Origin of the sequence: Pseudoalteromonas sp. T1lg22 (assembly GCF_002964645.1) — a bacterium.
GTDB lineage: Bacteria > Pseudomonadota > Gammaproteobacteria > Enterobacterales > Alteromonadaceae > Pseudoalteromonas.
In genome coordinates this window covers 173014-230684 of the sequence record NZ_PQBY01000027.1, presented here as the reverse complement: position 1 = coordinate 230684, position 57671 = coordinate 173014, and the positions used below count along the sequence as shown (strand labels likewise).

Here is a 57671-nt window from a genome sequence, read left to right as displayed (position 1 = left end):
CTGGAGCAGTACAAACACCTGCTTAGTGCAGGCCAGATAGCCTTGTTTGAAGCCTACCCAGATACCTTTAAGATGCCTGTGTACCCAACTCGCCGTAGTGCCTCGTATCCTCAGGCCTTCTACGATGCGACCAAGAAGTACGCCACTCAAGCCGAGTTGATTGAAGGTGGTAACGGTATTAAAAACACAGCCATTGGTATTCCATTTCCTATTCCAGCCAATGGTCTTGAAGCCATTTGGAACCACCTGCTGCGCTACCGTGGTCAGTCTATTTCGCGCTTCGGTGGTCAGGCGATGCCAACGGCTTCCGGTGCCTATAACCTGATTGGCTTTGACGAGCAGTTATTGATCAAGTACGCCGCCGACGATGCCACGCCTGAGCAGCTGGAAGAGTCAAATATCCTCTTCAAATTTAAGCAAAGCGTCACCGAGCCGGCTCGTCTTGCAGGTACCGCATTATTGGTTCATGAAACCATGGACCAAATCCTGACTCCGCGTCAGGCATGGACTTACAACACGGGTCAGCGCCGCGTACGTCGTGCACCAAACGTTGCTTATGATGCCCCGGGAACGGCGTCAGACAATCTGCGCACGACCGATGACTTCGATATGTTTAACGGCTCACCTAACCGTTACAACTGGGAGCTAAAGGGTAAGCAAGAATTATTGATCCCTTATAACAGCTACAAGCTGCACAGTGATTCATTGCAGTACGATGACATCCTCAAACCGGGTCATGTAAACCCTGAGCATCTGCGTTATGAGAAGCACCGTGTCTGGGTGGTTGAAGCAACCTTGAAAGAGGGCACGCGTCACACCTATAAGAAGCGTACCTTCTACATTGACGAAGACAGCTGGCAGATCTCTGTGGCCGACCTATACGACAACCGTGATCAACTATACCGTGTAGCTATGGCCTATGGCTTGAACTACTACGAAGTACCGGCGCAGTGGAGTACGCTTGAGGTTTATCATGACCTTAACTCTCGTCGTTACCTGGCCATTGGTCTGGATAACCAAGAAGCTATGTATGATTTCTCACAGTCATTCAATGACAATGAGTTTACATCTAACGCTCTTCGCCGCGAAGGTCGCCGTTAATCCTCGTACTTAGCCGGGCTCACCTAGTGGGCTCGGCTCCTTGATTCAATTTCTCTTTTTTGGGCGCATATTTATATGAAGTACTTGCTTAGTTGGGCAACGTTGCTTTTGTCGCTGCACGTTGTAGCTCAAACAACACCTCAGCCCGCTTACCAAGCCGAGCAGGCGACGCATACACTTTTCACCGATATTACCGCCACCGCTGAGCGTGTGATTGCCGTTGGCCAACATGGCACCATAGTGATTAGTGACGATGCTCAGCAGTGGCAAAGGCACAATCACCGGTAGACGTGTTACTGACCTCGGTGTTCTTTATTGATAACAACCAAGGCTGGGCATGCGGCCATGACGCTACCATCTTAAATACCCAAGATGGCGGGCAAAGCTGGCAAGTTCAGCAGTTTTTACCTGAGCTTGATAAGCCTTGTTTGGATATTACCTTTATGGATGCGCAACAGGGCATAGCCGTGGGTGCATACGGTATGTATTTCGTTACCCAGGACGGCGGCCAAAGTTGGCAAAAGCGCTTCCTCGATAGCTTGTTGTTTGCCGAAGACCGCGACTATTTAAATGAGCTTAAAGCCGAAGACCCAGAAGGCTATGAAAGCGAGACTGCTTCTATTTTGCCGCACTTTAACCGCATTGCGACAACCAGCAAGGGCTTGTATATAGTGGGTGAAATGGGCCTGATAGCGCACAGCAGCGACGGTGGCCAAACCTGGCAGCGTGAAGAAGAAATCTATCAAGGCTCGTTTTTTGATATTACCGAAATGGCCGATAAGCTTTATGTTGCAGGTTTACGTGGTAATGCTTTTAGTTATAGCGAAGAAGATGGTTGGCAACAGCTGATGGCGAATGAGCAGGCGACCATGAACAGCATGATGACGACTGCCGATAAGCAGCTGTATATTTTCGGCAACTCGGCGGTGATCTACCACCTGGATGATGCCAGCAGCACGCAATTGCAAAGTGAGCAACTCAGTGATGGTAAAGCCATCTTAAACGGGGTGCTGTTCAATGGACAATTGATACTGGCCACCGAAGCTGGGATCCAAAGCAAGGAGTTTAACTAGTCATGCAAATTATAGTGGAAGCATTAGAGCGTAGTTTATTCCGCCATCGCATGTGGGTGATAATGGCCTTTGTGTTGGCCACATTAGCCCTGGCTTTTCAGGCTACTCAGCTTAAACTCGACGCCTCATTTAATAAAAACATCCCTCTTAACCATGAATATATGAAGGTGTACACCAAGCATGAGAAGCAATTTGGTGGCGCCAACAGCATATTAATTTCCGTTTGTGATGCCGGTGGTGACATCTTTAATGAAGAGTTCTTTACTCAGTTAAAGTCGGTACATGATCAGCTTTACTTTATTCCCGGCGTTAACCGCCCCTTGGTTAATTCGATCTTCTCGCCCAGTGCCCGCTTTGTTGAGGTGGTCGAAGATGGTTTTAGTGGCGGCCCCATTATTCCTGCAAATTTTCGTCCCGATGAGCGTGGCTTAGCCCGGGTAAAAGAAAACATAGAAAAGGCCAAGGTAGTAGGGCGCATGATAGCGTCTGATTATTCCTGTGCCATGGTCAGTGCCCAGCTGATGGAGTTCGACCCACAAACCGGTGAGAAGCTCGATACCTTGGCGATTGCCGAGCAGCTTGAAAGCAAAATCCGTGATGACCTGAGTACGGACAACGTCAGCATTCATATTATCGGCTTTGCGAAAATGGCCGGTGATATCGCCGATGGTGCCAAGGGCGTATTGCTCTTCTTTGCCCTCGCCATAGTGATCACCTTTATTATGGTGTGGCTGTTCTGTAAAAGCTTTAAGCTGACCCTGTTGCCAATTGTCTGCTCCTTTATCGCTGTGGTCTGGCAGCTTGGTCTGCTCTCAACCCTGGGCTTTGGTCTGGATCCCATGTCGATTCTGGTGCCGTTTTTGGTTTTTGCCATAGGCGTGAGCCACGGCGTGCAAATGATCAATGATATCGCCAAAAAAGTACAACTGGGCAGCAGCGCTAAAAATGCTGCGGAGTCGAGCTTTAAGGCCTTGATGATCCCAGGTGGTATCGCCTTGCTATCGGACACAGTGGGCTTTTTAACCCTGCTTGCTATCGACATCGGCATTATTCGTGAGCTGGCCATTACCGCAAGTTTAGGGGTGGCGGTGATCATCTTTACCAACCTGGTATTGTTACCCGTGATTGCTTCTTACTTGAATGTGAGCAACCTGCACGTGCTTTCCGCGGATAACAGAAATAAAGATGCGCTGTTTAAGCTCCGTGAGTTACTGGTTTGCGCCACCGATAGAAAATATGCCGCCATTATCCTTATTTGTACGGCGCTGCTTTTTGCCTTCGGTTATTGGCAATCACAAAAGATGCATATCGGCGACTTGCATGCAGGCGCCCCAGCGTTGCACGAAGATGCCCGCTATAACCAGGATACCTTCTTGATCTCAGATAGATACGAGATCTCCTCGGATATCCTTAAGGTGATAGTTGAAGCCTATCCAGCGGCTTGTACCGAGCACGATGTGATGGAGCGTATTCGTCAATTCCAGTGGCGTATTGAAAACGTCCCTGGGGTGCAAAGCAGTGTGTCTCTTGCCAGTGTGGCGCAGGCGGTCAACGCCGGTTACAACGAAGGCAATTTAAAATGGCAAACCCTGCCGCGCAATACCGCATCTCTGGTGCAGGCGTCGTCGCGGGTGGAGACAAGCTCAGGCCTGCTTAATGGCGATTGCTCTGTGATGCCGGTGATCATCTTTATGAAAGATCATAAGGCGCAAAGCATAGATCAGGTAGTGGCGACGGTGAAGGAAGTGGGCGCCGAGTTTGGCACCGACAAACTGCAATTCCGTTTGGCCTCAGGTCCTATCGGCGTGATGGCGGCCACTAATGAGTCCGTATCCGAAGCGCAAACGCCCATGATGCTGTATGTCTATGGTGCTGTGATAGCCCTATGCTTGGTCAGCTTCCGCTCGGTGCGCGCGACCATAGCCGTGGTTCTGCCTCTGTATATAGTATCGACCCTGGCGCAGGCGCTGATGGTGGCATTGGAGATCGGCCTTACTGTGTCGACCTTGCCGGTTATCGCCCTGGGTGTGGGTATAGGTGTTGATTACGGTATTTATATCCTATCCTCCAAGATGATCCAGCTTAAGCAGGGTCTTAGTGTAAGTCAGGCGTATCGTAATGCCTTGGTTGAGCGGGGCAGTGCTGTGCTATTTACAGGGATTACCTTGGCAGTGGGTGTAAGTACCTGGATTTTCTCGGCGCTGAAGTTTCAGGTCGATATGGGCATCTTGTTAACCTTTATGTTCCTGGTAAACATGATAGGTGCCTTGCTTATAATTCCAGCAATCAGCGCCTTCCTTTGGTCTGACCAGAAAAAATAATGTGAATATGTGTTAACGGAAATGGCCGGTCTCGGCCATTTCTATCTATATTTTGTGAATAATGCGTCAAAGCGCTGAAATCATTGGTCTGATTTCATCGAAAAGGCTGTTTATTAGCTGTAAAAGGGTTAGAATTCACCCCGACTCCACGCTATTCAGTCACCCGTTCACAAGGCGGTATAGATTAAGGAACACACAATGACACAAAATGACGGTCACGCTAGCGTTATTCTGAATAACGTCAGCAAGCTTATTAAGAGCAAAGTTAATCCAGACAAGGTGTCACTGGTCGACAAATTCGCCCATGCGTTATACAGCAATATGTCGGCTGAGGACCTAGTACACAGAAATGACAGTGACCTCTACGGGGCAGCGCTTAGTCTTTGGAATTCCCTAGAGGGAAACAAGGGCGACGAAGCGGTGATCCGCGTAATTAACCCTGAAGTAGCAAAACACGGTTGGCAATCCTCTCACACCATCGTTGAAATTATAGCTAAGGACATGCCATTTTTGGTGGACTCGGTGCGCATGTCACTGAATCGTGCCAATATAGCTTCACACCTGTTGCTGCATACACCGTTAAAAATTCAGCGCGATAACGATGGCGCCATCATCAATCTTTCGAACCTAAAAGCCGAGCAAGAGTCGAACTCGACGAAAACAGTGTTCTTTATTGAGATTGACCGTCAAACCGATGAAGGCGAAATCAATGCCTTTAAAGCCGAGCTTGAGTCGGTTCTAAACGATGTCTCACTGGCAGTAGAAGACTGGCAGCCAATTCGCAGCAAGTTGCTTGAAGTGATCAAAGACTTGCCTAAGCGCCCGCACAATGTTGATGCGGTTGAGCTTAATGAAACCCTGGAGTTTCTAGAGTGGCTGGCCAGCGATAACTTTACCTTTATGGGTTACCGTCAATACCTGCTGACGCCGGTGAAGGGTGACCATCAGCTTAAGGGCGTGGAAGGCTCAAGCCTAGGTCTGATGAAGAACTCAGATGAAAACCATGTACGCTTACTGTCAGACATGCCAGAAACCGCTCGCAAAGAAGCGCGTAGCAATAACCTTTTGGTATTGACTAAAACCAACTCGGTTTCCCGTGTACACCGTCCGGCGCACACCGACTATATCGGCATTAAGCGTTTCGATAAAGACGGCAACGTGGTAGGCGAAGACCGTTTTATCGGTTTGTTCTCATCGAGCTTCTACAATAACAGCGCCGCCGATGTGCCGGTGTTGAAGTCGAAGATCCGCCGTGTATTGGATATGAGTGATTTCGCTGCGGGTACGCACGCCTATAAAGCGGTGTTAAACCTTCTTGAAACCTATCCTCGTGACGAACTGGTGCAAGCTCGCGAAAGCGAACTACTTGATGTAGCCATGGGCGTATTGCAAATCCAAGAACGTGATATGTGTCGCCTGTTCGTGCGCAAAGACACTTATGGTCGTTTCTTCTCGTGCATGGTGTATGTGCCACGTGAGCGTTATAACACAGCGCTGCGCCGCGAAACCCAGCAAATTCTTGCAGAAGCCTTTGGCTCGAACGACAAAGTGGCCTTTACCACTTATTTCTCAGAATCAAACCTTGCTCGTACTCACTACATAGTGCGCGTGCAAGACGACAACGTAGATTACGACGTGAAAGAAATCGAAAACAATTTAGTAGAAGCTGCCCGCACTTGGGAAGATAAACTGCAATCGGCATTACTTGGTAGTAATGGCGAAGCCCGTGGTAACGAACTTAACCGCAAATACGCTAATGCGTTTGCCAGCGCTTACAAAGACCAGGTACTGCCTAGCGCTGCCGTGGTTGATATCGAAAAGCTAGAGTTGCTTGATGACGACAACAAGCTGGAAATGCTTTTCTACCGTCCACAAGAAGAAGTTAGCTCAAACATAGTACGCCTATCTTTGTTCCACAAAGATGAGCCTATTCACCTGTCTGACGTTATGCCGATGTTGGAAAACTTCGGTCTGCGCGTTATCGGTGAAACTCCATATGCGGTGAAAACGTCTGATGGCCAGGTAAACTGGATCATGGACTTCTCTATGTTGCTGAGCAACAAAGAAGTAGCGGACTTCGACAAGGTTTCTGCACGTTTCCAAAAAGCGCTAACCGACGTTTGGAACAACCGCTTGGAAGACGACGGCTTTAACCGCCTGGTATTGGTTGGTGGCCTAGCGGGTCGTGAAGCATCAATCCTGCGCGCCTATGCTAAGTATATGCGTCAAATTGGTGTAACCTTCTCGCAAAGCTACATCGAAAGCACGTTTGCCAACTACCCGGACATCGCCACGCAAATCGTTAAACTATTTGCTAAGAAGTTCTCGGTTAAGGCTCCTGGCACAGATAAAGCGCTTGAGAAGCTGATTGCGCAAATTTACGAAGCCCTTGAAAACGTAGCTAACCTGGATGATGACCGTATCATTCGCTTGTACGTTGATATGATCAAGGCAACCTTGCGTACCAACTACTATCAAAAAGCTGAAGATGGTCTGTTTAAGTCTTACATCTCATTCAAGGTTAAGCCAAGCTTGATCCCGGATGTACCACTGCCACTTCCAGCGTTTGAAATCTTTGTTTATTCACCACGCGTTGAAGGTGTACACCTACGTGGTGGTAAGGTTGCTCGTGGTGGTCTACGTTGGTCAGACCGTCGTGAAGACTTCCGTACCGAAGTATTGGGTCTGGTTAAGGCGCAGCAGGTTAAGAACACGGTTATCGTACCTGTTGGTTCTAAAGGTGGTTTCGTTTGTAAGCAGCTACCGAGTGAGCGCGAAGCCTTCTTTACCGAAGGTCAAGAGTGCTACAAGATCTTTATCCGCGGTCTACTTGATATTACAGACAACATAGTTCATGGCGAAATTGTTGCCCCTGTCGATGTGACTCGTCATGACGAAGACGACCCGTACCTGGTTGTTGCTGCCGATAAAGGCACCGCGACCTTCTCTGATATCGCTAACGGTATCGCGCAAGAATATGGCTTCTGGCTAGGCGATGCCTTTGCCTCGGGTGGCTCTGTTGGTTATGACCACAAGAAGATGGGTATTACCGCCAAGGGTGCTTGGGAGTCGGTGAAACGTCACTTCCGTGAAATCGGCATTGATTGTCAAAACACAGACTTTACCGCCATTGCTATCGGCGACATGGCCGGTGACGTATTCGGTAACGGTATGTTGCTATCTAAGCACACGCGCTTACAAGCGGCATTTAACCATATGCACATCTTCATCGACCCGAACCCGGACGCAGCCACGTCTTGGGAAGAGCGCAAGCGTTTATTCGACCTGCCGCGTTCAAGCTGGGAAGATTACAACAGCGAATTGATCTCTCAAGGCGGTGGTATCTTTAACCGTAGCGCCAAGTCAATCACCTTGACGCCTGAGATTAAGAAGATGATTGGCACCAAGAAGGCGGCGATGACGCCAACTGAGCTGATCAAAGCCATACTGATGATGCCTGTAGACCTGCTATGGAACGGTGGTATCGGTACTTACATCAAGTCTAAGTCTGAAACCGACACAGACGTAGGCGATCGCGCTAACGATGCGCTTCGTATCAACGGCGGCGAGCTGGGTGCGAAGATCTTCGGTGAAGGTGGTAACCTGGGTGCGACGCAATTGGGTCGTATCGAGTTTGCTGCTAAAGGCGGTCGTATCAACACCGACTTTACCGATAACGTAGGTGGTGTAGCCTGTTCGGATAACGAAGTGAATATCAAGATCTTGCTTAACTCTCTAGTGGGTGAAGGCGACTTGACTAAGAAACAGCGTGACGAATTGCTCTATGCGATGACAGACGAAGTATCAGAGTTGGTACTGAGAGACTGTTACCGTCAAACCCAGACCATTTCCGTGACTCAGTTAAAAGGCGCGTCAACGCTTAAAGAAAAGGTACGCTTTATCCACGCCCTTGAAAAAGAAGGCAAGCTGGATCGCGTTATCGAATTCCTACCAAGCGATGAAGAGCTGGCAGAGCGCGCCGCATCAGGTAAAGACCTGACTCGTCCTGAGCTGTCTGTGTTGGTGTCGTACGCGAAAATGGTACTGAAAGAAACCTTGGTAACGGACGAAGTATCGGAAAACCCATACTACCGTCAGTTGTTGGTGCAATCTTTCCCTGCGCCACTGCGCGAGCGTTTCAATGCGGCCATGGACAATCACCCGCTACGCAGAGAAATTATTGCCACCAAGTTGGCTAACAACATAGTTAACGACATGGGTCTTAACTTTATGGTGCGCATGCACGAAGAAACCGGTGCCTCGGATGCTGAAATCGCCCTGTGCTACAGCATTGCCCGCGAAATCTTCGCCTTGCCAACAACCTGGAGCGAGATCAGTGCCCTGGACAACCAGGTTGATGCAGCGGTGCAAACCGAAATGTTGTATCAGCTTCGTCGTACCGTACGTCGTGCCACGCGTTGGTTCCTACGTCACCGCAACAAGGCCTTGACCATTGAGCAGAGCATCGAGCACTTTGCACCTTGCTTTAAAGACCTAACCGACAACCTGCACAGCTACATGGTGAGCGCAGAGAGCGAGCAGATCCGCAAAAACGCGACTGCATTGGCAGACAAGGGCGTTCCGGCGCAACTGGCGATGCGTATCGTATCGCTTTCAAGCCTGTTCTCAGCCATGGATCTGGCGGAAGTGGCAACGCAAAGCAAGCGTCCTACGGCGATTGTTTCAAGCACTTACTTCAAGCTGGGTGCGCGTATGGGTCTACACTGGTTCCTTACGCAGATCACCAATCAGCCGGTACAAAACCACTGGCAAGCCCTTGCTCGTGCATCGTACCGCGAAGAGCTGGATTGGCAGCAGCGTACCTTGACTGATGTTGTACTGCGCAGCTTCGATGACAAGGAACAGGATGTTGATGCGCAAATCGACGCCTGGATGGACGCAAACGATGCCTTATTGCACCGTTGGCAGCAGATGCTAAGCGAATTTAAGACGTCACAAAGTCATGATTTTGCGAAGTTCTCTGTAGCTCTGCGTGAGTTGATGTTACTTGCACATAACTGTGATCAACGTAACTAAGCTCTCTGTTAATAAGCAGTAAAACTCTGTAGAATACCCCGGCCTTTGGCTGGGGTATTTTTTTCTAGGGGGATCCATGTTTTACGAATTAGCACGCCGTTTTATGTTCACCAAGGACGCGGAATGGGCGCATGACTTTGCGCTAAACAACCTACGTCGCTTTGCCAACACACCATTGTCTATGGCCTGGTCGCAAAATGTGGCCGATAAGCCAACGGAATTTCTTGGCCTGGAATTTAAAAACCCAGTGGGTTTGGCCGCCGGTCTGGATAAAAACGCCGAATGCATCGACGCCTTTGCGCAAATGGGTTTTGGTTTTATCGAAGTAGGCACGGTGACGCCACGACCACAAGCCGGTAACGATAAGCCGCGTATTTTCCGCCTACCAGAGCAGCATGCGGTGATCAACCGTATGGGCTTTAACAACAAGGGCGTAGATAACCTGGTTGCCAACGTTAAGGCGTCAAACTATCGCGGCATCCTGGGTATTAATATCGGCAAGAACAAGGACACGCCAAACGAGCAGGGCAAGGATGACTACATCCACTGTATGCGTAAGGTGTTCGAGCACGCCTCGTATATCACGGTGAATATTTCTTCGCCGAACACACCGGGTCTGCGTGATCTGCAGTACGGTGAGGCGCTGGATGATCTTTTATCCAGCCTGAAAAACGAACAGTTGGATCTTATTGCCAAGCACAATAAACAGGTGCCCATGCTGGTGAAGGTAGCCCCTGATCTTGATCAGGTGCAGGTAGAGCAGGTTACCCATTCTTTGTTAAACAACAAGATAGATGGCGTGATTGCGACCAACACCACCTTAGATCGCACCGCGGTGCAGGGCCTGCAGTATGCGGATGAAGCCGGTGGCTTGTCTGGTCATCCTGTGCGTGCCAAGTCTTTAGAGGTGATCAAGGAGATCAAGCGTATTTCCAATGGTCAGTTGCCTATTATCGGCGTCGGCGGTATCGACAGCGCTGAAGCGGCTAAAGAGAAACTCAATGGCGGAGCAGATTTGGTGCAGATTTACACCGGATTTATCTACGAAGGCCCGGCGCTGGTTAAACGGATCTTAAGCGGCTTATAAGGATCCGCTATTAATACGGACGATCCCTCGTAAAATATTATTAGAATTAATTTTACAGGGGATCGCCAAGCGCTATAATCCAAAGTTATAAGCATTGATTTTATTGACTTTAATTTAGATTAAATCGAGGAAGGGATGTTACAGGCACAACAAGATTGGCAATGGCAAGTATGCGAAGAGCGCAATACACTGTTACTCGACATGGGTGACATGCAGTTTTGCACGCCGTATAAAAGCCGCCAGTTGATTGATGAAGCCTTTACCCAGCCCAAGTTTAATCTGCGTGATGCCGAGTTCTATCAGCAGGTTTGTCAGTACCTAAGCGGGTTTTCGCTGTGGAATGATGCCCATATCTGTCAAATTGCCCTTAACGCCACCGCGGTCAAACACTACCTTAAGCCCATGCTGGCGAAAAGCTGGTTCTTCGCCCCCTATACTGGCAACCAAGCCAACCACGAAGCCGTGGTACAGCTGACTTCTTCCCAGCAAAGTGGACAATTCCTGATTGTTGACTGCGCCGAGCAAGCAAGTGTGTGTCTATGCCTTGAGTCTAGCTTTGCCCTTGATGAAAATTTACAGCTGCAACAGTTTGCTGTGATCAAGGTGCTAAACGACCGTATCACACCTATTTTCTCCGCCCAAGGTCAACAAAAAAGCGCCTAAGACAAAGGGGCTGTGATACAATCTCGGGGAATTTACGAGATAGGAAAGTCACCTTGCAATTTGTCGCTTCTACATCCATTGGCATAGAACAACTGCTACAACAAGAACTCACCGAACTAGGTGCTGAAGTTACCAAACAGCGCGTTGGTGCCGTTGAGTTCAGCGCCGATAGTTTAACCGCACAAAAGGTGTGCTTGTGCACCCGCTTGGCCACCCGCGTCATGTTGGTGTTGCAACAAGGCAGCGACATCGAAGACAAAACCTCCCTGTATAATTTTGCCCGCTTTCAGCCATGGCAGGAGTTTTTCGGTCCGGATCAATCCTTTGCGGTGGAATTTAGCGGTACCAATCGGCAGCTGAAAAACACCCAGTTCGGCGCCTTGGTGATCAAGGATGCCATTTGTGACTATTTCTATGACTTGTACGAGCGTCGTCCCAGCGTCAGCAAAGAAACGCCGGACGTACGTATGGTTGCCAAACTTAACCGCGATAAACTGACCCTGTATATCGACTATTCCGGCCCACGCCTGTCGCAACGCGGTTATCGTAGCGCCCAGGGTAAGGCACCATTAAAAGAACACCTAGCTGCAGCGCTGGTGATGCGTAGCGGTTGGCTGGATGACACCAGCAAGCCTTTATTCGACCCAACCTGTGGCTCTGGCACCTTGCTTATCGAAGCGGCGCTGATGGCCCAAAACAAGGCACCCGGACTATCACGCGAAGGCTTTGCCTTTGAACGCTTGCCCAGCTTCCGTATTGCCAAATTTAAAGAGCTAAAGCAAAGCATTAAAGACCAGGTTAACGATGACGTAAAACCTTGGCTTATCGGTCGCGATATCAACCCTCAGGTAATTAAAAAGGCGCAAGAGAATGCTGCTAACGCCGGCGTGAGTGAATGTATCGACTTTGCCGTTGGTGATCTTGCCGATATGAAGGCGCCAGCGAAACGCCCAGGTGTGCTGCTGGCGAACTTGCCTTATGGTGAGCGTCTTGGCTCTATGGCGGAAATCGTCGCCCTGTATCGCCAAATGGGTCACCAGTTGAAGCAGCACTTTTGCCACTGGCGTGCAGCACTTTTGATCAGCGAGCCAGAAATGCTCAAGCTGTTTAAACTGGTAAAACACAAGCAATACAAGTTTAAAAACGGCCCGCTCGATACCTTGTTGGCCCTGTACGATATAACCGAGCAGCAGACACAAGGACAGAGCGAAAGCAAAACGCCTTTGCATTTTGAAGAGTCCGTGGCCTTTGCCAATCGCCTGAAGAAGAACCGTCAGGCTTTGAAAAAGTGGCTTAAAAGCGATGAGATCAGCGCCTATCGCCTTTACGATGCGGATATTCCGGAATACAACGTTGCCGTTGATGTTTACCAAAACAGCGCTGTGATTTACGAATACGCAGCGCCAAAGAATATTGACCCCAATGTTGCGCAAAAGCGCCTGCAGGACGTGCTTATGCTCACCTGTGAGACCTTGGAGATCGCGCCAGGACAGGTTGCTCTGAAGGAGCGCCGTAAGCAAAAGGGTGATAGCCAGTATCAAACTCAGGGCTCTCAGGGTAAAACCATGGTGGTCACCGAGTACGGTGCTAAATTTGAGGTGAACCTGTTTGATTACCTCGACACCGGCATCTTCCTGGATCACCGTTTGGCTCGTAAACGAGTGCGTGATCTGAGCCAGGGTAAACGTGTACTTAATCTTTTCGCCTATACCGGCACCGCATCGGTGCAGGCGGCGCTTGGCGGTGCCAAGTCAGTAACCACGGTGGATATGTCAAAAACCTATTTGCAGTGGGCGCAGCGCAACTTTGCCCTCAACAACTTGAAAAGCCCGCGTTACCGTTTTGAGCAGGGCGATTGTATCGAGTGGCTTAAGCGTACCCGCGGCGAGTATGATCTGATCTTCTTAGATCCGCCGACCTTCTCTAACTCGAAGCGCATGCGCGACAGCTTTGATGTGCAGCGTGATCATGTGACCCTTATCAAGGATGCGTCCAAGCTACTGGCCAAGCAGGGCACCTTGTTATTTTCAAACAACAAGCGCGGCTTTAAGATGGATGTGGATGCCTTGGCCTTACAAGGCTTGCAGTGTGAAAATATTACCGAGCAGACTCAGTCGCCGGACTTCGCCCGCAACAAGCATATTCACAATGCCTGGTTGATCCGCCATGGCTAAGGTGGTGCTCTATCATACCGATGGCTGTCATCTGTGTGAGCAGGCGCAGGCATTATTGCAACAGCATCCGGATATCCAAGCCATTGAGTTGCGCGATATTATCGACCAGCCACAGTGGCTCGAAGCGTATCAGATACGCATTCCGGTGCTGGCTTTGGCACATAACCCACAGGCCGAGCTGGGGTGGCCTTTTGACCAGCAGGCAATCAGCGAATTGATTAAGCAGTATGGACCTAATTAGAATAACAAACGGGCAACTAGCCTATGGTACGCATCCCTTACTTGACGGCGCCAATGCCGTTATCGAACAAGGCGAGCGAGTATGTGTGGTGGGCCGCAACGGCGCCGGTAAGTCGACGTTTTTAAAGGTACTAAGCGGTGATGTTTTACTCGATGATGGTGATATAAACCAGGTTGGCGAACTAAAAATTGCCCGCTTAGAGCAAGATCCCCCACGCGACAGCGACGGTACAGTCTTTGATTATGTGGCCGATGGCTTACCTGCCTTGGCGCGTTTGCTAAAAGAATTCCATAACCTCAATGCCGCCTTGGCGGTTAATGCCGACGATGATAAGGCACTGGCGCGTTTAGCTAACATTTCTGCGGAAATAGAAGCCAAAGACGGCTGGCGTTTTGAGTCTAAAATCAAGCTGGTACTGGGGCAATTACAACTGGATGCCGATGCCTTGTTAGCCACCTTATCCGGTGGTTGGTTGCGCAAGGTGGCCTTGGCCAAGGCGTTAGTAGGCGAGCCTGATTTACTGCTTCTTGATGAGCCTACCAACCACCTGGATGTGGCCTCGGTGCAATGGTTAGAGCAATTCTTAAAAGAGTTTAAAGGCGCCATCATCTTTATTTCCCACGACCGTGCCTTTATCCGCGCCCTGGCGACACGTATTCTCGATTTAGACCGCGGCCTGCTTGTCTCTTATCCCGGTGATTATGCCACCTACTTAGAGCGTAAGGCTCATGATTTAAAAGTAGAAGAGCAGCAAAACGCCGAGTTTGATAAAAAGCTCGCCGAAGAAGAAGCCTGGATCCGCCAGGGTATTAAAGCGCGTCGTACCCGTAATGAAGGACGTGTGCGGGCGCTGAAATCTTTGCGTCAGGAGCGTAAACAACGTATCGAGCAAGTAGGCAAGGTGGACTTAAACATAGAAACCGCCGCTCGTTCGGGCAAACTGGTGGCCGAGGCACAGCACTTATGCCATGCCTTTGGTGATAAGGTCATAGTCGATGACTTTTCGACCTTGCTTATGCGTGGCGACCGAGTGGGCTTGGTTGGCCCCAATGGTGTTGGTAAAACCACCTTGTTAAAGTTGTTGTTTGGCCAACTGCAGCCAAACAGCGGCAAGCTCAAGCAAGGGGTGAACCTGGAAATCGCCTATTTCGATCAGTATCGTGCCAAGCTAGATGAAGAAGCCAGCGTTCAGGATAACGTCGCAGATGGTAAGCAGGAAGTGCAAATTGGTGGTCGCAGCCGCCATGTTCTCGGTTACTTGCAAGACTTCCTGTTTCCGCCAAAACGTGCTCGTACGCCGGTTAAGGCGCTCTCCGGCGGTGAAAAAAACCGCTTATTACTAGCCAAGATCTTCTTAAAGCCTTCCAATGTACTTGTGCTTGACGAACCGACCAATGATCTGGATATTGAAACCCTTGAGCTGCTTGAAGAAATCGTGAACCAGTATCAGGGCACAGTCTTGATAGTCAGCCACGACCGGGAGTTTATCGATAACACCTGTTCGAGCGTCTGGGGTTTTGATGGTGAAGGTAAAATCACCGAGGTAGTGGGTGGTTACAGCGATTATGAAGCCTATAGGCAGCAGATTTTAGCGGCCGAGGAAGCAGCTAAAAAACAAGCACAAAAAGCGACCCTTGATACGCCCAAGGCAGTGAAGCAAAAATCTGCGAATAAATTGTCTTATAAGCATAAACGCGAGTTAGAACAACTGCCTAATCAGGTAGAAGAACTGGAAGAAGCTATTGACAGCCTGCAGCAAGAGGTCAATAGTAGTGACTTTTTTAAGCAAGACAATGAAATAACCAACGCCAAGTTGAACCTATTGGCAGAGCTTGAGTCGAAGCTTGAAGCTGCGTTCGCCCGTTGGGAAGAACTCGAAGAATTACAAAATCAGTAGTAGGGAAGAAGATGAAAAAATCCTTGGTTGCATTGAGCATATTTGCGGGCCTTAGCGCCAGCGCGCAAGCCGCGGTATATCAACTAGAAGAACTTAGTACCTTAGACACTGCAAAACACCACTTTATCACCGACGCCAACAATAACGGTGAAGTAATAGGCCAGGTACGCGGCATTTATAACCTGCCTATCGACGTTAGCTATATCGATTTTACCGAGAGCATCATTACTCGTGCCTATGATAATTGGAAAGAAGACCGATTTGATGCAATCGACAAGGAAATTACCTTTACCCTGGACGATATTGCCGGCGGAAATTTAAATGCCGATGCCTTAACCTTTATGTTGGGCTTCTTGTCATCAAATAATGGCAATGAAAACTGGCAGAAGCTCGCCGATGTGGCTGCGGTAAACTTTACTCCGAGCCCTTCGGTTGAGCAGGTATTACTCGATCAAACATCTACTGATTATGATGGCTACACCCGCAGTGTCAGTAACTTATATAACGCCATCAGCGAAGATGGCGTGCGCGTGGGCAGCGGCTCGGCGCCTTATAAGAAAATAGAATTTACTCCCAGTGGTGAAAATGAAGCAGAAACCTACTTTGTTCGTGACTATCGCTCGCGTGGCGTAGTGGTGTCACCAACGGGTGTGGTAAGTACATTAGAGCCTGTCTCTGCTCTGTACGGTGGCACCAGCATGGCTTCCGATATAGTGCAGCGCCCCGATGGCGGCTACTATGTGGTTGGTAGCGCATCCATCGGCGTTCCCGTTGACCGCCAGGAAGATTATGACGAACGTTGTGACGGTGAAGATGAGCCTGTTGCTGTGTGTATTTGGCGCATGGAAAACTTAGAGGCCAGCAATGCCCTGGGTGCCTTTTATGATCGCCGTGCAATATTGTGGACTCTGGACGGGGATTTAAACACCGTTGAAACCAAGGATCTTGGTCTTGGCCTGGTTCCTGATGAAGACGAGGGACATGCATTTAGCTCGGTGGCGTTAGCCGTAAACAGTCAGGGGATCGCTGTAGGCTATTCTCATGTACGTAAATACGATAATGATACGCTACGGGTTATGCCTGTGGTTTTCAAAAACGGTGAAGTAATAGAGCTACTAAACCAGGAAGATGATTGGTTTAGCGGTAAAGCGGTAGCCATTAGCGAAGCCGGCATTATTACCGGATATGGCAATAAGGCTATAGACAACAGAAATACCACTAAATTTTTCTACCATGATCTCAACACGGGTCAAACCGTGTTCCCAAGTGACTACTTTGTCAGCTCAAGCTCTGTGGCCCGCGATGTTAACATCCATGGCGTGATCATAGGTGAGGGTGAGGTTGATGTAGTGAATTCATCAAGCCGTCGCCGCGAAGGCTTTATTTACAACATTGGCGATGACACGGTAGCTAATATTAATGACTTGCTTCCTTGTTATGATATCGATGGCGAAAGTAATTACCCTTACAACTTTGCCGAAGCAACAGCCATTGACGATGATGGCGTTATCTATGGTGTTGCTACTAAGAGCAAAGAAAAGCTCAATGCCCGTGGTGAAGTCGAAGTGGATGACAGTGGCAAAGTTCTTTTTGAAAGTGTGGCAATGCCGGTTAAATTAAGCCGCATAGCAGGTGGTGAGATTGAAGAGTGTCCACCGGAAGCGGCCGGCAGCTATGAGCGCCAAAGTGGCTCATTAGGTTGGCTGGCACTATTGGCCTTACCTTTATTGGCGTTGAGACGTCGTTTTAAATAATTGTCTTAGTACATTAAAAAAGCCCGGTTTTACCGGGCTTTTTATAGCATTTTTTATACCACTTGCGATGCAGGTGGCATTTATATTTAGAAATAGGCTCTGACACCTAAACGCAAGTTACGTCCAGGTAAAGGGGCCTGATCCTTGATAAAGGATGTGTGAACAAAGCCAAGTTCATCCCCTAGGTTTTGCGCCTGCAGATAGGCAACGCCATCGAATTGACCCAGGCTAAAGTGATAGTTCACCTTAACATCTACCAGGGTGTAGGAATCAGTCTTGGTTTCGAACGCACTGAAATCATCCTGCTCAAGGTAATGGGTGGCAACCAAAGCAAAATCCCAATCTTTATAGAGATAATTTAACTGGGAGCCGATTTTTGCCGCCGGGATGCGTGGTAGATGCTCGCCATCTTTGAGTTTTGCCCTAACAGAATCGGCGAAGCCTTTGATTTGCCAGCTTGATGACAAGGCGTAGTGTGCATCTAGCTCAAATCCGTAGAGCTCGGCGTCGCCACTGCGATATTGATAAACGGCGAGGGCGTCGTCATCGGCAAGTGTGGCATCGGTAAAACCAGCATCATGGTCGAATACCAGTCCGGTATTCTCCTGATAGTAGAAATCGTCCACGTCGTTATAGAAGGCGCTGAAGTTAAAACCAAAATCGCCCACATATTTACGCCAGCTGAAATCGATATTAGTCGCGGTTTCCTGAGCTATGTCTTCGCCTTCAAAATGCGCTTCACCGTCTTCAATATGATAGGCCAGGCCCAGCTCATAGGTGCCGGTAGCAATATGGGTGCCGTTAGCAAGCAACTCGCCGGTTAACGGCGCTCGCTCGGAGCGCGATACACTTAAGGCCAAGGCATAGCCGTCCTGGTAATTCCAAATGCCGCCAAGTGAGAGGCTTAAGTTGGTATCGCTGTACTCATAAGCAGTCGTTGACTCTTCATGACCCGCTTCTTCGTGGTCGTGATGGCCGACTTCATCGCTTATCTCGCTGTCTAGTTGATAGTCTTCGACACGGGCACCTAACTCTAGGGTCCAACGCTCAAATTCCCGCTCTTCCAATAAATACAGGGCATGCACCTTGGTTTTGGTCGACGGGGTGAAAGCTTCTTCGCCGGCTGCGCTATAGTCGGAATCACTGTAATGATAACCTAGGGTGCCATGCCAGTTTCCGAGACGGTGTTTGGCGTTTAAACGGGCCTCGCGGCTGGTATTGCTAAACAGGGTACCCAGGGTCTCGCCTTCGATTTCACCATGTTCATAGTCGCTGTATCCGGCGCGCAGCGTCAGGGCTTCAACAAAGCTGTCATGGAAAGAGTAGCTTGCGAGCGCCTGCCAGCGATCTTGCTGCATTCGTGCAAATACGCCTTCTTCGCCTTCATGCTCCGCTTCATTATGGCCATCAAGCTCATCTTCATGTCCGTGCTCATCTTCATGTCCATGATCATGGGCGTGAGCGGGAATGCCATAGTCAGTTTCTATGGTGCCGTAGGAAAGACCCAGGGTCCAATGCTCGCTGACATAGCTACTGCCGATATTAACCGTAGCACTGTCGATAAAGGTGTTGGCAACGCGGTCATGGCGCTCTAGTTCGCCATCTTCTTCAAGGGTAAAGGTGGGTGTTTCATAGTCATGGCCAACGCGATCGCTGCCATCAACATGGAAATTAAAGCCATCATACCCTGAGGTAAATTTGCCCGCATAGGTATTGGTGTTGGAAACCGTATCATGGCTGTATTCGGCGGCTCCTTGATAGCCTTCGATACGATCCGTTGGAATACGGTTATCGACCACATTAACCACGCCGCCAATGGCGCCGGAGCCATAAAGCAGGGTTGCTGGGCCGCGTAATACTTCTATTTGTTCGGCAACGATGGACTCGGTGGCCACCGCATGATCTGGGCCGACGCGTGAGGCATCGCCGCTGTCCAGGCCGTTTTGGGTGATTTTAACGCGCGGGCCGTCTAAGCCACGGATCACTGGGCTTGAAGATACCGGACCGAAATAACTGGCATTAATGCCAGGTAGGCCTTTTAATGTTTCGCCTAAGGTTGGTTGGGCTCTGTCGCGTAATTCATCGCCACTGAGTACGGAAACCGGCGAGACCATGTCGAGGTTGTTTTTATCTAACCCTGATGCGTAGATCACCACGGTTTCAATCGCCGAGGCGCTGAGCATGATATCCAGTTGTTGCGCTTGTGCACTTACTTCCAAGCGCTTATCTATGTAGTTTTCTTTGCTGAAATGCAGCTGGCCAGCCTGATCTAGTTCAAGGGTGAAATAACCTTGCTGATCGCTTCGCACACTATGTTGCTTGCCATGGTAGTGGATCACTACGTCACTTAAGGGTTGTTGTTGCTCATCGACGACGCGGCCAGTAACCGTGCCGGCGAAGGCGTTTGCCGAGCCGAGTAGGGCGGCGACGGCACAGGATATTGCGGCTGGTTTAAACATAAAGAAAATCCGTTAACTAACAATGGTGATACTATAACATTATAAAATCATACAGCACAATAATGTTATAGTATAACTTAAATAAAATTTGCATGAGCGAGAGTACACTATACTTATTGCTATCGAGTAGCCAGCGTAGACATCTTTGCCATGAGCGACAGAGGAAGGGTCTTTAAAGCACATTTTGCTATTGTGGACAATGTCCATCATTGTCAGCTAAACGAACACTTTACTACCTCACGCAGAGATGAAGAGCTGCTTGAGCATTTTATTCTACGTCTAATCGGCTTTTGTCTGTTTGCTTATCGCCATGATCTGGTCTTGTGTGAGAGCAAACAAAAGCCGCAAATCGATATTGTTGCCTACGATCTCCATGACGATTATGAACTGGTTATAGAAGTATTTAATGACAATTGCGATGAATTAACCAAGATTTATAATCGCGCCCAGTCTTTGTATGTGATCACCACCATCCCCATTAATGACGAGCTCACTAGTTGGCAGTTAGCCCATAATCGCGCCGAGCTGATCGCCTTGGAACCGGGTTTTGTTAATGCATTGGAAGCTGTGCTAGCGCGCTCTTTGCATTGGGATGTATGTGTGGAGTGGGATCAGTTGAGTATTACCACGGCTGAATGCTATGTAAGCTCGCAGGTTTTGATAAGCTGGCCCTGAGATTAGCCTTCATTGTCACTGGAAATAACCAGATCACCGTCCGGGGTGCTGCAGCACAGCAAAATTTCGCCGTCACGGACAAAGGCCAGCGGCTCGTGGCTATAGTTGACATTCCCTTGCACCAAAACAGCCCGACAGGCACCACAAAAGCCCTCGCGGCATTGATAGGCGGGAGTTTCTCCTTGGCGCTCCAAGCTATGCAGGATAGATGGACTATCCGAGTCATGGGTTAGTGCTTTGCCGTTAAAGGTAATATTGGTCTTAGTTGCTTTGCACACGGATTATGTACTGATATGAGGGGGAAAAGGGGCTCACAAGGAGCCCTTCTTATTACAGGTCGAAGTCGCCAAAGTCGTTGGCATCAACCTCTGAGTCGATTTGACCGACCAGGTAAGAGCTGATTTCTGCTTCTTGTGGCGCCACCTGAACGTTGTCCGATACCAACCAGGAGTTGATCCATGGAATAGGGTTACTCTGAGTGGCAAACTGTGCCGGCAGACCTACCGCGCTCATACGCACATTGGTGATGTATTCCACATATTGGCAAAGAATGTCTTTATTCAGACCTATCATGGAGCCGTCTTTAAACAGGTATTCGGCCCATTCTTTTTCCTGCTCAGCGGCATCAACGAACATTTGGATAGCTTGCTCACGGCACTGGGCAGCGATTTCGGCCATTTGTGGGTCGTCCTTGCCTTCTTGCATAATGTTCAAGATATGTTGAGTGCCAGATAGGTGCAGGGCTTCGTCGCGCGCGATCAGCTTGATGATTTTCGCATTACCTTCCATCAGCTCGCGCTCGGCAAAGGCGAAGGAGCAAGCGAATGATACATAAAAGCGAATGGCTTCAAGGATATTCACAGACATCATGGCCAAGTACAGGCGCTTTTTCAGCTCATACAAGGAGACATCAATCTCTTCACCATTAACCATGTGCTGGCCTGGGCCATACAGGTTATAAAGTGAGGTTAGGTGGATCAGGTCGTCGTAATAACGGGTCACCTCCTCGGCGCGATCGGCGATTTTTTCATTGGTCACTATGTCATCGAAAATAACTTCCGGTGACTGAGTCACGTTACGAATAATATGGGTGTACGAGCGGCTGTGAATGGTTTCACTAAAGGCCCAGGTTTCAATCCAGGTTTCCAGTTCGGGCAAGGAAACAATAGGCAGCAGGGCCACGTTTGGTGAGCGGCCTTGGACGCTGTCGAGCAGGGTCTGGTACTTAAGGTTGCTTAAGAAGATATGACGCTCATGCTCAGGCAGAGACTGAAAATCAACGCGGTCTTTACTGACGTCTACTTCCTCTGGACGCCAGAAGAAGGATAGTTGCTTTTCGATCAACTTTTCAAAAATAGGGTACTTTTGCTGGTCATAGCGCGATACGTTCACCGTTTGTCCGAAAAACATCGGTTCTTTTAATTGGTCGTTACGGTTACGGCTAAAAGTGGAGTATGACATGGTCGTGGGATCTCAAAATCAGGGTCGAACAACAAAGCAAAGCGGCTCAGAAGCCGCTTGCTTAATTATTATTATATCTTACAAGCGCCGCCTTCACAGCCGTCATCGGCCTGAGGCTTAAACTCGTCTTGGGCGTCCGAAGCACCATCACGGGTGTTGTGATAGTACAAGGTCTTCACACCCAGTTTATAGGCAGTCAACAGATCTTTAAGCAAGAGCTTCATAGGCACCTTGCCGCCATCGAACTTATTCGGATCATAATTGGTGTTGGCCGAAATAGTCTGGTCAACGAACTTTTGCATTATGCCCACTAGCTGCAGGTAGCCATCGTTCGATGGAATATCCCAAAGTAATTCATATTGATCTTTAAGACGCTCATACTCAGGCACAACCTGCTTAAGGATACCGTCTTTAGACGCCTTAACGCTGATATGACCGCGCGGTGGCTCAATACCGTTAGTGGCATTTGAGATTTGCGACGAGGTTTCAGAAGGCATTAGAGCCGACAGCGTTGAGTTACGCATGCCATGAGCTTTAATGCTTTCGCGCAGACCGTCCCAATCCAGGTGCAGTGGCTCATTACAGACGCTATCAAGATCCTTTTTATAGGTATCGATAGGCATGATGCCTTGCGAATAAGTGGTTTCGTTAAACTTAGGACACGCGCCTTTTTCTTTGGCCAGCTCGTTTGATGCTTTCATCAAATAGTACTGAATCGCTTCAAAGGTTTTATGCGTCAGGCCATTGGCGCTGCCATCCGAATAACGCTTACCATTTTTCGCCAGATAGTAGGCGAAGTTGATCACGCCCACACCCAAGGTACGACGACCCATGGTAGCATTGTAGGCAGCCGGTACCGGGTATTCTTGATAATCCAACAGGTTATCAAGGGCACGTACGGCCAGCTCGGCTAACTCTTCAAGCTCGTCCAGTGACTCAATGGCGCCGAGGTTAAAGGCCGACAGAGTACACAGAGCGATTTCACCGGTTTCGTCGTTTACATCGTTCAGTGGCTTGGTTGGTAAAGCGATTTCCAGACACAGGTTAGACTGGCGTATCGGTGCAACCTTGGCATCAAACGGGCTGTGAGTATTACAGTGGTCAACGTTCTGCAGGTAGATACGACCTGTGCTGGCACGCTCTTGTAAAAACATCGAGAAGAGTTCAATGGCCTTGATACGCTTCTTACGAATAGACTCATCTTGCTCGTATTTTACGTAAAGCTCTTCAAACAGCTGCTGATCTTCAAAGAAGGCATCGTAAAGACCCGGTACATCCGATGGGCTGAACAGGGTGATAAAGCCGTCTTTGATCAAACGGGTATACATCAGTTTGTTGAACTGCACACCGTAGTCAAGGTGACGTACACGGTTATCGTCAACACCACGGTTGTTCTTAAGTACCAGTAGGTTTTCAACCTCTAGGTGCCAAAGCGGGTAGAACAGAGTCGCGGCACCACCACGTACGCCGCCTTGCGAACAGCTTTTAACCGCCGTTTGGAAGTGCTTATAAAAAGGTACACAGCCTGTGTGGTAGGCTTCGCCGTTGCGAATTGGGCTACCTAAGGCGCGAATACGACCAGCGTTGATACCGATACCAGCGCGCTGAGATACGTATTTTACAATCGCCGATGAAGTGGCGTTAATTGAATCCAGGCTGTCGGCACATTCGATCAGTACGCATGAGCTGAACTGACGCGTTGGTGTACGCACGCCCGACATAATAGGCGTAGGCAATGAGATCTTAAACAAAGACACCGCATCATAGAAACGCTTCACATAATCAAGGCGCGTCTCTTTGGGGTAATCTGAGAACAGGCTGGCAGCAACCAAGATATACAGGAACTGGGCGCTTTCATAAATATCGCCGGTGACGCGGTTTTGTACCAGGTACTTACCTTCCAGCTGTTTAACGGCAGCATAGCTGAAGTTTAAATCGCGGCTATGGTCGATAAACTGATCCATCTGCTCGAATTCCGACTGAGTGTAGTCGGTCATTAAATGCTGATCGTAACGCTTGTCTTCAACGAGCTTAACAACATGATCATACAGCTTAGGTGGCTCAAAACGACCATAGGCTTTTTTACGCAGGTGGAAAATAGCCAGACGCGCCGCCAAATACTGGTAGTCAGGCGTATCTTTAGAGATCAAGTCCGCCGCCGATTTGATAATCGTTTCGTGAATATCTTCGGTGCGAATGCCGTCATAGAATTGAATATGGGACTTAAGTTCTACCTGAGATACAGATACATTATTGAGCCCTTCAGCGGCCCAAGTAATGACACGATGAATTTTATCTAAATCCAACGCTTCCTTACGTCCATCGCGTTTGCTAACAGATAACTGTTGAGTCATAGTTATTGCCCGTAATTATAATTAGTTGTATTAGCGCACAGCTGTTAAAAGTGTCTTTTTCAGCTATTGCAGGCGATGTATTTACTACGTTTTAGCATACCTTCGCTTTGCGCCATCGCCCACGGCCACCAAGCATTTAGAGCTGTATAAGATTCAAACACTAGATATGGTGTTTTCATCATTGTGATTCACAAGATAGTGGGGTCTGCGTGTATTTGCAAGAGGTGCAAACTGTGACAATCTGTGGATAAGTCGCCACGGTTAGTGACCGTTAACCTTCAAACATTTTTAACTCTGTCGGTCAGCGAAAAGCAACGTCAAAAAACACAAATTTAATGATTTTTTCCAAGTCTAACCGACTGGGTTTTTTATCATCAAGTCGACCATCTTTTCATCACGCTAATTCTTACCAGCGCACTATATCTGGTGTTTAAAAAATAACAAACCACCAGATATAGTGTATCCGCAGTTTTAAAAAACGCCAGGCGGATTCGCTACACTTGCGTTACGCCAGCTTTTCAAAGTGCAAAATGTAGTTAACGTCTAGGTCCTGGCCTAAGGTGTATTGTTTAGTCAGTGGGTTGTAGCTTAGCCCGGCACTGTGGCGAACTTTGAGCCCGGCCTGTTCAGCCCATTGGATAAGCTGCGATGGGCGAATGAACTTTTTATGGTCGTGGGTACCCTCGGGCACAAGTTTAAGTAATTTCTCGGCGCCAACAATGGCAAACAGATAGGCCTTGGCGGTTTTATTTAAGGTTGAGAAATAAACCTGGGCACCGGGTTTGGCAAGGGCGGCAGCGCTAGCTATCACGGATTGCGGATCCGGCACATGCTCAAGCATTTCCATACAGGTCACAATATCGAAACGCTCTGGATGCTCCGCCGCATATTGCTCAGCGGTAATTTGTTGGTAATCGACTTTAACACCAGACTCTAAACTATGGAGCTTGGCTACATTCAGTGGCTCACGACCCATATCTATGCCGGTGACCTTGGCACCGAGTTTGGCCATGCTCTCGGCGAGGATGCCACCGCCACAGCCTATATCCAGAGTTTCTTTGTCGGCCAGGCCGTTGGCATGTTGGGCGATAAAGTCCAGGCGCAGGGGGTTTATTTCGTGTAAGGGTTTAAATTCGCCATCGAGATCCCACCAGCGCTGTGCTATGGCTTCAAATTTTGCAATTTCATCCGTATCTACATTTTGATGTTCGGTCATAAAAAACTTCCTCGTTCGTCTGAGGCCATTATACGGGGGGATTTTGTGAAATCGCAAAGATTTAGCGCCTGTAAAAATAAAAATTATGTGATAGCATGGGCTGAGATAATAACGACAATGGGGCAGGTGATAAGCCGAGTTAAACTCGTGCCGATTACACCCTGTCGCAAATAAGAAGGAAAGTGATATCAATGACTGATCTCGCCAATGAAGTCCTTCCGGTTAATATTGAAGATGAGTTAAAGAATTCCTACCTGGATTACGCCATGAGTGTAATCGTAGGACGTGCGCTTCCCGACGTTCGTGACGGCCTAAAGCCGGTACACCGTCGTGTTTTGTTCGCCATGAATGAACTCCGCAATGACTGGAACAAACCGTATAAAAAGTCTGCCCGTGTAGTGGGCGACGTCATCGGTAAATACCACCCGCACGGCGACAGTGCCGTATATGACACCATAGTACGTATGGCGCAGCCGTTTTCACTGCGTTATATGTTGGTCGATGGCCAAGGTAACTTTGGTTCCGTGGATGGTGACTCGGCGGCGGCGATGCGTTACACCGAAGTACGCATGGCAAAACTTTCCCAAGAGTTGTTAGCCGACTTAGAAAAAGAAACCGTTGATTACGTGCCTAACTATGACGGCACCGAGCAGATCCCAGATGTATTACCGACCAAGGTACCTAACCTGCTGGTTAATGGTTCATCGGGTATCGCCGTAGGTATGGCGACCAATATCCCGCCGCACAACCTAACCGAAGTGATCAACGGCTGTTTAGCGCTTATCAAAGAGCCGCAAACCACCATTGACGAGCTAATGGAATATATTCCAGGCCCGGACTTCCCAACAGCGGCCATTATCAATGGTAAAAAAGGCATAGAGCAGGCCTATAAAACAGGTCGTGGCAAGGTTTATATTCGCGCTCGCGCGGAAGTAGAAGTGGACGAAAAAACGAGTCGCGAGACCATTATCGTTCATGAAATTCCGTATCAGGTGAATAAAGCCCGCCTTATTGAAAAAATCGCCGAGCTAGTTAAAGACAAAAAGATCGAAGGTATCAGTGCGCTGCGCGATGAGTCTGATAAAGACGGTATGCGTATCGTTATTGAGATCAAACGCGGCGAAGTGGGCGAGGTGGTACTGAATAATCTGTACGCCCAAACCCAGATGCAAACCGTGTTCGGTATCAACATGGTCGCCCTGGACGGTAACCAGCCGAAGTGCTTTAACATCAAGGAAATGCTTGAAGCATTTATCCTGCACCGTCGTGAAGTTGTTACCCGTCGTACCGTATTCGATTTACGCAAGGCCCGTGAGCGCGCTCATACCCTTGAAGGTTTGGCGATAGCGCTTGCTAATATCGATCCTATTATCGAACTTATTCGTAAGTCACCGACACCAGCAGAAGCAAAACAAGCCCTTGTAGCCCGTCCATGGGAGCTGGGTAATGTTAAAGCCATGCTGGAAAAAGCCGGTGATAACGCCGCTCGTCCAGACTGGCTGGCGGATGATTTAGGTATTCGCGATGGTCAGTACTATTTATCTGAGCAGCAGGCGCAGGCTATCCTTGAGCTACGCCTACATAAGCTAACCGGTCTTGAGCACGAGAAGATCCTTGATGAATATCAAGAGCTACTTGAGCTAATCGCTGAACTATTACATATCCTTGGTTCGCCGGAGCGCTTGATGGAAGTGATCCGCGATGAATTGGTTACCATCAAGGAAACCTATGGCGATGAGCGCCGCACCGAAATCAGTGCCGCGGCCCACGATATCAGCCTGGAAGATTTGATCACCGAAGAAAACGTAGTAGTCACCCTGTCACATGAAGGCTATGTGAAGTATCAGCCGCTGAGCGACTACGAGGCACAGCGCCGTGGTGGTAAGGGTAAATCAGCAACCAAGATGAAGGATGAAGACTTTATCGAGCGTCTGCTGGTCGCCAACACCCACGACACCATCTTGTGCTTCTCGACCGCAGGTCGTCTGTACTGGTTGAAGGTGTACCAGTTGCCATTGGCCAGCCGCGCTGCCCGTGGTAAGCCAATTATTAACTTGTTGCCGCTTGAAGCTGACGAGCGCATTACCGCTATCTTGCCAGTGCGTGAGTACGAAGAAGATAAGTATGTCTTTATGGCGACTGCTTTTGGTACCGTGAAGAAAACGCCACTAACCGCTTATAGTCGTCAGCGCGCCAGCGGTATTATTGCCGTTAACCTCAACGAAGGCGATAGCCTGATCGGTGTGGACATCACAGATGGCAGCAACGAGATCATGCTCTTTACCGATGCTGGTAAGGTTGTACGCTTTAAAGAAGCGGAAGAGTCGGCCGTGGTTGACGAAAACGGCAACCCAGTACTTGACGAAGAAGGCAATCCGGAAATCAAGTTCAAGGGTGTACGTCCTATGGGTCGTACCGCCACCGGTGTACGCGGCATTAAGATGGCCGATGACCAGCGCGTGGTGTCCTTAATCGTACCTAAGTCAGATGGTGCTATCTTAACCGTGACCGAAAATGGTTATGGTAAGCGTACCGCCCTTGAAGATTACCCATCTAAGAGTCGTGCGACTCAAGGTGTGGTCTCTATCAAAGTGAGTGAGCGTAATGGCGCCGTAGTCGGTGCCGTTCAGGTCGATGACAACGACGAGATCATGATTATTTCTAATCGTGGCACCTTGGTTCGTACTCGCGTGAATGAAGTGTCTACCGTGGGTCGAAATACTCAAGGTGTTATTTTGATTCGTACAGTTGACGGCGAGCAGGTGGTTGGTTTACAACGTATCGAAGAAATCGATGAAGATGAACTGGCCATACTGGAACACGACGAAGAAGCCGTGGTCCAGGGGGAGGCTCCCGCCGATGAGGCTGAGCAGAGCCCTGAGCAAGACTCATAATCTATAAAGCGGCTTCGGCCGCTTTTTTTAGCCCTGTATAAAATATTTTCAAGTTACATCGCCTGCACAATGGGTATTGTGTGGGTACGCGAAGTGGAATGAGGAAGAAGTAATGAGCGTTTATAATTTTTGTGCCGGCCCTGCCATGTTACCTCCAGCCGTTATGGAAAAAGCACAGCAAGAGTTTTTAGACTGGCAAGGACTAGGTGTATCGGTTATGGAAGTAAGTCACCGCGCCGAACCCTTTTTGACCATGGCTCAACAGTGTGAGGCACGTCTGCGTCGGCTAATGAACATCAGCGATGAATTTGCCGTACTTTTTATGCACGGTGGTGGTCGCGGTCAGTTTGCCGCTGTGCCTATGAACCTGCACCTTGATGATGCTCCAGCCGTGTATATCAACACAGGTATCTGGTCTGATGGCGCCGCTAAGGAAGCGAAAAAATACACAGATGTTGTGGAAATCAATGTTCGCGATGATAAAGACGGACAATTCGGTGTGCTTCCTGTGTCTCAGTGGCCTTTACCTGAAAAAGCCAGTTATATCCATTACTGCCCGAATGAAACCATAGATGGCGTTGAGTTATTCGATGTACCATCTCACCCAACGGCGCCGATTGTTGCCGATATGTCCTCTATGATCTTATCGCGCGATATTGATGTAAATCAGTTCGATGTGATTTACGCAGGGGCACAGAAAAACATCGGCCCATCGGGTCTGGCCATAGTTATTGTACGTAAGACTTTGCTTGAGCGAGAAGGCGTGCCGCGCCCGGGTATTCTTGATTACGCCATCGAGGCCGAGCAGGGCAGCATGTACAACACACCACCTACCTTTGCCTGGTATCTGGCCGATGTGGTCTTTAAATGGCTTGAGGAACAGGGCGGTGTGCCAGCTATGCAGCGCCATAACAAGAATAAGGCGGCGATTTTATACGACTACATTGATGCATCGGATTTCTACAGCAACAAGGTTGCTAAAGACTGCCGCTCATTGATGAATGTACCATTTTGGTTAAACGACGAGAGCCTGAACGAGCGCTTCCTGGCCTTGTCACAACAGGCTGGCTTATTAGCGCTTGAGGGCCACCGTTTTGTCGGCGGTATGCGCGCCAGTATTTACAATGCCATGCCGGTGGCGGGTATCGAGGCCCTGGTAACCTTTATGGAGCAGTTCGCCCAGGAGCACAGTTAATGGAATCATTGCGCTTAGAGCCCATTAATAAGGTGCAAGGCGAAGTGGTGTTACCCGGCTCGAAAAGCTTATCTAATCGTATTCTTTTGTTGGCGGCCTTGTCTCAAGGCACCACTAGGGTGACCAACCTGCTCGATAGCGACGATATTCGTCATATGCTAGGGGCACTTGCGCTAATGGGTGTTGAGGTTGAGCTCAACGAGGACAAGACTCAGGCCTTGGTTCATGGCCAAGGTGGCAAGCTGACTACGCCACAAGAGCCCTTGTTTTTGGGTAATGCTGGCACCGCTTACAGGCCGCTTACGGCGGTACTTGCTGCCACACCAGGCGAGTTTGAGTTAAGCGGCGAGCCGCGTATGGAAGAGCGCCCAATCGGCCACCTAGTTGATGCATTGCGTGCTTTAGGGGCTGATATCGACTACCTGAAAACGCAGGATTATCCGCCTTTGGCCATCAAAGGAAAAACCCTGGCCGGTGGCGAAGTCACTATAGACGGCAGTATTTCCAGTCAGTTCTTAACCGCGCTGTTAATGACGGCACCGCTGTTTAGTGGCGACACTAATATCAGCATTAAGGGTGAGCTGGTCTCCAAGCCTTATATAGATATCACCCAGGGGGTGATGCGTAAATTCGGTGTCGAGGTAAGCAACAATAACTACCAGAGTTTCCATGTGAAAGGGGGGCAGCAATATGTCTCTCCCGGTGAAATCATGGTAGAGGGCGATGCGTCATCGGCGTCGTACTTTATTGCTGCGGCCGCTATTAATGGTGGCGAGATCACCATTCACGGTGTCGGTAAGGCGTCGGTTCAAGGTGACATAGGCTTTGCCAAGGTAATGGAGCAGGTGGGTGCCGATATTGATTGGTACGACAATAAGCTGGTGGTACGTAAAGGACAGCTCAATGGCGTTGATATCGATGCCAATGCCATTCCCGATGCAGCCATGACACTTGCCACGGTAGCGCTGTTTGCCAAGGGCAAAACCGCCATTCGCAATATTTACAATTGGCGGGTGAAAGAAACCGATCGCTTGTATGCCATGGCCACAGAGTTGAAAAAGCTCGGCGCCGAGGTGGTGGAAGGGCATGATTATATCGAGATCACACCGCCACAGCACTTAGCGGATGTGGCCATTGACACCTATAACGACCACCGTATTGCCATGTGTTTTTCCATGGTGGCGGTCGGTGGTTGGCCGGTGACCATTAACGACCCTGGCTGTACCGCCAAGACCTTTCCTACCTATTTTGATACCTTAGCCAGCGTCAGCTGCAGCTAATCTCCATGCCCGCTTACGGCTTATGGCAAGCGGGCATCTTTATCTAACCATTTGTTGATCCGTTACAAAACAATCTTAAAAATCTGGCGTATTAACGCGAATTTACAAAATAGTTCGCGTATAATGCGGCGATTTTAAAATGTTTGCTGTGCATGCAGGAGGTTTAAATGCAGGCATCTATGCCGGTGATCACCATTGACGGGCCCAGTGGCTCGGGCAAAGGTACAGTGTGTCGTTTACTCGCGCAAAAGTTGGGCTGGGACGTGCTCGACAGTGGCGCAATTTATCGTGTTTTGGCGCTTGCGGCGCTACACCATCAGATAGCACTCGACAATGAAGAAGCCTTAGTCCCGCTTGCAGCAAATTTAGATGTGCAATTTAGCTTTGATGCTCAAAGCGAAAGCAGCAAGATTATTCTCGAAGGCGAGGAAGTGACCCATGGTATTCGTAATGAAGAAGTGGGCGCGGCAGCTTCAAAAGTTGCGGCTCTGCCTCGCGTTCGTGAAGCACTATTGCGCCGCCAACGCGCCTTTCGCGGCGATGCCGGGCTGATTGCCGATGGCCGCGATATGGGCACTGTGGTGTTTCCCGAGGCCAATGTAAAAATATTCCTGACCGCCAGCGCTGAAGAGCGCGCCGAGCGACGCTTTAAAGAGTTGAAGGCTAAGGGTCTGGATGTTACACTAAGTGGTCTACTTATCGACATTAAAGCTCGTGACGAGCGTGATATGAATCGCGCCGTGGCGCCGCTTATTCCCGCGGAAGACGCGGTAAGCTTAGATACCACTGAGCTCAATGCCGAGCAAGTATTTGCCAAAGTCATGTCGATTATCGACCAGGCCGTTGTTGACGGCAAGTTGGCGAAGCTAAGTAAATAAGCAGTAATTATACCTACGCATGAGCAGGACGCACGTGCTTAATTAATAACCCCGCTGAGCAGTGACGCGACGTGGAGAATTTAACTTATAGAGACGTATTAAGTATGTCAGAAAATTTTGCGCAGTTATTTGAAGAAAGCCTACAGGGTTTTGAAGCTCAACAGGGCTCAATCGTAAAAGGTACCGTAATCTCTATCGAGAACAACATTGTTCTTGTAGACGCTGGCCTTAAGTCAGAAAGTGCTATCCCTGCAGAGCAGTTCAAAAATACTGCTGGTGAACTAGAAGTTGCTGTTGGTGACGAAGTAGATGTTGCTCTAGATGCAATCGAAGACGGTTTCGGTGAAACTATCCTTTCTCGTGAGAAAGCGAAGCGCCACGAAGCGTGGATCCGCCTTGAGAAAGCATGTGAAGAAAACGAAACTGTTACTGGTGTTATCAACGGTAAGGTTAAAGGTGGTTTCACTGTTGAAGTTGATTCTATCCGTGCCTTCCTACCTGGTTCACTTGTTGACGTTCGTCCAGTACGTGACACAACTCACCTTGAAGGTAAAGAGCTTGAGTTCAAAGTAATCAAGCTTGACCAGAAGCGTAACAACGTTGTTGTTTCTCGCCGTGCAGTTATCGAATCTGAAAACTCACAAGAGCGTGAAGAACTTCTTCAGAACCTTGTTGAAGGTCAAGAAGTTAAAGGTATCGTTAAGAACCTTACAGACTACGGTGCGTTCGTTGACCTAGGTGGTGTTGACGGTCTACTACACATCACTGACATGGCGTGGAAGCGTGTTAAGCACCCTTCAGAAATCGTAAATGTTGGCGACGAAATCAACGTTAAAGTTCTTAAGTTTGACAAAGAGAAGACACGTGTTTCTCTAGGCCTTAAGCAGCTTGGCGAAGATCCATGGCAAGAAATTGCTAACCGTTACCCAGAAGGCGCTAAGCTATCTGGTCGTGTAACTAACCTAACTGACTACGGTTGTTTCGTTGAAATCGAAGAAGGCGTAGAAGGTCTAGTACACGTTTCTGAGATGGATTGGACTAACAAAAACATCCACCCATCTAAAGTTGTTTCACTAGGTGACAACGTAGACGTAATGGTTCTAGAAATCGACGAAGAGCGTCGTCGTATTTCTCTAGGTCTTAAGCAATGTAAAGCTAACCCTTGGCAAGAATTTGCTCGTCTACAAAACAAAGGCGACCAAGTTACTGGTAAGATCAAGTCAATCACTGACTTCGGTATCTTCATCGGCCTTGACGGTGGCATCGACGGTCTTGTACACCTTTCAGACATCTCTTGGAACACTCCAGGCGAAGAAGCTGTACGTGAGTACAAGAAAGGCGACGAAATCACTGCTATCGTACTTCAGGTTGACCCAGAGCGTGAGCGTATCTCTCTAGGCGTTAAGCAAATCGAAGCTGATCCTTTCAATAACTACCTGGACGCAAACAAAAAAGGTGCTATTGTTAAAGGTAAAGTAACTGCTGTTGACGCTAAAGGTGCAACTGTAGAGCTTATCGAAGGCGTTGAAGGTTACATCCGTGTAGCTGACATTGCACAAGAGCGTGTTGAAGATGCAACTGCCGTTGTTTCTGAAGGCGACGAAATTGAAGCTAAGTTTGTAGGCGTAGATCGTAAGAACCGCGCTATCAGCCTTTCAGTTAAAGCGATTTACGAAGCTGAAGAAAAAGAAGCATTAGAGAAGTTGAAGGCAGATGAGCCTCAGTTCGAAAATGCTATGGCTGCTGCATTCAAAAATGCACAGAAAGACTAATATTTAGTCTTGTCTTAGGAAGGGCGTAAGCCCTTCCTTTGTAAGCCCCTAAGGAAACATTATGACCAAGTCAGAACTAATAGAACAACTTGCACAAAGTCACGCTCATATCCAAGCCCGCGATGTTGAGAATGCCGTTAAAGAAATTCTAGAACAGATGGCCGGTTCATTGTCTGAAGCCGAGCGCATCGAAATCCGTGGCTTTGGTAGTTTCTCTCTACATTTCCGTGCACCGCGCACAGGTCGTAACCCTAAGACTGGGGAAACCGTTGAGCTAGACGGTAAGTACGTGCCGCACTTTAAACCGGGCAAGGAATTACGCGACCGCGTTAACGCCAGTATTTAATCATCACGGATGGAGTAACCGCTGAGTGAAGGTTGTAAAGTTCATTCTGTTTGTACTGTGTATTTTTATTGCCTTTGTACTAGGTTCGCAAAATCCACAGCTAGTCCAGGTCAATTACCTTATTGCCAGCGCCACCATGCCATTAGCCGCGCTAATGAGCGTCTGTTTTATTGTCGGATTAGTCTTAGGCTGCTTTGTTAGCTTCCGCTTATTTTCAAAGTTAAAGTGGCAAAACTATCGCTTGCAAAAACGAACGAGCAACTTTCCCGTAATGCCCAAGAGCAAAGTCAAAGTACCGCTCTGGCATCTTTAAAAGATAACTAGTTATGCTGGAGCTGTTGTTTTTACTCTTGCCCGTAGCCGCCGGTTACGGCTGGATCATGGGTAAAAACAGTGCTAAAAATCAAGCTCATCAGCACAGTCGTAAAATCACCGCAGAATACAGCAAAGGCCTGAAGTTTCTTCTCGATAGGGAAGACGATCAGGGTCTTGAGCACCTAATTCAACTTCTTGAAGTATCCGCCGACTCGGTGGAGCATTATTTGACTTTGGCGACCTTGTTTCGTCGCCGTGGCGAGCTGGATCGTGCCATTAAAATCCACGAATTATTGCTTGAACACCCTAATCTTAATGAGGACCAGCTGACGACCTGTCGCCTGGAGTTGGCGCAGGACTATATCCTTGCCGGCTTATTGGACAGTGCCGAAGAGCACCTGCTTATTCTTATTAAGCAAAAACGACCTCAGGCGCTTGAACCGCTAATTTCCTTGTATTCGCAGACCCGTGAATGGCACAAAGGCATTGCCTTGCACCAGCGTTATGCTCATCTATTTACCCAGCGTCAGCAAAAAATTGCCATAGCTAATTTTTATTGTGAAGCCGGTGCTGCGGATCATGCACCTGAGCTAATGTCGCAGGCTTTGGGCGTGGGTGAGCCGAGCGTACGTCCTCTGTACGAACTTGGGCAATTGGCCTATGAGCGCGAAGATTATGTGCAGGCCATTCATTATTGGCGTGATTTAATTTGCCAGTTTACCTTTAGCTCCCCCTTAGTGCTTGAGCGCTTAAGCAAGAGCTACCACCATTTGCAGCTAGAGCATCAGTTTGAACACTTGTTGGCCGAGCTGGTCGATAAAGGCGGTATTGGTCTTAAAATTCACTATTGCCAGCACTTGCTTGATGCCGGGCAGCGCAAACAAGCGGTTGAGTTCATCACCAAGAGTTTAAAGAAACAACCTAATATTCGCGGCTTTCGTTTTTTGCTACAATTACTTGCAGGGCAAAACGCGCAGCTTGATGAAGCGCTAAACCCAATAGATAAACTTATTCAATCATACATAGATACCAAAGCAGATTTTCAGTGTCAGCATTGCGGCTTTCAAAGTCACAGTCATTATTGGTTGTGTCCGTCTTGTCGTCATTGGGAATCTATGCAACCAAGCCGTGGGCTTGATGGTTTTTAAACAGGAAAAACATGAACGCTGTTGACTCTAAAAAAGTTCTTATCGCTTTAGATTACGATGATAAAGCCAAGGCATTGGCATTTGTACAACAATTATCTCCGGATAGCTGCCGCCTTAAAGTTGGCAAGGAAATGTTTACTCATTTCGGTCCGGAATTTGTAAAGCAATTGGTAGAGTTGGGCTTCGATGTATTCCTGGATTTAAAGTTTCACGATATTCCTAATACGGTTGCTAAAGCGGTAAAAGCCGCTGCCGAACTGGGTGTATGGATGGTTAACGTGCACGCCAGCGGTGGTGTGGAAATGATGCAAAAGGCGAAGGAAATATTAGTACCTTTTGGCGATAAAGCCCCCTTGTTAATTGCCGTGACCGTGCTTACCAGCATGGATGAAATGCAATTAAAACAATTAGGTATTGAAAAGACCCCGCAAGAGCAAGTATTGTATTTAGCAGAGTTAGCCAAGCAGGCAGGCCTTGATGGTGTGGTGTGCTCGGCGCAAGAAGCGCAAGCGCTTAAGCAACACTTAGGTGCTGACTTTAAACTGGTAACGCCGGGGATCCGACCAGCAGGCAGTGATGCGGGCGACCAAAAGCGCATTATGACGCCAAAGCAGGCGATTGAAAGCGGCAGCGACTACCTGGTAATAGGGCGTCCAATTACCCAGGCTGAAGACCCGGTTGCCGTATTGAAAGCCATCAATGAGAGTCTAGGAGACTAAGGTGAAATATTTAGTGTTTATCGCTGCCCTGGCGGCGGCTGGGTATTATTACCTTGAACACACAAGGTCTCAAAGTAATGCCTCAGCGCTGAATCTAGTTCTCTCCGAGGCTAGAAAGGGTGAGGTTGACCTTTTTGCCTTAAAAGACGCGCTGACAAAACATGTGTACGCTATTTGCGACAGCAACTCCAGCAGGTTGCTTGAAAGCGAGCGCTCCGTGAGTGATTGTGAGCAGCTTCATGACATCAAGCATGCCGAGTGTAATGAACGTGTTTTTCGCCTGGCACCACTAACCATAACGGATAGAGATGAGGTGGTTGATTACGCTAAGCGCTATGTACGCTGCTCCCTGCCTTATGAAGATTTAAGCTATCAGCCGATTAAATAAAAAAACGCGACCTTAAGGTCGCGTTTTTAGTTTTATCTGTGTGGCTTCGATATCAATCAGCCCGTCTTTAAACAAGCCGCCTATGGCCTTTTTAAAGTTGGCTTTTGAGGTGCCAAACTGACGCTTAATTGCCTCCGGGGTGGACTTATCGCCTAGGGGCAAGATGCCGCCTTTATTATTTAGTTCATCAAGGATCTGCTGCTTCAGAGGATCGATTTTCGCCATCCCAGGCGCTTCGAGCAGGATATCAATTTTGCCATCTTCACGGCACTGCTGCACATAGGCTTTTAAGCGTTGGCCGACAAAGAGGTTACGGTGCACGCGGTTGTGGAAAATAAGACCCCAGTGCAGCTCATCGACTATTACTTTAAAACCAAGGTCGGTTTTCGCCGCTACTATGATCTCAACCTGATCCCCGTTTTTATAATTTGGCTTGGCGCGACCAACAAACTTGTTAAGATTGCTCGATGCGCAAATACGCTTTGAGGCGTTATCCAGGTAAAGTTTTACCAGATAGCTGCGCTCGGGTTGCATGCGTGGCTTTTGCTCATTAAAGGGCACCAGTAGATCTTTTTCTAGACCCCAATCCAAAAAGGCGCCGATTTGATTCACTTGTTTTACCTGGAGCAGGGCAAAATCACCCACCTGGGCTCTGGGTTTAGTGCGGGTCGCCGTTGGATGGCCCATGTTATCCAGGTAAACAAACACGCTTAGGCTATCGCCGCGCTCAATCTCATCCGGGGTCTGCTCTGCGGGTAGGAATACTTCACCCAAGTCTGGGCTGTGTAAATACAGGCCTTCGCCGGCTACTTCATCGACAAACAGGGTTTGCCATTGTCCTAAGCTACTCATTATTCTTCCTCATCCTGCATCGGTTTTGGTTTACGCTTTAGTGAGCCCATGGCATTAGGGTCAAATGGCGCGGCAATGGGTTTTCTAGCCTTTGCGGCAGGACCCTTACGCGATTTAACTTTTGCTGATTTACTGCCTTGTGCTGCCGTTTTATCTGCTTTTTTAGGCGTGCTGATCTTAGGCTTAGGCTGGGTAAAGCCTTTAAATTTACCTACCAGGCCTTCGATTTCACTAAAAGGCAGAGGACGGCGCATAAACTGGTTAATGGCTAAATAGCTTTGCCAGTCTTTCGGGCCTACCAGGGAAATGGCTGAGCCCTTAAATCCGGCGCGACCGGTACGACCTATGCGGTGGATGTATTCTTCGGCGTTTTTCGGTAAATCGAAATTAATAACATGGGTCACATTTAAAAGATCCAGCCCGCGCGAGGCGACATCTGTGGTGATAAGCACTTGGTAAAGGCCACGGCTGAAACTATCCATGATATCCAGGCGCTTATTTTGTGCCAGGGTACCCTCGAGCGCTACGGCCTTTAAGCCTTGCTTGCTGATTTTATCACACAGGCGCTGGGTATCTTCGCGGGTGGCGGTAAAGATAATGCACTGACCTAAGCCTTCTTCGTTGGCAAGCAGATGGTCAAGCAAGGCTTCTTTATGGTCGAGATGATCCGCTAAATACAGGCGTTGGGAGATGTCACCATGCTCGTCGGTGGCGGCGCTGATGCTTACACCCTTAGGGTTTTTCAATAAATTGCGCGATAGGGCACCTACTTGAGCGTGCTCCAAGGTAGCCGAAAACAACAGACTCTGGCGCAGGCGGTGGTCGGCGCTTTTATTGATAAGTTCGACTTGCTCACTAAAGCCTAAATCAAGAATACGGTCAGCTTCATCGAAAATCAGCATTTCCAGACCGGCCAAGTGTAAAGAGCGGTCTTCGAGGTGATCGGCAATACGTCCCGGGGTGCCAACAACAAAATGCGGGTCTTTGCGCAGTGCTTTCACCTGATCGTTATAGTTCTCTCCGCCAAGCACTTTTACAGCGCTCAGGGCGGTGCCGGCAATCAGCAAGCGCAGTTGGGTATAAACTTGGGTCGCAAGTTCACGGGTAGGAGTAACGATCAACACCCGAGGGTCGCGCTTCGATAAGGCCTTTTGTTTCATCACCCTTTGTACCGCAGGTAACAAAAACGCCAAGGTCTTGCCTGAGCCGGTTTTTGATTGCGCAAATAAGTCGTACCCGGCCAACGCCAAGGGAATAGCTTGGGCTTGAATATCGGTAGGTGTGGTAATGCCCTGGTGCGTTATTTGTGCACACAGGCGCGTATCGATACCCAAATCACTGAATTGCAAATTCACTCTCCAACAAAAAATACAGTTAATACAGCGCTATTATAACGTATTGCGACGGCCCTCTGGCAGCTAATTTTGCGTTTTCAGCCATTATGGGTAAAATACGCTTCCCTAATGCGCCGGATTTACGATTCGGTAGAGTTAAAAGCAAATAAATAGGTATATTAATGTCACAACAATACGTCGTGTGTGCGCTTTATAAGTTTGTCGCGCTTCCTAATTTTGAACAAATTCGTCAACCTCTTCTTGATGTGATGCTGGCCAATGATGTACGCGGTACATTATTGCTTGCCAATGAAGGTATTAACGGTACGGTCGCTGGTAAGCGCGAAGGTATCGATGCCTTACTGGCCTGGCTAGATAAGCAACCGAACCTGGACAATATCGTTTCTAAAGAATCTTTTGATGATGAATGTCCTTTCTACCGCACCAAGGTAAAGCTGAAAAAAGAAATCGTTACCATGGGTGTTGAAGGTATCGACCCGCGTGAAGTGGTGGGCACTTATGTGAAGCCAAAAGACTGGAACGCCCTGATCAGCGACCCTGATGTGGTATTGGTAGATACCCGTAACGATTATGAAATCGAAATCGGTACCTTTGAGAACGCGGTTGACCCTAAAACCAAGACCTTCCGCGAGTTCCCAGCCTGGGCCGAGCAAAACCTTGACCCGAAAAAGCATAAAAAGGTCGCCATGTTCTGTACCGGTGGTATCCGCTGTGAAAAGTCCACCGCCTATATGAAAGAACAGGGCTTTGAAGAGGTGTATCACCTTGAAGGCGGTATCTTAAAGTACTTGGAAGAAGTGCCGAAAGAAGAAACCATGTGGCAGGGTGAGTGTTTTGTATTCGATAACCGCGTAGCCGTTGATCACGACCTGAACAAGGGTCAATACGACCAATGCCATGCCTGTCGCATGCCTATCACCGAAGATGACAAGCAAAAGCCGGAATATATGCAGGGGGTTTCTTGCCACCACTGCCACGAAAATGTCAGCGATGAGCAGCGTGCCCGTTTTGCCGAGCGTCAAAAGCAAATCGAGCTGGCCAAAGAGCGTGGCGAAGGCCATATTGGTCATGAAGCCCAGGAAATGCTGCATAAGCGCAAAGAGCTAAAGCAGCAGCTTAAAGACCAACAGCGCGCAGCAAATAAATAATTTAATTTTATATACTTAAAAAAGGAAGCGACTATCGCTTCCTTTTTTTATGGCTAAGGCTTAGAGTTTACGAAAAGGAACTGTATTAACAGAAGGTTAGTAGCTTCTGTTGGCAATAGATTAAACCGCATTGTCGGTAGAGGGATGATATGAAACGCGCGCCACTTGCCATATTACTTGCATTGAATTTAAACACTGCTAGCGCGTCGCTTAGCTCGGAGATTGATAGCATCATGGACGCTGCTATCGACAAGGACGCACCAGGATGTAATTTAGGAATAAGTCATCAGGGCCAATTTATTCACAAACGCGGATATGGATTGGCCAATCTCGAGTTAGACGTTCCCTTGGATGGCAACCAGGTTCACCGAATGGCATCGGTTTCTAAACAGTTTACTGCTATGGCCGTGTTGCTCTTAGTACAGCAAGGAAAGCTCGACTTAGATCAAGACATTCGAACTTATCTGCCAGCGCTAAGGGAGTATCAAAGCAAGGTCAGTATTCGCCAAATGTTAGGGCACACTGCGGGAATGGGAGATTATGACCTTATTGCGCCTTCCTATGAAGGGGAAGTAAGTGATAAGGCAATAGAGTTAAGATCCGTGGCCGGAGGGCAATTTCGTCTCGGTAATGAAGATTATCTAACCATTGATGAATTCTATGATGTCGTAAAAACCGTACCGTTAGCGCAGGAACCCGGCAAGGAATTCAAATATTCGAACCTGGCTTATTTTCTTCTTTCTATGCTCGTCGAAAAGGTTTCTGGCAAATCACTGCGGCAGTTTTCTTCAGAGCAGATGTTTACCCCATTGGGAATGAAACACACTTTTTTTAGTGATAACCCCGTCGAGGTGGTAAAAAACCGAGCTTCGGGTTACAAACAAGCGCAAGACGGTACCTATGTAACCGACATGACCAACCTATTCTGGGTCGGGGATGGTGGCCTGCATACCACTCTAGACGATTTATTAATCTGGAATAATCAATTTACTACGCCAAGCTTGGGTCAGGATCCAGAACAGTTGATAGCCATGATGAACACGCCTAACTCCAATATTGGCCCCTCAGCTGTATCCAGCTATGCCAATGGTCAGTTTATCAATGAATTTAAAGGGTACAGGGAGTTTGCTCACTCTGGGGGATGGCTTGGAACTACCACCTATTTTGCAAGATATCCGCAATTAAAATTGTCATTTGCATTGATGTGCAATGATGTCTCTAACGACAATGTTTTCAGCGCTTATAAAGCGATTAGGGACAAGGTATTTAATGAAGTATTAAACAAAAAGGAAGATAAATAGTGAAAAAAGGACTCGTGATTGCGTTTTTGGTCGTGCTGCTATTTGGATGCAGCAAGCCAGTACCTTCGGATAGGCAAGCTTACGTAGGTGTATGGGAAAGTCCTGAGATGAGGTTACTGATACTCGCCGATGGCACGGTCGATTATAAACGACTTAAAAATGGTGGCACAACCTCCATAAACGCGGCTTTACAAGAGTTTGAAGGCGACGACTTTATCGTTGGCTTTGGATTTATCAATACCCGCTTTTCGGTAACGCAGCCGCCTCAGGAGGTCGATGGTCAGTACCAAATGGTTGTCGATGGGGTGTTACTGACCAAAAAAAATGTAATGACTAGATAGAGGGGTATGTGACCCCTTTTTTAATATTCTTTTCCCGGAAGCGGGTGCAAATCCATTTCCTCCCTCAATTATGCGAGCGCGGTTCAGCGAAAGTAAAGATATGTAAAACCGGCTTTCAAGGCCGATGATTTGTGATCTAATGCTATTAATTAGTACGTATCTGTAATGCGTTAATGTAACTAGTCGCGCTATATCGGGAATTGACCGAAGCTAGGGAGAGTCTCAGAGCGACGAGCTGTTACACTCACACAACAGGATAATTACCCTAATAGCCGACATGAGTTGGTATATAACAAGAAGGAAGGTTCAGTTTGCGACAGCTTTTCAGTGCAATTATTTGTAGTTTAATAATCACTATGCCAGCGCTCGCTAAGGCCACCAAAGTAGTGGTGGAAAATGTGAGTTTAGAGCACTCACAGCAAGAGGTTCAGGCGGTCGGCAGTGCCGAGGCCATTCATTCAGTGGTCTTGTATCCGGCTGTGGGCGATAGGGTGACAGGGGTTCACTTTACGCCGGGACAAAAGGTCGAATCGGGAGCGCTTTTGCTTGAGCTGGACTCACGCTTGCAGCGCGCGGCGTTGGAAGAGGCCAAAATCCGTTTGGCCGATGCCGAGCGCACCCTGGAGCGTTTGCAAAACAGCTTTGCCAAGGGCGCCATTCCTAAAAGTGACAGAGACAATGCGTTAACGGCACGGGATCTGGCCAAGGTCGCGCTGACTAAGGCCCAAGCCGAGCTTGAAGACCGTCAGGTGCGCGCGCCTTTTGCCGGCGTGATGGGGCTTACCGATGTCGAGGTGGGTGACCGCATCAGCGCGCAAACCGCCATTGCCAGCATAGATGATATCACTTCCTTGTATATCAATTTCAACGCTCCTGAGGCGGCCCTGACCATGCTCAGAGCCGGCGCTGAAGTGAGCGTACAGCCTTGGCAGCAACAAGAGGCGATTACAGCGAAAATCGCGCAGCTTGATTCACGTATCGATGCTGACTCGCGCACTCTTAGGGTTAAAGCTCAGATAAATAATTCCGACGCGCTTTATATTCCTGGTATGAGCTTCCGTGTGCGTTTAAGTATGCAGGGCGACGCCTATGCCGTGGTGCCCGAAGCGGCGCTACTTTGGGGCGCAACCGGCCCTTATGTATGGAAAAGCGTGGATAATGTAGCCACTCGAGTGGATGTGAAAATTGCCCAGCGCCTTTCCGGACGTCTCTTGGTCAGCGGTGCCCTAGATGAAGGCGAGCTACTGATAGTTGAAGGCGTGCAGCGTTTACGCGCCAATCAAAGCGTAAAGTTTGAGCAGACTCAGTTGGCGGAGAGGAATTAAGCCATGAGCGAGCAAATTAATACGCAAATTCAAGACTTGCCTTCAATGGCGATACGCCGGCCAGTGCTAATAGTGGTGTTGAACCTGCTGATCATCATAGCCGGTATCGCCGCCATTGCTGGCGTTGAGGTACGGGAGTTGCCGGATGTCGACCGTCCACGCATTACCGTTTCTGCCTCATTCCCAGGTGGCTCACCGGAAACCGTAGACACAGAAGTCACCAGTAAACTTGAGGGCGCCGTGGCCCGCGTCAGTGGTGTTAAGTCCATTCGCGCCCAAAGTGAAGAGGGCAGTGCCCGTATCAGTGTTGAGTTTCGCCCAGGTATCAATCTCGACGATGCCGCCAATGAAACCCGGGAATCAGTATCCCGGGTACAAAGAGAGTTGCCAGAAGAGGTAGAGCGGGTGTCCATTATCAAGGCCGATAATGATGCCGAAGCCGTAGTGTCTCTGACTGTAAGCAGCGAAACCCTGTCCTTGGAAGCGCTCACCGAGCGCGTGGAAACCGACTTGGCGCCGCAGTTTTTGACCATACCCGGCGTTGCCGACGTGCGCCTTAACGGCGATCGTGAGCGGGTGATGCGGGTGCGCATCGATCCCTTAAAGCTAAGCAGCTTTAACCTTACTATCCCGGATGTGGCGGCGGCGCTGCGCCAGGCGCCTTTTGATGTGCCAGCGGGCAGCTTAAAATCCGATGACCAACAGCTTATCGTACGTGCCGATGCCACCTCTGTCAGTGCCGAGCAGGTAGGGGACATCATAGTCCGCGGCGATACCCGTATTGCCGATATTGCTGCCGTTTATTTTGGCCCCGCCGATCCGCGCTCCATGGTGCGTTTAGACGGCAAGCCGGTGATCGGCATGGAAGTCATTCGTCAGGCTCAGTCCAATACCATAGAAATTTCCGATGAAGTTCTCTTGTTGCTTGAGCGCATGCGTGAGCGTTTTCCGCAAATGGAATTTACCCTGACTTCGGACGATGCCCAGTTTATTCGCAGCTCGGTGGATGAGGTGCTTAACTCCCTGGTGCTGACCATAGTGCTGGTGGTGATCACCCTGTGGGTCTTTATCGGCTCATGGCGGGCAACCCTGGTACCGGCTTTTGCCATTCCGGTGGCGCTTATCGGTTCACTTGCTCTTATTTGGGCGCTGGGCTTTTCAATCAATATTCTTACCCTGCTGGCCCTTGTACTGGCCACAGGCCTGATTGTTGATGATGCCATAGTTGTGAGCGAAAACATCCAGCGTCAGCGCAGCATGGGCCTTGGCCGCCGCGCTGCGGCTGTGGTAGGCACGCGGGAAGTGTTCTTTGCCGTGGTTGCCACCACGGCCGTATTGGCCGCCGTGTTTGTGCCCATCGCCTTTTTGCCTTCTACCGCCGGGCGCTTATTCCGTGAATTCGGTGGTGTGCTGGCTGGGGCCGTGATCATCTCCAGCTTTGTCGCCTTATCTTTGGTCCCGGCCTTAACCTCAAAATTAAAGCCAAAATCCGGTGGCCGTCATCCTTTTGCTAAATTGGGTAATCGATTGGCGGGTGCTTATCAGTGGTGCATTAGCAAGGTGTTAGACCATGCCTGGGCGACCTTTGCCGTTTCCCTGCTTGTCGCCGCTGGCTCAGGAGCCCTGTATTTACAGCTTGATAATGAACTTCTGCCGTCTGAGGACAGGGGTAAAATACGTATCTTTGCCCGTGGCCCGGATGGCGTTGGTCTGAACTTTATGGACCGTCAGGCGAAACAGATGGAAGACGTGCTTCTCCCTTATGTGCAAAGTGGTGAAATCGAGTCCATCTATACCGTGGTGGGGCAATGGGATCCGAATATTGTCTTTATTACCGTGCCGCTGAAGCATTGGGACGAGCGCCATTTCAGCCAACAGGAAATTATCAACAAGCTGCGGGCCCCCTTAGGGGATATTCCCGGCGCTCCGGCGCGGGCATTTGGCTCAAACAGTCTGAACTTACGCGGTCAAGGTGGTGGCGTTGAGTTGGCCTTGTTAGGTCAGGACTACAAGCTTATCTATGCTGCGGCCCAGGATTATGTCAAGGCGGTAGAGCAGGCCATTCCTGAGGTGGCGCCGGTGCGGATTTCTTATCAGCCGTCGCAGCCGCAGCTCAGAGTGAATATCGATCGCCGCCGCGCTCAGGAGTTAGGCGTAGAGCTAAGTGATATCGCTGTAACCCTGCGTGCCGCCATCAACGGCGACGATGTAGCTGACTTGAACGTTGGCGACCAATCCATTCCTATTATGTTGCAGGCACAGAACCGCACCATCAATTCGCCAAGCGATCTGGCCAACCTCTATGTGGGTAGTGGCAATGGTCAACTGGTACCGCTAAGCTCGGTGGCCACCATCAGTGAAGAAGGCGTGGCTGCAGAGTTAGGACGCCATGCCCAGCGCCGCGCCATCGAAGTGGATATGCAGTTGCCAGCGGATATGGCCATGAGTGATCTGGTTGATCAGCTCCGTGATATTGGTGAAAACACCTTGCCCAGCAGCGTAACTCTGGCCTTTAAAGGAGAAGCGCTCACCTTTGAGGAAACCGCCAATGAGGTGGTGCTGACATATGTGCTGGCTTTTGTCATAGTGCTTTTGGTGTTGGCGGCTCAGTTTGAAAGCGTCAATAGCGCCGTGGTGGTGATGATCACTGTGCCCTTTGGCATTAGTTCGGCAATTTTGGCCTTGTATCTCACCGGTACCTCGCTCAATATTTTCTCGCAAATCGGTCTGGTGATGTTGATTGGCCTTATCGCCAAAAACGCCATCTTGCTGGTGGAATTTGCCGACCAGCTAAGAGATAAAGGCTACCAGGTGCGTGAAGCGGTTGAGCGGGCTGCTCTGGTGCGCCTGCGCCCAATAACCATGACCTTGGTTTCCACCTTGCTCGGAGCCTTGCCATTGATTCTCTCTACCGGCGCCGGCGCCGAAGCCCGTAGCGCCATCGGTTGGGTTGTTTTCGGTGGCTTGGCCCTGGCGGTACTCTTTACCTTATTCCTCACCCCTGTGGTGTATTTAGGCCTGGCACGCTTTACCAAGCCAAGGGCGGATGAGAGTAAACAACTCGCCGCCGAGCTTGAGCAAGCCTCCTGATCTGAATGTCCGCGAATATCGCGGACATTTTTTTTTACCCCAATTTATATTAAGCTTCAGCCTATTAGCCGCAGATTAAAGGATGCACTATGCAGGCAGAGCAGCTTGAGATAGCTCAATTTCTCACTAGTCATTCACCCTTTGACGAGCTCCCCGAAGATGCCTTAGCCCATCTTGCGCAACAAGTCGAAGTCGCTTATTTCCGTGCCGGTACGGATATTCTTCACTATGGCGACGATATTGCCGACCTCTATGTCATTCGCTCCGGCGCGGTGGAATCCTACCGGCGCAGTGGTGAGCTTTACAACCGTATGGACAGCGGCGGTATTTTTGGGCAGATGGGACTGCTGATGAATCGCAAGGTGCGTTTTCCAGTGACCGCCATAGAAGACACCCTAGTTTATTGCATCGGTGTGGAACTATTTACCGAATACTGCGATAAATTCGAGGTGTTTGCCGATTACTTTGAGGCCGATGGCAATGTGCGCTTACACCAGGCCATAGTCGAGCAAGCCGACAGCAATGATTTAACCACCGCTAAGGTTAAGGCCTTGTTACACAGGGACGTTGTGACCGTCTCCGCCGATGCCAGTATTCAGGAGGTGGCTCTGCTGATGAGCGATGAGCATATCTCCAGTGTCTTGGTTACCGATCCCAACAAGCCCATTAGCGATGACCCAGAAGAAGACGACGGTCAGGTGGTGGGGATTATCACAGACAGGGATATTCGCTCTCAGGTGGTGGCGCTGGGGAAAAGCCTGGTCACGCCGGCCCATGAGGTGATGTCCACTAATCTTACCTTACTCGATGCCAATGATTATGTGTTTGAGGCGGTGCTGGCCATGCTCAGGGACAATGTTCATCACTTGCCTATTTTGCATAAGCGCAAGCCCATTGGCGTGATCTCCTTATCGGATATTTTGCGTTACGAATCGCAAAGCAGCCTGCTGTTGGTGCGTGGAATTCTTGCCCAGCAAACGGTGGACGATCTCACTCATTTTGCCAAGCAGCTGCCCAATGTCTTTGTGCGCATGGTCAACGAAGATGCTAATTCGCATATGATAGGTACGGCCATGGCGGTGATCGGCCGCACCTTTAAACAGCGACTGCTGGCCCTGGCTGAGGAAAAGCTGGGGCCGCCGCCGGTTCCTTATTGTTTTATCGCCCTGGGTTCCATGGCCCGGGACGAGCAACTCATAGTTACGGATCAGGATAACGCCATTATTCTTGACGATAGCTTTAACGAGCAGGAGCATGACGCTTACTTTCAGGCGCTGTCAGATTTTGTCTGTGATGGTTTGGCGGCGTGCGGCTATACCTATTGCGATGGCGAGATCATGGCGTCGTTTAAAAAATGGCGTCTTACCCGCAGTCAATGGCGCGAGCAATTCGCCACATGGATTGCCGAGCCCAAGCCGCAAGCCCTGTTACACAGTTCAATCTTTTTCGATTTAGATGGTGTGTGGGGCAAAACCAAGTGGGCGGAAGAGCTTAAATCTTATATCGCCAAGGAAGGGCGGGCCAATCGTAAATTCTTGGCAAACCTGGCGGCCAATGCCCGTAACCGCACGCCGCCGCTGGGCTTTTTTAAGGGCTTTGTGTTAGAACACGACGGCGAGCACAAGCATTCCATGAACCTAAAACGTCGCGGTACGGCGCCATTATCGGATGTTATTCGTGTGCATGCCCTGGCGGTTGGCTCGCGTAAGCAAAATTCGTTTGAGCGCCTGGAAGACATTATCGATGCCAAGCTATTGCCACCGGGTAAAGCCCAGGATCTTCGCGATGCCCTGGAGTATATTGCCATGATGCGCATTCGCCATCAGGCTTGGCAAATCGAGCAGGGTGAAAACCCGGACAACAACCTGGATCCGAATTTGTTATCGCCATTCGAGCAGCGTAATTTAAAAGAAGCCTTTGCCATCTTAGAAAAGGCACAAAGCTTTCTTAAGTTCCGTTATCAAACCGGTAATGGGTTGAACTAGTGTTGTCAGATCACCTCATAGACTGGCCAGCACGCTACCAGCAGCTGGCCAATAAAGCTCAACATCCCCAGTTACAGCAATTTTATCGAGCCGGCATCGCGAGCGGTGAGCAGACCCTGGGCGAGGCGCAGTTTGTGGCTCTGGACTTTGAAACCACCGGGCTCGACAGCGCCGGCGATGAAATTGTCAGCATTGGTCTGGTGCCCTTTACCTGGCAGCGCATTTATTGCCGGCAGGCCCGTCACTGGTTGGTGCAACCCAAACGAAATTTGGCGGAGCAGTCCATAGTGATCCACGGCATTACCCATTCGGAAGTCGAAGATGCGCCGGACTTAAGCAAGGTACTTGAACCCTTGTTGGCGGCTATAGCAGGAAAGGTGGTGGTGGTGCATTACCATGCCATAGAGCGGCCATTTTTGGCCAACAGCCTGTTACGACGCATCAACGAAAGCATTGAATTTGCGCTCATTGATACCATGGCCATCGAGCGCCAGGCGTTAAAGGCGCGGCGCGGATTTATCGGGCGCTTGCTGGGAGAGAAAATAGGCTCATTGCGTCTATCTGATTGTCGTGCTCGCTATAACTTGCCTCCTTATGGTGTGCATAATGCCATGACAGACGCCTTGGCTACCGCCGAATTATTGCAAGCCCAGTTGCGCTATCATTATCGCAGTGACACCCAGCTCAACCAGCTGTGGATGTAAAAAACCTGAACTTCGGATAGCGAATGCTTTTCTAGCAGCCAGTTTTGGCGCTAACTGCGTTGAATTCACTTCCAATAGCCAGCTATTGGTGCATCAATTCGCCTGGTTATCCCTAAAACTCTCTGGCTAGACAAGGGGTAATTTATAGTAAGTATTTAAAAACAATAAGTTAGCTCATCCCTCATCCAAACCTCAGGTTAAAAAAACGCCGCTGATGCGGCGTTTCGTATGATCCCCAAATCCCAGGTTTAAGGTCTGGGCTCGGTGCGCAAACCTAAAATCAAGCTCACACACATCAGCAACAGCACTATGGTGAAGGGCAGGCCGGTGGAAACGGCGCCAGCTTGCAGCGCTTCCATAGCTTCTTTACCACCAATCCAAAGCAAGGCTGCGGCAATCGCGCCTTCGATAGAGGCCCAAAAGACCCTTTGTGGTACCGGCGCATCCACCTTACCACCGGCGGTGATCGAGTCGATAACCAAGGAGCCCGAGTCGGAAGAGGTGATAAAGAACACCAGTACCAACACTATGGCGATAAAGGAGAGCACCTTGGCCATAGGCAGCTGTTCAAACATTTGGAACATGGCCAGCGGCACCTCGGTCAGGCCTTTTTCACCTAAGGACCCCAGGCCTGAGGCCACTTGATCTATGGCGATACCGCCATAAATGGACATCCAAAGCGCGGTCACTAAGGTCGGGATAAGCAAGACAGCAATGAGAAACTCGCGAATGGTGCGGCCTTTGGAAACGCGGGCGATAAACATGCCAACAAAAGGTGACCATGAAATCCACCAGGCCCAATAGAATACCGTCCAGCCGTGCATCCAGGTTTCGTCCTCACGGCCATGCGGGTTACTCAAAGGAATAATATTTTCGATATAGCCAAGCAGGGTGTTCGGTAAGTTGCCCATGGCGGCGGCAAAGCCAACTAGAGCAACAAATAACAAGAGCGCAAAGGCGAGTATCATATTGACGTTACTTAATACCTTTACCCCGCCTTCGATGCCGCGCACCACCGAGATAATGGCCAGCAGGGTAACACCAATGATCACGCCAATTTGCAAACCAACACCACCGTCGGTACCAAAGACATGATTAAAGCCGGCAGAGGCTTGCTGCGCACCTAAACCCAGAGAAGTAGCTAAACCAAATAGCGTCGCCAGTACCGCAAGTATGTCGATTATATGGCCGGGCCATCCCCAGGCGCGGTCGCCTAAGATGGGGTAGAAGATAGAGCGAATCGACAGCGGCAAGCCCTTGTTATAGGAGAAAAAGGCCAGCGATAGTGCAACCACCGCATAGATGGCCCAAGGATGCAGGCCCCAGTGGAACATGGTAGCGCCCATAGCGGTTTTCGCTGCCTCTGGAGTATTGGCTTCGACGCCTAGCGGTGTTTCGTACCAACCCGTGTAATAAGCCACCGGCTCGGCTACGCCCCAGAACATCAGGCCTATCCCCATGCCGGCGGCAAAAAGCATGGCCAGCCAGGAAATGCGCGAGTGTGAAGGCTTTGCCGACTCTCCGCCGAGTTTAATTTTACCGTAAGGGGAGACGATCAAGGCCAAACAAAAGAGCACAAAGAGGTTGGCCGCCCACATAAATAACACATCAAAATTACCTATGATGTCCCATTTGAGGCCGTCCAGGGCCTTTTTCGCGGTGGCTGGATCGGTAACCAGAATAGCTACCAAAAAGATGATGATAAGGCCTGCGCTAATGCCGAAAACAGGGTTATGAACATCAAACCCCCACTTTTGCACATTATCCTGGCCGACGGTGTAATCGGTATTTTCTATACTGTACTTGTCATGATGTTCACTCATGCCTACCTCTAGTTGTTAAACCCATTAGAGCCAAGGCCTAGTTGAGTGAGTCCACGTAAATCAATGATTTGTAGACTAACTAAATTAGACCCCTTCATATGTACAATAGTTTAGGGATTAAAATATAAATGTAAATTGTCAGCGCGATAAATGCCATAAATGAGGTGGTTTTTGTATTTTTTATGCGCATAAAAAAAGCGCCGGGTGGCGCTTTAAATTATATGGAATAATTCGCGGTGGAATTAGTTTATTTCACTATCACCATTTCATTAAGCAGGTTATCGGCCTTATCGACATAGCGCATAACCCACAGCATATAGCGGCTGTCGACATGAATCGAACGATTTAAGTTAGCGTCATAGTCCCAATCGCCGATGATGCTCTCGCTCACACCGTCGAACAATAAACCCACCAGCTCGGCATTACCGTTAAGCGTTGGCGAGCCGGAGTTACCACCTGTGGTATCTACTGTACTTAGGAAGTTAACCGGCACCGAACCCAGGCTGGACATCTCGTAGCTACCGTAGTTTTTGGCGGTAATTTGCTCCATTTGTGCTGCTGGCGCATCAAAAGGTGCCACACCCGTGTATTTCTCGGTGATCCCTTCAAGGGTAGTAAACGGCGTATAGGTCACGGCGTCGCGCGGGCTGTAGCCCTTAACCGAGCCATAGGTTACACGTAACGTGCTGTTGGCATCGGCATACACAGGCAGGCCTTGTTCCTGGTTGTAAGCAATAATCGCGGCCATATATTGTGGGCGAATTTTATTAAGCTCACCGGTTAGCGCCTTGTCTTCTAGCTCACGCTCACGCATTTGCTCATAGGTGGCAACTGCCAGTTTAATAAAGGCATCATCGCTTTGTTTAAACTCGGTAACCGACTTATCCATCCAGGCCAAACGTACTTGCTCATCGTTAAGCTCGGTGTTTTTATACATGGCGGCCAGGGTCTTAGCCATTTTTTCCTTGCTGTAGCCCTTGTCTAAGCCAAGTGCCTTATCCAGAGATGCAACGCGTTGTTGCGGCTCAAGTTGGGCGTAAAGTTCAACAAAGTGGGCCATTAGCGCCATATCTACCGCATCGTCATAGCGACGCGACAGGCTGGTCATACCGGCTTTGAAGCGGGTCATATCACGCTCTTGATAGCCAGGTTCACGCTGGGCATTAGGTAGCTGTTGCTCGTTAGCAAGGCGATACAAGCGGCTTGCCGTTGACATCATGGCGCTGCGGTTTAAATAACCCAGGATTAAATCCAGTTCGCTGCTGGCCTGTGACTTGGCAATCAAGCTATCAAGCTCTTTAAGGACATGAGCGTATTGTTTTTTACGTGCTTTATCAGCATTGATCCAGCTTGCCAACTCGGTGGCCAGTTTATCCTTGCGCTCCTGCATATCGGTTTTTTGATACGAGTTAACCATGCCGCCGTAGTTTTTCGCATAGTTGGCCAGACTCGCCAGCGTGCTTTCATAGGCGATACGGGCTTTTGAGCCTTCTTCGGCGGTGGCCTTGATGATATCCATGGACTGTTCACGGTAGGCCTTGGCTTTAGGGTACACCTCGGTAAATTGATGCTCTACCTCGGCATTGGTGCGATAGCGGTTGGTGCGACCTGGGTAGCCGGTAACCATAACGAAGTCACCTTCTTTAACGCCTTTGGCGCTGACCTTTAGGAATGAATCCGAGCTAAAGGGCACATTCTCTTCACTGAAAGGCGCCGGCTTGCCGTCTTTACCTACATAGGCGCGGTAGAAAGAATAGTCGCCAGTGTGACGTGGCCACATCCAGTTATCAATATCGCCGCCGTATTTACCTATCCCCTGTGCCGGGTTGTAAACCAAACGTACGTCCTGGATTTCCAAAGACTTGATCAGGTAATACTCTAAACCGCCGTGGAAGCTATACACATTACAGCGGTAGCCACCGCCTTGCTCACACTCGGCAACCAGAGATTTTTGGGCTTGCTCAATGGCTTTGTAGCGCGCGTTACCATCCATAGAGTCGTTGAGCTGGACGTTAACCTTGTCGGTGACATTGGTTACTTCTTCGGTCACATAAACACGTGAGCCCGGAGAGGCTGGCAGCTCTTCGCCATAGGTTTTTGCCAGGAAGCCATTTTGCAGAATATTATTCTCCGGCGACGAATTGTACTGAATCGAGCCGTAGGCACAGTGGTGGTTAGTAACAACCAGGCCCTTAGGAGAGACAAAAGAAGCCGTACAGCCACCCAGGCTAATCACAGCGTTCATTGGAAATTCGGTCAGCTTAGAAATGTTTTTAGGGTCGATTTCAAGGCCTTTTTCCTTTAATACTGACTCTAGCTGCGGTAATTGATGCGGCTGCCACATGCCTTCGTCGGCAAGGGCTGAGTTTATGGTCGTCGCTAAAATCGCGGCGCCAATAAGAGATAAACGCATAGTTTCATCCTAGTTGTTATATTTTCGCGACGCAGTGTCGCGCAGCAAAGGGTTAGGTGCAACTTTTTACGTTTACAAAATGTTTCTGGTGGCGCTTTAGTAAAAGAGGAAAGTGGGCGCAGACTAGGTCGCGCCCTAAAGGTTAGGCTTAGCTCTCGGTCGAGTAGGCAGACTGGTGAATACTGGCGGCCCGCCCCGAGGGGTCGGCATTGGTTTGAAATGACGCATCCCAGGCCAGAGCTTGCGGGGTAGAGCAGGCCACCGATTTGCCGTGGGGCACACACAAGGTCGCAACCCCGCCGGGGAAGTGTTGCTCGAAGATATTGCGATAAAAATACGCCTCTTTGCTATCCGGGGTATTGAGCGGAAATTTAAAGTGGGCGTTTTGCATATCCCGGTCCGATACCTGCTCTTCGACGTAGGCTTTAAGTGAGTCTATCCAGTTATAGCCAACGCCATCGGAGAACTGCTCTTTTTGTCGCCACAGCACCTCGTCCGGCAGATAGCCATCGAAAGCTTCACGAATAATGTGCTTTTCGATGCGCCCGTCCTTACACATTTTTGCCTCTGGATTAATGCGCATGGCGATATCGATAAATTCCTTGTCTAAAAACGGCACTCGCGCCTCGACGCCCCAGGCGGCCATGGATTTATTGGCGCGCAGGCAATCGAACATATGCAGCTTGGCCACCTTGCGGTTTAATTCGTCATGGAATTCCTCGGCATTGGGGGCCTTATGGAAATACAGATAGCCGCCAAAGAGTTCATCGGCGCCTTCGCCGGAGAGCACCATTTTAATGCCCATGGCCTTAATGTGACGGGCCATCAGGTACATGGGGGTAGAGGCGCGCACCGTGGTGACATCATAGGTCTCCAGATGGTAGATGACCTCCTTAATGGCGTCTATTCCTTGCTGCACGGTAAAGTGAATGGGGTGGTGAATGGTACCGATATGCTCGGCAACCTTATCGGCGGCGGTAAGATCAGGCGAGCCTTCAAGGCCGATGGAAAAGGAGTGCAACTTTGGCCACCAGGCATCGCTGGCATCGTTATCCTCAATGCGCTTGGCGGCAAATTTTTGAGTAATGGCGGAGATAAGCGAAGAGTCCAGCCCCCCTGACAATAAAACCCCATAGGGCACATCGCACATCAGCTGGCGTTTTACCGCAGCCTCCAGGGCATGTTTAAGGGTTTCCGGCTCGGCATCATTGTCTTTAACCGCGGAATATTCTTGCCAGTCTCTGTGATAATAGCGCTGGTATTCGCCCACCTCGCTATCAAGGAAATGACCCGGAGGGAACTCCTCAATGTGGTTACATATTGGCGTCAGCGCCTTGAGCTCACTGGCCACATAGAAATTGCCATGTTCGTCGCGGCCGGTATAAAGGGGGATAATGCCGATATGGTCGCGGCCAATCAGGTATTTATCCTTTTCTTCATCGTACAGGCAAAAGGCAAAAATACCGTTGAGCTCGTCGAGAAAGGCACTGCCTTTTTCTTCGTACAGGGCGAGGATCACCTCACAATCGCTCTGGGTTTGAAATTCGTAGTCTATGGTCAGGGCATCGGCGAGTTGCTGATGGTTATAGATTTCGCCATTGACCGCCAACACATGGTTGCCGGCTTTATTAAACAGCGGCTGTGCACCGCTTTGTACGCCAACGATCGCCAGACGCTCATGCACTAAAATGGCCTTATCGCCGGTATAAACGCCGGACCAGTCCGGGCCGCGGTGGCGCAACAGTTTCGACATGTCTATGGCTTGCTCGCGCAATTGCGCAATACTGGACTTGATATCGAGCACCGCAAAAATTGAACACATATTTGTTTTCCTCATTCCTATCTCGAGCTTTTGTTGTAGCAGAAAAAATATGCCAAGTCACATGCTTGGCTAGGTTGTTTTTGAATTTTTTATGCGCCAATTTAGTGCGCGATTTCACCCTTATGCACTAAGGTGGGTTTTGGGCGGTCAATCTCCGAGCTGCTATCGCCATTTTATGGGAAAAGCGGTCTTATTACGTGCCGTACTCATTGTGCCCATTAGGAGGGTGGACGTTTGCTTGCACCAAATAAGCGCAGGCTATAGATGGGGGTATTTGGTTTTATTTAACTGGTTATTGGTGGGATAAGAAGGCGCATTTCACCACTGGGAAAATATTGCTCTGTCGTAATTGTTGTCAATAGATACTGCCGAGTCAGCAGATAAGCTGAGATGTTATTTAACTAGAGTGAAGGTGCTTTCATCTTGAGTAATTGAACGCTGTGTATAAATACAGTAATTATTAGGTTGCGTGTATAGTCAAGAAAACGACCCAGTCGCTTCTTTTTGTCGGACTGCTATTTGAAGCTACCAGCTTTGAGTTCCGCACTAGTAAGGGCTACAAGAATTTGTTATCAATAGAGAAAGGACAAAAACGAGCAAAGCTGTGGTAGAAAAACGCGCGTTTAGCTCGTTATAAACATGTTATGCACGAAACTAAACCTTCGCTCTGATTCTGTATTTTGGAATAGATTAAATTGCCATACGAATTAAAATTTACAAAAAAGCTCGACTTTGGCGACGAAGATAATTATTTCAATGAGTGCTGCTATGGCGGGGACATCATTGTTGATCTCCTGCTGCCTGGTGTCAGATCAAACTACTTAGATATTCAAGACGATCAGGAAGACTGGGGCTGGTTCATTTGGTTTAGTAACGGAAAAACCCGATGCGCAATTGATGTTTTCTGTGATGACCCTGTTGTCGGAGATTATACGCTCCATGTTACCTGTTACGACAGGGAACGTAAGTTTATGATATTTTCTTCTGAAGTTGAGAATAAAATAGAGCTAGAAAGAGTTCGGGATTTAGTTGTAGGGTCACTTAAAGACTGTTTAGGCGTAAATGTTGAGTCACGCTATGAGTCGAAATTTGCATAACAAGCCGCTGCACGTGGACCCATGCTACGCGGCAAAAATTTGTGGCTCACTTCGTTCACTTTATCACAAATTTCAGCCGCTCCGCATGGTCCAGTGAGCGGAGCGTTATCCCTATAAAAAGAGGCTCCATGTTCCTAAAGATATCGAATAACATACATCTTAATCATTTAAGCGTTACAGATGCGCCACGACTTTATGAGGCGGTTGAGCTAAGTAGAGCAAACCTATCGCAATATATGGCGTGGGAAAAAAGCGTCCTGGATAGTGCCAGTGCGAGGGCTTATATAGAAAGCCGCTTGAATAGTGGCTTAGATGGGGCGCAGTGGTTCTCGATTCAGTTTCACAACCAATTCAGTGGTGTCTTTGGTGTTAAATATATTGACCCTGATAAGGGAGTATGTGAACTCGGTTACTGGCTTGCCGACAACGCCCGAGGCAATAGGGTGGTTGGGCAAATCTTAGCGGTGATGATCCCCTACTTAGCGACTGAGCTGGGTGTGCGAACCATTGAATTCCAGTGTCTAGAAAACAATTTTGCCAGCATTAAAATAGTTGAACGTGCTGGGGCAAGGCTTTTAAGGAAAGTGCCAAATACATTGGACATCCCAAATAAAGAACAAGCAATCGGCATCTATTCGCTGCACGTATAGACGCTGCTTACCACGGCGTTAAGCCTGAATTGGCTGCGGCAATGTTTAATTAGATAGAGAATAAAGAGCCTTGTGCTGGACTAACTAAATGCAGAGACACATGAAACTTAAATTAATCGCAGTAATAGCACTTGTATTGAGTACTGCAGCCAGTGGCTCCAACAAGTGCGCTTCTCTCGCAAATAGCTGTATTGATGTCTTCGATACGGGCAGTGGAAAATTGTTTACTAACTCACCATCAGTGGCTTACCTAGACGGTATTGGAGGAAGTCCAACACATCCAACACACCCAACTTGGACTGTGGATGGCACGCGGGGACCATCCGGCACTTTCTACCTATTCAACTGGAGCAATGCAAAGGCACTGTGTAATACCTATAATTCCCAAAGTCTCGGAGGGCGAACCAACTGGCGATTACCAACGCTAGAAGAGTTAATGGGTTTATATGACAGTTACGGTAATATGTTTAGTGCACGCGGTTGGCCAACCGATGGCACTTACTGGTCGGTGACAGCTGATGATGCTTACTATTACGACGTGGATCTCGGTTATGGCTATGTGAGCACCAGTGAACCGAACAGCACGAGCGACAACCCCCACTTATTCCCGAGCTATACTACCTACGCTTCCTGCGTTTCAAACCCTTAGCATTGAGTGTTTTAGACAAGAGACGCTGCTTTAAGCAAGCAGCACACTTGTGTCTTCTGCATTCATAGCGTGCTTACGCTCAACCAGTCCCCAGGCTTTCTCGTGGAAGTAAAATGCCACTGTATTAACCGCCGGCTCGACAATGGCGACCAGGCCTCCAAGCACCAGGCTACCGGTTAATAGGTAGGTTACACCAAAGGCAATGGCGAAATGCATGGTTGCGAAAGTGGCTGTTTTCTTCATGACTAATTCTCTAAATCTCCAGTTCAAGTCCGTTTATTATTAGTCAGGCATATTGATAGATAAAATGGGTTTATATGATTAATGCAATCACAAAAATAGAATGAATAACTCAAATAAGCTTTTGAGCGTTTTAACTAGACTCGCGGCGATAGCGCATGGCCAAACGTAGGCGATTAAGCTCGTTCTGATGTTGTTGATTCAATTGTCGCGCCTGAGCCAGGGTCACCGGGGTAAAGGTGACGCTGTGGCCACCCCTGAGTTGCCCTAAGCGCGGCAGATCTGCGGCGAGCACCTGACCCAACAGCGGATAGCCGCCGGTGGTTTGGCAATCATTTAACAGGACTATGGGCTCGCCGCTTGGCGGCAGTTGTATACTACCCGGTGCCACCGCCGTGCTTTTAATGCTTAAAGCATGGCTAATGGAC

Annotated in this window: 42 protein-coding genes and 1 pseudogene (2 of these 43 only partly in view); 31 read left to right on the top strand and 12 right to left on the bottom strand. The window is 49.1% G+C overall.

The window, feature by feature from the left end:
- The 10 genes and pseudogenes from C2M24_RS15475 to C2M24_RS15430 all read left to right on the top strand — a co-directional run.
- Positions 1-1101: the 3' portion of a DUF1329 domain-containing protein gene (locus C2M24_RS15475; protein WP_105198880.1), read on the top strand. The gene continues 267 nt to the left of window position 1, outside the view; the window shows 1101 of its 1368 coding nt (coding positions 268-1368); its start codon lies off the left edge, out of view; its stop codon occupies positions 1099-1101.
- Positions 1102-1176: 75 nt separating this feature from the next.
- Positions 1177-2174 (top strand): annotated as a pseudogene (locus tag C2M24_RS15470) (YCF48-related protein).
- A 2-nt stretch (positions 2175-2176) separates the two neighbouring features.
- Positions 2177-4495: an efflux RND transporter permease subunit gene (locus C2M24_RS15465; protein ID WP_105198882.1), complete on the top strand. Its 2319-nt coding sequence runs from the start codon at positions 2177-2179 to the stop codon at positions 4493-4495.
- A 198-nt stretch (positions 4496-4693) separates the two neighbouring features.
- Complete coding sequence (locus C2M24_RS15460; RefSeq protein WP_105216094.1) at positions 4694-9532, top strand: NAD-glutamate dehydrogenase; 4839 nt, start codon at positions 4694-4696, stop codon at positions 9530-9532.
- Positions 9533-9608: 76 nt separating this feature from the next.
- Positions 9609-10619 (top strand): quinone-dependent dihydroorotate dehydrogenase, encoded by a 1011-nt coding sequence (gene pyrD, locus C2M24_RS15455; RefSeq protein ID WP_105216092.1) that lies wholly within the window; start codon positions 9609-9611, stop codon positions 10617-10619.
- A gap of 135 nt (positions 10620-10754) precedes the next feature.
- Entirely contained in the window at positions 10755-11282 is a 528-nt protein-coding gene (locus C2M24_RS15450) for a cell division protein ZapC domain-containing protein (protein ID WP_105198885.1), read from the top strand.
- A 53-nt stretch (positions 11283-11335) separates the two neighbouring features.
- Complete coding sequence (gene rlmKL, locus C2M24_RS15445) at positions 11336-13456, top strand: bifunctional 23S rRNA (guanine(2069)-N(7))-methyltransferase RlmK/23S rRNA (guanine(2445)-N(2))-methyltransferase RlmL (protein ID WP_105198886.1); 2121 nt, start codon at positions 11336-11338, stop codon at positions 13454-13456.
- Entirely contained in the window at positions 13449-13697 is a 249-nt protein-coding gene (locus C2M24_RS15440) for a glutaredoxin family protein (RefSeq protein ID WP_105216090.1), read from the top strand. Before rlmKL ends, C2M24_RS15440 begins: the two co-directional genes overlap by 8 nt.
- A complete protein-coding gene (gene uup, locus C2M24_RS15435) occupies positions 13684-15594 on the top strand; it encodes an ATP-binding cassette ATPase Uup (RefSeq protein ID WP_105216088.1) in 1911 nt (636 codons plus the stop codon). Before C2M24_RS15440 ends, uup begins: the two co-directional genes overlap by 14 nt.
- 11 nt (positions 15595-15605) lie before the next feature.
- Positions 15606-17348, top strand: a complete 1743-nt coding sequence (locus C2M24_RS15430) for a DUF3466 family protein (protein ID WP_105216086.1) — start codon at positions 15606-15608, stop codon at positions 17346-17348.
- An 86-nt stretch (positions 17349-17434) separates the two neighbouring features.
- Here the strand turns inward: C2M24_RS15430 and C2M24_RS15425 are convergent, their stop codons facing one another.
- The gene (locus C2M24_RS15425) at positions 17435-19807 is read right to left on the bottom strand and encodes a TonB-dependent receptor (RefSeq protein ID WP_105216084.1); all 2373 of its coding nucleotides are present in this window, start codon (positions 19805-19807) and stop codon (positions 17435-17437) included.
- A gap of 150 nt (positions 19808-19957) precedes the next feature.
- Between C2M24_RS15425 and C2M24_RS15420 the strand changes: the two genes are divergently transcribed.
- Complete coding sequence (locus tag C2M24_RS15420) at positions 19958-20482, top strand: YaeQ family protein (protein ID WP_105216082.1); 525 nt, start codon at positions 19958-19960, stop codon at positions 20480-20482.
- A gap of 2 nt (positions 20483-20484) precedes the next feature.
- Here the strand turns inward: C2M24_RS15420 and yfaE are convergent, their stop codons facing one another.
- The 4 genes from yfaE to ubiG all read right to left on the bottom strand — a co-directional run bounded on the left by yfaE (position 20485) and on the right by ubiG (position 25513).
- Positions 20485-20760, bottom strand: coding sequence for a class I ribonucleotide reductase maintenance protein YfaE (gene yfaE / locus C2M24_RS15415; protein ID WP_105216071.1), 276 nt, complete (start codon positions 20758-20760; stop codon positions 20485-20487).
- 52 nt (positions 20761-20812) lie between these two features.
- A complete protein-coding gene (nrdB, locus tag C2M24_RS15410; protein WP_105198893.1) occupies positions 20813-21943 on the bottom strand; it encodes a class Ia ribonucleoside-diphosphate reductase subunit beta in 1131 nt (376 codons plus the stop codon).
- A gap of 71 nt (positions 21944-22014) precedes the next feature.
- A complete protein-coding gene (gene nrdA, locus C2M24_RS15405) occupies positions 22015-24297 on the bottom strand; it encodes a class 1a ribonucleoside-diphosphate reductase subunit alpha (protein ID WP_105216069.1) in 2283 nt (760 codons plus the stop codon).
- A gap of 505 nt (positions 24298-24802) precedes the next feature.
- Positions 24803-25513 carry a bifunctional 2-polyprenyl-6-hydroxyphenol methylase/3-demethylubiquinol 3-O-methyltransferase UbiG gene (gene ubiG / locus C2M24_RS15400; RefSeq protein WP_105198895.1) on the bottom strand — a complete coding sequence of 237 codons (711 nt, stop codon included), beginning with the start codon at positions 25511-25513 and terminating at the stop codon, positions 24803-24805.
- Between the two features lie 191 nt (positions 25514-25704).
- Between ubiG and gyrA the strand changes: the two genes are divergently transcribed.
- From gyrA to C2M24_RS15350, 10 genes are all read left to right on the top strand, one after another.
- Positions 25705-28407, top strand: coding sequence for a DNA topoisomerase (ATP-hydrolyzing) subunit A (gene gyrA / locus C2M24_RS15395; RefSeq protein ID WP_105216067.1), 2703 nt, complete (start codon positions 25705-25707; stop codon positions 28405-28407).
- A 112-nt stretch (positions 28408-28519) separates the two neighbouring features.
- Positions 28520-29602, top strand: coding sequence for a 3-phosphoserine/phosphohydroxythreonine transaminase (gene serC / locus C2M24_RS15390; protein WP_105198896.1), 1083 nt, complete (start codon positions 28520-28522; stop codon positions 29600-29602).
- A complete protein-coding gene (gene aroA / locus C2M24_RS15385) occupies positions 29602-30882 on the top strand; it encodes a 3-phosphoshikimate 1-carboxyvinyltransferase (protein WP_105216065.1) in 1281 nt (426 codons plus the stop codon). Before serC ends, aroA begins: the two co-directional genes overlap by 1 nt.
- Positions 30883-31049: 167 nt before the next feature.
- Positions 31050-31760 carry a (d)CMP kinase gene (cmk, locus tag C2M24_RS15380; protein ID WP_105198898.1) on the top strand — a complete coding sequence of 237 codons (711 nt, stop codon included), beginning with the start codon at positions 31050-31052 and terminating at the stop codon, positions 31758-31760.
- Positions 31761-31864: 104 nt separating this feature from the next.
- Positions 31865-33532, top strand: coding sequence for a 30S ribosomal protein S1 (gene rpsA / locus C2M24_RS15375; RefSeq protein ID WP_105198899.1), 1668 nt, complete (start codon positions 31865-31867; stop codon positions 33530-33532).
- A 61-nt stretch (positions 33533-33593) separates the two neighbouring features.
- Positions 33594-33878, top strand: coding sequence for an integration host factor subunit beta (gene ihfB / locus C2M24_RS15370; protein WP_105198900.1), 285 nt, complete (start codon positions 33594-33596; stop codon positions 33876-33878).
- Between the two features lie 25 nt (positions 33879-33903).
- Positions 33904-34191, top strand: coding sequence for a lipopolysaccharide assembly protein LapA domain-containing protein (locus C2M24_RS15365; RefSeq protein WP_105216063.1), 288 nt, complete (start codon positions 33904-33906; stop codon positions 34189-34191).
- 13 nt (positions 34192-34204) lie between these two features.
- The gene (gene lapB / locus C2M24_RS15360) at positions 34205-35341 is read left to right on the top strand and encodes a lipopolysaccharide assembly protein LapB (RefSeq protein ID WP_105198902.1); all 1137 of its coding nucleotides are present in this window, start codon (positions 34205-34207) and stop codon (positions 35339-35341) included.
- A gap of 11 nt (positions 35342-35352) precedes the next feature.
- Positions 35353-36060, top strand: a complete 708-nt coding sequence (gene pyrF / locus C2M24_RS15355; protein WP_105198903.1) for an orotidine-5'-phosphate decarboxylase — start codon at positions 35353-35355, stop codon at positions 36058-36060.
- Between the two features lies 1 nt (position 36061).
- Positions 36062-36448, top strand: coding sequence for a hypothetical protein (locus C2M24_RS15350; RefSeq protein WP_105198904.1), 387 nt, complete (start codon positions 36062-36064; stop codon positions 36446-36448).
- 12 nt (positions 36449-36460) lie between these two features.
- Here the strand turns inward: C2M24_RS15350 and C2M24_RS15345 are convergent, their stop codons facing one another.
- Positions 36461-37300, bottom strand: coding sequence for a CvfB family protein (locus C2M24_RS15345; protein ID WP_105198905.1), 840 nt, complete (start codon positions 37298-37300; stop codon positions 36461-36463).
- Entirely contained in the window at positions 37300-38649 is a 1350-nt protein-coding gene (locus C2M24_RS15340; protein WP_105216061.1) for a DEAD/DEAH box helicase, read from the bottom strand. Before C2M24_RS15340 ends, C2M24_RS15345 begins: the two co-directional genes overlap by 1 nt.
- 167 nt (positions 38650-38816) lie before the next feature.
- On the opposite strand from C2M24_RS15340, the gene trhO reads away from it, so the two are divergent.
- The 7 genes from trhO (at position 38817) to C2M24_RS15305 (ending at position 48549) form a co-directional block, all read left to right on the top strand.
- The gene (trhO, locus tag C2M24_RS15335) at positions 38817-39803 is read left to right on the top strand and encodes an oxygen-dependent tRNA uridine(34) hydroxylase TrhO (protein WP_105198907.1); all 987 of its coding nucleotides are present in this window, start codon (positions 38817-38819) and stop codon (positions 39801-39803) included.
- Positions 39804-39952: 149 nt separating this feature from the next.
- Positions 39953-41104 carry a serine hydrolase domain-containing protein gene (locus C2M24_RS15330; RefSeq protein WP_105216059.1) on the top strand — a complete coding sequence of 384 codons (1152 nt, stop codon included), beginning with the start codon at positions 39953-39955 and terminating at the stop codon, positions 41102-41104.
- Between the two features lie 107 nt (positions 41105-41211).
- Positions 41212-41445: a hypothetical protein gene (locus tag C2M24_RS15325; RefSeq protein ID WP_233999564.1), complete on the top strand. Its 234-nt coding sequence runs from the start codon at positions 41212-41214 to the stop codon at positions 41443-41445.
- A gap of 356 nt (positions 41446-41801) precedes the next feature.
- Positions 41802-42770 carry an efflux RND transporter periplasmic adaptor subunit gene (locus tag C2M24_RS15320; protein WP_105216055.1) on the top strand — a complete coding sequence of 323 codons (969 nt, stop codon included), beginning with the start codon at positions 41802-41804 and terminating at the stop codon, positions 42768-42770.
- A 3-nt stretch (positions 42771-42773) separates the two neighbouring features.
- Complete coding sequence (locus tag C2M24_RS15315; protein ID WP_105216053.1) at positions 42774-45860, top strand: efflux RND transporter permease subunit; 3087 nt, start codon at positions 42774-42776, stop codon at positions 45858-45860.
- Between the two features lie 89 nt (positions 45861-45949).
- Complete coding sequence (locus C2M24_RS15310; protein ID WP_105216051.1) at positions 45950-47845, top strand: DUF294 nucleotidyltransferase-like domain-containing protein; 1896 nt, start codon at positions 45950-45952, stop codon at positions 47843-47845.
- Between the two features lie 2 nt (positions 47846-47847).
- A complete protein-coding gene (locus C2M24_RS15305) occupies positions 47848-48549 on the top strand; it encodes a 3'-5' exonuclease (RefSeq protein ID WP_105199093.1) in 702 nt (233 codons plus the stop codon).
- Positions 48550-48797: 248 nt separating this feature from the next.
- Here the strand turns inward: C2M24_RS15305 and C2M24_RS15300 are convergent, their stop codons facing one another.
- The 3 genes from C2M24_RS15300 to asnB form a co-directional block, all read right to left on the bottom strand.
- Positions 48798-50372, bottom strand: a complete 1575-nt coding sequence (locus tag C2M24_RS15300; RefSeq protein WP_105216049.1) for a BCCT family transporter — start codon at positions 50370-50372, stop codon at positions 48798-48800.
- Positions 50373-50619: 247 nt separating this feature from the next.
- A complete protein-coding gene (locus C2M24_RS15295; protein WP_105216047.1) occupies positions 50620-52785 on the bottom strand; it encodes a S46 family peptidase in 2166 nt (721 codons plus the stop codon).
- A 148-nt stretch (positions 52786-52933) separates the two neighbouring features.
- Positions 52934-54607: an asparagine synthase B gene (gene asnB / locus C2M24_RS15290; protein WP_105216045.1), complete on the bottom strand. Its 1674-nt coding sequence runs from the start codon at positions 54605-54607 to the stop codon at positions 52934-52936.
- A 695-nt stretch (positions 54608-55302) separates the two neighbouring features.
- On the opposite strand from asnB, the gene C2M24_RS15285 reads away from it, so the two are divergent.
- The 3 genes from C2M24_RS15285 to C2M24_RS15275 all read left to right on the top strand — a co-directional run bounded on the left by C2M24_RS15285 (position 55303) and on the right by C2M24_RS15275 (position 57003).
- Positions 55303-55704 (top strand): hypothetical protein, encoded by a 402-nt coding sequence (locus tag C2M24_RS15285; protein WP_105216043.1) that lies wholly within the window; start codon positions 55303-55305, stop codon positions 55702-55704.
- A gap of 128 nt (positions 55705-55832) precedes the next feature.
- Positions 55833-56354, top strand: a complete 522-nt coding sequence (locus tag C2M24_RS15280; protein WP_105216041.1) for a GNAT family N-acetyltransferase — start codon at positions 55833-55835, stop codon at positions 56352-56354.
- A 100-nt stretch (positions 56355-56454) separates the two neighbouring features.
- Positions 56455-57003 carry an Lcl C-terminal domain-containing protein gene (locus C2M24_RS15275; RefSeq protein WP_233999563.1) on the top strand — a complete coding sequence of 183 codons (549 nt, stop codon included), beginning with the start codon at positions 56455-56457 and terminating at the stop codon, positions 57001-57003.
- A gap of 30 nt (positions 57004-57033) precedes the next feature.
- On the opposite strand, the gene C2M24_RS15270 is transcribed toward C2M24_RS15275, so the two are convergent.
- Both C2M24_RS15270 and C2M24_RS15265 read right to left on the bottom strand, forming a co-directional pair.
- Positions 57034-57246: a DUF2061 domain-containing protein gene (locus C2M24_RS15270; RefSeq protein WP_105216037.1), complete on the bottom strand. Its 213-nt coding sequence runs from the start codon at positions 57244-57246 to the stop codon at positions 57034-57036.
- Between the two features lie 130 nt (positions 57247-57376).
- Positions 57377-57671: the final stretch of a biotin-dependent carboxyltransferase family protein gene (locus C2M24_RS15265; protein ID WP_105216035.1), read on the bottom strand. Its footprint extends 662 nt past the window's final position; only the last 295 of its 957 coding nucleotides appear in the window; the start codon falls outside the window, past its right edge; the stop codon is at positions 57377-57379.

Bases quoted from the DNA above. Each gene is read 5' to 3' on its own strand.
- C2M24_RS15275 (WP_233999563.1), top strand. From the start codon at position 56,455: ATGAAACTTAAATTAATCGCAGTAATAGCACTTGTATTGAGTACTGCA.
- ihfB (WP_105198900.1), top strand. From the start codon at position 33,594: ATGACCAAGTCAGAACTAATAGAACAACTTGCACAAAGTCACGCTCAT.
- cmk (WP_105198898.1), top strand. From the start codon at position 31,050: ATGCAGGCATCTATGCCGGTGATCACCATTGACGGGCCCAGTGGCTCG.
- pyrD (WP_105216092.1), top strand. From the start codon at position 9,609: ATGTTTTACGAATTAGCACGCCGTTTTATGTTCACCAAGGACGCGGAA.
- lapB (WP_105198902.1), top strand. From the start codon at position 34,205: ATGCTGGAGCTGTTGTTTTTACTCTTGCCCGTAGCCGCCGGTTACGGC.
- aroA (WP_105216065.1), top strand. From the start codon at position 29,602: ATGGAATCATTGCGCTTAGAGCCCATTAATAAGGTGCAAGGCGAAGTG.
- C2M24_RS15320 (WP_105216055.1), top strand. From the start codon at position 41,802: ATGCCAGCGCTCGCTAAGGCCACCAAAGTAGTGGTGGAAAATGTGAGT.
- C2M24_RS15440 (WP_105216090.1), top strand. From the start codon at position 13,449: ATGGCTAAGGTGGTGCTCTATCATACCGATGGCTGTCATCTGTGTGAG.
- C2M24_RS15295 (WP_105216047.1), bottom strand. From the start codon at position 52,785: ATGCGTTTATCTCTTATTGGCGCCGCGATTTTAGCGACGACCATAAAC.
- serC (WP_105198896.1), top strand. From the start codon at position 28,520: ATGAGCGTTTATAATTTTTGTGCCGGCCCTGCCATGTTACCTCCAGCC.
- C2M24_RS15465 (WP_105198882.1), top strand. From the start codon at position 2,177: ATGCAAATTATAGTGGAAGCATTAGAGCGTAGTTTATTCCGCCATCGC.
- C2M24_RS15315 (WP_105216053.1), top strand. From the start codon at position 42,774: ATGAGCGAGCAAATTAATACGCAAATTCAAGACTTGCCTTCAATGGCG.
- C2M24_RS15460 (WP_105216094.1), top strand. From the start codon at position 4,694: ATGACACAAAATGACGGTCACGCTAGCGTTATTCTGAATAACGTCAGC.
- C2M24_RS15310 (WP_105216051.1), top strand. From the start codon at position 45,950: ATGCAGGCAGAGCAGCTTGAGATAGCTCAATTTCTCACTAGTCATTCA.
- uup (WP_105216088.1), top strand. From the start codon at position 13,684: ATGGACCTAATTAGAATAACAAACGGGCAACTAGCCTATGGTACGCAT.
- trhO (WP_105198907.1), top strand. From the start codon at position 38,817: ATGTCACAACAATACGTCGTGTGTGCGCTTTATAAGTTTGTCGCGCTT.
- C2M24_RS15345 (WP_105198905.1), bottom strand. From the start codon at position 37,300: ATGAGTAGCTTAGGACAATGGCAAACCCTGTTTGTCGATGAAGTAGCC.
- C2M24_RS15325 (WP_233999564.1), top strand. From the start codon at position 41,212: ATGAGGTTACTGATACTCGCCGATGGCACGGTCGATTATAAACGACTT.
- C2M24_RS15280 (WP_105216041.1), top strand. From the start codon at position 55,833: ATGTTCCTAAAGATATCGAATAACATACATCTTAATCATTTAAGCGTT.
- C2M24_RS15420 (WP_105216082.1), top strand. From the start codon at position 19,958: ATGAGCGACAGAGGAAGGGTCTTTAAAGCACATTTTGCTATTGTGGAC.
- C2M24_RS15450 (WP_105198885.1), top strand. From the start codon at position 10,755: ATGTTACAGGCACAACAAGATTGGCAATGGCAAGTATGCGAAGAGCGC.
- ubiG (WP_105198895.1), bottom strand. From the start codon at position 25,513: ATGACCGAACATCAAAATGTAGATACGGATGAAATTGCAAAATTTGAA.
- rpsA (WP_105198899.1), top strand. From the start codon at position 31,865: ATGTCAGAAAATTTTGCGCAGTTATTTGAAGAAAGCCTACAGGGTTTT.
- C2M24_RS15330 (WP_105216059.1), top strand. From the start codon at position 39,953: ATGAAACGCGCGCCACTTGCCATATTACTTGCATTGAATTTAAACACT.
- C2M24_RS15430 (WP_105216086.1), top strand. From the start codon at position 15,606: ATGAAAAAATCCTTGGTTGCATTGAGCATATTTGCGGGCCTTAGCGCC.
- asnB (WP_105216045.1), bottom strand. From the start codon at position 54,607: ATGTGTTCAATTTTTGCGGTGCTCGATATCAAGTCCAGTATTGCGCAA.
- nrdA (WP_105216069.1), bottom strand. From the start codon at position 24,297: ATGACTCAACAGTTATCTGTTAGCAAACGCGATGGACGTAAGGAAGCG.
- C2M24_RS15425 (WP_105216084.1), bottom strand. From the start codon at position 19,807: ATGTTTAAACCAGCCGCAATATCCTGTGCCGTCGCCGCCCTACTCGGC.
- nrdB (WP_105198893.1), bottom strand. From the start codon at position 21,943: ATGTCATACTCCACTTTTAGCCGTAACCGTAACGACCAATTAAAAGAA.
- pyrF (WP_105198903.1), top strand. From the start codon at position 35,353: ATGAACGCTGTTGACTCTAAAAAAGTTCTTATCGCTTTAGATTACGAT.
- C2M24_RS15300 (WP_105216049.1), bottom strand. From the start codon at position 50,372: ATGAGTGAACATCATGACAAGTACAGTATAGAAAATACCGATTACACC.
- C2M24_RS15270 (WP_105216037.1), bottom strand. From the start codon at position 57,246: ATGAAGAAAACAGCCACTTTCGCAACCATGCATTTCGCCATTGCCTTT.
- gyrA (WP_105216067.1), top strand. From the start codon at position 25,705: ATGACTGATCTCGCCAATGAAGTCCTTCCGGTTAATATTGAAGATGAG.